The organism is Streptomyces hilarionis (assembly GCF_024539675.1).
Classification (GTDB): domain Bacteria; phylum Actinomycetota; class Actinomycetes; order Streptomycetales; family Streptomycetaceae; genus Streptomyces; species Streptomyces hilarionis.
This window is the reverse complement of sequence record NZ_JAHHIT010000067.1, coordinates 1-55209: the sequence shown is the minus strand read 5'-3', so window position 1 is coordinate 55209 and position 55209 is coordinate 1. Positions and strand designations below refer to the sequence as shown.

Annotated in this window: 47 protein-coding genes and 1 tRNA gene; 41 read left to right on the top strand and 7 right to left on the bottom strand. The window is 71.6% G+C overall.

Features of this window, described 5'->3' with window-relative positions:
• Positions 1-1381 precede the first annotated feature (1381 nt).
• From KMS84_RS17785 to KMS84_RS17765, 5 genes are all read left to right on the top strand, one after another.
• Positions 1382-2671, top strand: coding sequence for an ABC transporter substrate-binding protein (locus KMS84_RS17785; protein ID WP_256917221.1), 1290 nt, complete (start codon positions 1382-1384; stop codon positions 2669-2671).
• Between the two features lie 14 nt (positions 2672-2685).
• Positions 2686-3642, top strand: coding sequence for a carbohydrate ABC transporter permease (locus tag KMS84_RS17780; protein WP_256917220.1), 957 nt, complete (start codon positions 2686-2688; stop codon positions 3640-3642).
• Complete coding sequence (locus tag KMS84_RS17775) at positions 3639-4514, top strand: carbohydrate ABC transporter permease (RefSeq protein ID WP_256917219.1); 876 nt, start codon at positions 3639-3641, stop codon at positions 4512-4514. The genes KMS84_RS17780 and KMS84_RS17775 overlap by 4 nt, the downstream gene beginning before the upstream one ends.
• Before the next feature lie 10 nt (positions 4515-4524).
• Positions 4525-5124, top strand: coding sequence for a hypothetical protein (locus KMS84_RS17770; protein WP_256917218.1), 600 nt, complete (start codon positions 4525-4527; stop codon positions 5122-5124).
• 182 nt (positions 5125-5306) lie between these two features.
• Positions 5307-8042 carry an exo-rhamnogalacturonan lyase family protein gene (locus tag KMS84_RS17765; protein WP_256917217.1) on the top strand — a complete coding sequence of 912 codons (2736 nt, stop codon included), beginning with the start codon at positions 5307-5309 and terminating at the stop codon, positions 8040-8042.
• 7 nt (positions 8043-8049) lie between these two features.
• Here KMS84_RS17765 and KMS84_RS17760 read toward each other — a convergent pair whose 3' ends face one another.
• Positions 8050-10554, bottom strand: a complete 2505-nt coding sequence (locus KMS84_RS17760) for an SCO7613 C-terminal domain-containing membrane protein (RefSeq protein ID WP_438818948.1) — start codon at positions 10552-10554, stop codon at positions 8050-8052.
• Positions 10555-10618: 64 nt separating this feature from the next.
• Here KMS84_RS17760 and KMS84_RS17755 point away from each other — a divergent pair, with 64 nt between their 5' ends.
• Together KMS84_RS17755 and KMS84_RS17750 are read left to right on the top strand one after the other, a co-directional pair.
• Positions 10619-11065, top strand: a complete 447-nt coding sequence (locus tag KMS84_RS17755) for an SRPBCC family protein (protein ID WP_256917215.1) — start codon at positions 10619-10621, stop codon at positions 11063-11065.
• 39 nt (positions 11066-11104) lie between these two features.
• Positions 11105-11176: transfer RNA gene (locus tag KMS84_RS17750), tRNA-Val, on the top strand.
• Between the two features lie 129 nt (positions 11177-11305).
• On the opposite strand, the gene KMS84_RS17745 is transcribed toward KMS84_RS17750, so the two are convergent.
• Entirely contained in the window at positions 11306-12031 is a 726-nt protein-coding gene (locus KMS84_RS17745; RefSeq protein ID WP_256917214.1) for a 3'-5' exonuclease, read from the bottom strand.
• 168 nt (positions 12032-12199) lie between these two features.
• Here KMS84_RS17745 and KMS84_RS17740 point away from each other — a divergent pair, with 168 nt between their 5' ends.
• The 3 genes from KMS84_RS17740 (at position 12200) to thrS (ending at position 16079) form a co-directional block, all read left to right on the top strand.
• Positions 12200-12766: a DUF4365 domain-containing protein gene (locus tag KMS84_RS17740; protein ID WP_256917213.1), complete on the top strand. Its 567-nt coding sequence runs from the start codon at positions 12200-12202 to the stop codon at positions 12764-12766.
• Positions 12763-14013, top strand: coding sequence for a hypothetical protein (locus KMS84_RS17735; RefSeq protein WP_256917212.1), 1251 nt, complete (start codon positions 12763-12765; stop codon positions 14011-14013). The genes KMS84_RS17740 and KMS84_RS17735 overlap by 4 nt, the downstream gene beginning before the upstream one ends.
• 89 nt (positions 14014-14102) lie before the next feature.
• Entirely contained in the window at positions 14103-16079 is a 1977-nt protein-coding gene (thrS, locus tag KMS84_RS17730; RefSeq protein WP_256917211.1) for a threonine--tRNA ligase, read from the top strand.
• Positions 16080-16107: 28 nt separating this feature from the next.
• Here thrS and KMS84_RS17725 read toward each other — a convergent pair whose 3' ends face one another.
• Positions 16108-16791 (bottom strand): potassium channel family protein, encoded by a 684-nt coding sequence (locus KMS84_RS17725; RefSeq protein ID WP_256917210.1) that lies wholly within the window; start codon positions 16789-16791, stop codon positions 16108-16110.
• Positions 16792-16858: 67 nt separating this feature from the next.
• Between KMS84_RS17725 and KMS84_RS17720 the strand changes: the two genes are divergently transcribed.
• The gene (locus tag KMS84_RS17720) at positions 16859-17422 is read left to right on the top strand and encodes an HIT family protein (protein WP_256917209.1); all 564 of its coding nucleotides are present in this window, start codon (positions 16859-16861) and stop codon (positions 17420-17422) included.
• A 66-nt stretch (positions 17423-17488) separates the two neighbouring features.
• Here KMS84_RS17720 and KMS84_RS17715 read toward each other — a convergent pair whose 3' ends face one another.
• Complete coding sequence (locus tag KMS84_RS17715) at positions 17489-19150, bottom strand: AbeC-like domain-containing protein (RefSeq protein WP_256917208.1); 1662 nt, start codon at positions 19148-19150, stop codon at positions 17489-17491.
• A 274-nt stretch (positions 19151-19424) separates the two neighbouring features.
• Positions 19425-21611 carry an elongation factor G-like protein EF-G2 gene (locus tag KMS84_RS17710; RefSeq protein WP_256917207.1) on the bottom strand — a complete coding sequence of 729 codons (2187 nt, stop codon included), beginning with the start codon at positions 21609-21611 and terminating at the stop codon, positions 19425-19427.
• Between the two features lie 279 nt (positions 21612-21890).
• Between KMS84_RS17710 and pgsA the strand changes: the two genes are divergently transcribed.
• The 15 genes from pgsA (at position 21891) to KMS84_RS17635 (ending at position 37218) form a co-directional block, all read left to right on the top strand.
• A complete protein-coding gene (gene pgsA, locus KMS84_RS17705) occupies positions 21891-22622 on the top strand; it encodes a phosphatidylinositol phosphate synthase (protein ID WP_256917206.1) in 732 nt (243 codons plus the stop codon).
• Positions 22619-23536: a phosphatidylinositol mannoside acyltransferase gene (locus KMS84_RS17700; protein ID WP_256917205.1), complete on the top strand. Its 918-nt coding sequence runs from the start codon at positions 22619-22621 to the stop codon at positions 23534-23536. Before pgsA ends, KMS84_RS17700 begins: the two co-directional genes overlap by 4 nt.
• The gene (locus tag KMS84_RS17695) at positions 23533-24702 is read left to right on the top strand and encodes a glycosyltransferase family 4 protein (protein ID WP_256917204.1); all 1170 of its coding nucleotides are present in this window, start codon (positions 23533-23535) and stop codon (positions 24700-24702) included. Before KMS84_RS17700 ends, KMS84_RS17695 begins: the two co-directional genes overlap by 4 nt.
• 85 nt (positions 24703-24787) lie before the next feature.
• The gene (locus KMS84_RS17690; RefSeq protein ID WP_256917203.1) at positions 24788-25330 is read left to right on the top strand and encodes a LemA family protein; all 543 of its coding nucleotides are present in this window, start codon (positions 24788-24790) and stop codon (positions 25328-25330) included.
• Between the two features lie 125 nt (positions 25331-25455).
• The gene (pdxS, locus tag KMS84_RS17685) at positions 25456-26367 is read left to right on the top strand and encodes a pyridoxal 5'-phosphate synthase lyase subunit PdxS (protein WP_256917202.1); all 912 of its coding nucleotides are present in this window, start codon (positions 25456-25458) and stop codon (positions 26365-26367) included.
• Between the two features lie 7 nt (positions 26368-26374).
• Positions 26375-26986, top strand: coding sequence for a pyridoxal 5'-phosphate synthase glutaminase subunit PdxT (gene pdxT / locus KMS84_RS17680; RefSeq protein WP_256917201.1), 612 nt, complete (start codon positions 26375-26377; stop codon positions 26984-26986).
• Positions 26987-27059: 73 nt separating this feature from the next.
• Positions 27060-27812 carry a YebC/PmpR family DNA-binding transcriptional regulator gene (locus KMS84_RS17675; protein ID WP_256917200.1) on the top strand — a complete coding sequence of 251 codons (753 nt, stop codon included), beginning with the start codon at positions 27060-27062 and terminating at the stop codon, positions 27810-27812.
• Positions 27813-27978: 166 nt separating this feature from the next.
• A complete protein-coding gene (gene ruvC, locus KMS84_RS17670; RefSeq protein ID WP_256917199.1) occupies positions 27979-28527 on the top strand; it encodes a crossover junction endodeoxyribonuclease RuvC in 549 nt (182 codons plus the stop codon).
• Positions 28524-29129 (top strand): Holliday junction branch migration protein RuvA, encoded by a 606-nt coding sequence (gene ruvA, locus KMS84_RS17665; protein ID WP_256917198.1) that lies wholly within the window; start codon positions 28524-28526, stop codon positions 29127-29129. Before ruvC ends, ruvA begins: the two co-directional genes overlap by 4 nt.
• A 10-nt stretch (positions 29130-29139) precedes the next feature.
• Positions 29140-30234 (top strand): Holliday junction branch migration DNA helicase RuvB, encoded by a 1095-nt coding sequence (gene ruvB / locus KMS84_RS17660; RefSeq protein ID WP_256917197.1) that lies wholly within the window; start codon positions 29140-29142, stop codon positions 30232-30234.
• 176 nt (positions 30235-30410) lie between these two features.
• Positions 30411-30929, top strand: coding sequence for a preprotein translocase subunit YajC (gene yajC, locus KMS84_RS17655; RefSeq protein WP_256917196.1), 519 nt, complete (start codon positions 30411-30413; stop codon positions 30927-30929).
• A gap of 134 nt (positions 30930-31063) precedes the next feature.
• The gene (secD, locus tag KMS84_RS17650) at positions 31064-32857 is read left to right on the top strand and encodes a protein translocase subunit SecD (protein ID WP_256917195.1); all 1794 of its coding nucleotides are present in this window, start codon (positions 31064-31066) and stop codon (positions 32855-32857) included.
• A 3-nt stretch (positions 32858-32860) separates the two neighbouring features.
• The gene (gene secF, locus KMS84_RS17645) at positions 32861-33973 is read left to right on the top strand and encodes a protein translocase subunit SecF (RefSeq protein WP_256917194.1); all 1113 of its coding nucleotides are present in this window, start codon (positions 32861-32863) and stop codon (positions 33971-33973) included.
• On the top strand, positions 33970-34518 hold the full coding sequence (locus KMS84_RS17640; RefSeq protein WP_256917193.1) for an adenine phosphoribosyltransferase: 549 nt from the start codon (positions 33970-33972) through the stop codon (positions 34516-34518). Before secF ends, KMS84_RS17640 begins: the two co-directional genes overlap by 4 nt.
• A gap of 171 nt (positions 34519-34689) precedes the next feature.
• On the top strand, positions 34690-37218 hold the full coding sequence (locus KMS84_RS17635) for a RelA/SpoT family protein (protein ID WP_256917192.1): 2529 nt from the start codon (positions 34690-34692) through the stop codon (positions 37216-37218).
• 67 nt (positions 37219-37285) lie between these two features.
• On the opposite strand, the gene KMS84_RS17630 is transcribed toward KMS84_RS17635, so the two are convergent.
• Together KMS84_RS17630 and KMS84_RS17625 are read right to left on the bottom strand one after the other, a co-directional pair.
• Positions 37286-38515, bottom strand: coding sequence for a DUF349 domain-containing protein (locus tag KMS84_RS17630; RefSeq protein WP_256917191.1), 1230 nt, complete (start codon positions 38513-38515; stop codon positions 37286-37288).
• 167 nt (positions 38516-38682) lie between these two features.
• Positions 38683-39504: a peptidylprolyl isomerase gene (locus KMS84_RS17625; protein WP_256917190.1), complete on the bottom strand. Its 822-nt coding sequence runs from the start codon at positions 39502-39504 to the stop codon at positions 38683-38685.
• A 179-nt stretch (positions 39505-39683) separates the two neighbouring features.
• Here KMS84_RS17625 and KMS84_RS17620 point away from each other — a divergent pair, with 179 nt between their 5' ends.
• From KMS84_RS17620 to KMS84_RS17550, 15 genes are all read left to right on the top strand, one after another.
• The gene (locus tag KMS84_RS17620) at positions 39684-40400 is read left to right on the top strand and encodes an MBL fold metallo-hydrolase (protein ID WP_256917189.1); all 717 of its coding nucleotides are present in this window, start codon (positions 39684-39686) and stop codon (positions 40398-40400) included.
• A 13-nt stretch (positions 40401-40413) separates the two neighbouring features.
• The gene (gene hisS, locus KMS84_RS17615) at positions 40414-41676 is read left to right on the top strand and encodes a histidine--tRNA ligase (protein ID WP_256917188.1); all 1263 of its coding nucleotides are present in this window, start codon (positions 40414-40416) and stop codon (positions 41674-41676) included.
• A 230-nt stretch (positions 41677-41906) separates the two neighbouring features.
• Complete coding sequence (locus KMS84_RS17610) at positions 41907-42566, top strand: vitamin K epoxide reductase family protein (RefSeq protein WP_256917187.1); 660 nt, start codon at positions 41907-41909, stop codon at positions 42564-42566.
• A gap of 129 nt (positions 42567-42695) precedes the next feature.
• Positions 42696-44051 carry a replication-associated recombination protein A gene (locus KMS84_RS17605; RefSeq protein ID WP_256917186.1) on the top strand — a complete coding sequence of 452 codons (1356 nt, stop codon included), beginning with the start codon at positions 42696-42698 and terminating at the stop codon, positions 44049-44051.
• A gap of 299 nt (positions 44052-44350) precedes the next feature.
• Positions 44351-44965, top strand: coding sequence for a 30S ribosomal protein S4 (gene rpsD / locus KMS84_RS17600; protein WP_069771900.1), 615 nt, complete (start codon positions 44351-44353; stop codon positions 44963-44965).
• A 197-nt stretch (positions 44966-45162) separates the two neighbouring features.
• Positions 45163-45603, top strand: a complete 441-nt coding sequence (locus tag KMS84_RS17595; protein ID WP_256917185.1) for a DUF948 domain-containing protein — start codon at positions 45163-45165, stop codon at positions 45601-45603.
• A gap of 9 nt (positions 45604-45612) precedes the next feature.
• Positions 45613-45984 (top strand): hypothetical protein, encoded by a 372-nt coding sequence (locus KMS84_RS17590; RefSeq protein WP_256917184.1) that lies wholly within the window; start codon positions 45613-45615, stop codon positions 45982-45984.
• Positions 45984-48656, top strand: coding sequence for an alanine--tRNA ligase (gene alaS / locus KMS84_RS17585; protein ID WP_256917183.1), 2673 nt, complete (start codon positions 45984-45986; stop codon positions 48654-48656). Before KMS84_RS17590 ends, alaS begins: the two co-directional genes overlap by 1 nt.
• An 8-nt stretch (positions 48657-48664) precedes the next feature.
• A complete protein-coding gene (ruvX, locus tag KMS84_RS17580; protein WP_256917223.1) occupies positions 48665-49129 on the top strand; it encodes a Holliday junction resolvase RuvX in 465 nt (154 codons plus the stop codon).
• Between the two features lie 123 nt (positions 49130-49252).
• On the top strand, positions 49253-51073 hold the full coding sequence (gene mltG, locus KMS84_RS17575) for an endolytic transglycosylase MltG (RefSeq protein ID WP_256917182.1): 1821 nt from the start codon (positions 49253-49255) through the stop codon (positions 51071-51073).
• A complete protein-coding gene (locus KMS84_RS17570; RefSeq protein WP_256917181.1) occupies positions 51054-51911 on the top strand; it encodes a shikimate dehydrogenase in 858 nt (285 codons plus the stop codon). Before mltG ends, KMS84_RS17570 begins: the two co-directional genes overlap by 20 nt.
• Positions 51912-52083: 172 nt before the next feature.
• A complete protein-coding gene (gene aroC, locus KMS84_RS17565) occupies positions 52084-53268 on the top strand; it encodes a chorismate synthase (protein ID WP_069771906.1) in 1185 nt (394 codons plus the stop codon).
• A complete protein-coding gene (locus KMS84_RS17560) occupies positions 53265-53780 on the top strand; it encodes a shikimate kinase (protein ID WP_256917180.1) in 516 nt (171 codons plus the stop codon). Before aroC ends, KMS84_RS17560 begins: the two co-directional genes overlap by 4 nt.
• The gene (aroB, locus tag KMS84_RS17555; protein WP_256917179.1) at positions 53777-54871 is read left to right on the top strand and encodes a 3-dehydroquinate synthase; all 1095 of its coding nucleotides are present in this window, start codon (positions 53777-53779) and stop codon (positions 54869-54871) included. Before KMS84_RS17560 ends, aroB begins: the two co-directional genes overlap by 4 nt.
• Positions 54872-55112: 241 nt before the next feature.
• The coding region (locus KMS84_RS17550; protein WP_256917222.1) for a Pro-rich N-terminal domain-containing protein at positions 55113-55209 on the top strand (97 nt) is incomplete at its 3' end.

Sequence of the window (55209 nt, the reverse complement as noted above, 5' to 3'; positions counted from 1 at the left end):
AGCCCCTCCCGGCCCCTCCCGGCCCCTCTCGGTCCCATCGAGCTGCGTCGGGCCATCGATGTCTGTGGGACTCGTGGGGCGATCCCGGACTCGGTGGCCACCGCTGCGGCTGCCACCGCGATGACAGCGCCCATCGGGGCGGTCCGAGGGTCCGCGACCGGCAAGCTCGGCCTGCCGCCTGCCGCCTGCCGCCTGCCGCCTGCCGCCTGCCGCCTGCCGCCTGCCGCCGTGCGCCTCCGGCGACGTCAGTGGCCTGCCTGTTCGCGGTGCCAACTGGCCGCCCGTCATCGGGACGCCCTTCCCGGGTGCCGCTCCGGGGCGTCGCCGGAGGCTCTCCCCGTGCCACGGTCGCCGTGCCCTCTGTGGGCGCCGCTGTCCGGTCGCGTCGCCGCCTCCACTCCGGTGCCGCTGTCGCGTCCGCGATCGGTCGCCTGACCTCGGGACGAGGCCCTCGTCGCCCACCCCGCGGACCGCCCCGCTGACCGGTGCGCTGACCGCACTGCTACTTCCACTCCGAGCCGGGAGCCGATCACCGCTCCCCTGGATGCGAGATGTCCCGACCACCCGCCACCGACCACCCGCCACCGGCCACCCGCCGCCCGCTCGAACCGAGGTCCGCGTACTTCTCGGACCCGCCTCGGCCTCTGCTCGTCTCTCCCGTTCTTCAGTCGGCCCGAGCGGCTGGATCTGCTCGATTCTCCCGTCCCTCGATTCTCCCGTCCCTCGGTCCGCCCGTGCGGGTGGTTCCGGCCACGCCCGATGCCGGCGCGGACGATCCGTCAGTCGCGGGGAGGCCCACGCGGACGGTCCGTCAGTCGAGGGGAAGCCCCCGCGGGCGATCCGTCAGTCGAGGGGAAGCCCCCGCGGGCGATCCGTCAAGCCCACCCCGGTGCCCGCACGGACGACCCGTCAAGCCGCGCCCTCCGCACCACCACCGGCAACACCCTCACCAGCTGACCCCTGACCCCTGACCCCCCGTCACCCGTAACTCCCCGTCACCCGCATCCCGCCACGCCCACGCGCCCAGCCCCGCGTGATCCCGCCGCCCCTCTTTTGCACACCGTCCACTTACCTCCCTCGGTGCCGTCCACCCCGCCCGCAGGACGCCCCGTCCGCCCGAGGCGGGTTTCGGCCGTTCGCTCATGGTGCGGGCGACCTGATCCTCGGTTCGGTGCGCCGAACGGAACCCCCTCACCAGGGACTTCGCGGCCGGGCGCGGATCGAGCCGTCCGGGAACGGGCGTCCCGCCGCGCAGCAGCCGCACAAGAAATTCCTGTCCGAATCATTGACGGTCTCTCAACCCCCTCGTACCTTGTGCCAGCAAGCGCTTTCTTGAAACGATTCATGCAAGCGGCAACGACGCTGCGGGGAGGGCCCGACTGTGGGAACCAGCAGGAATGTTGAGAGGCGAACGATCCTCAAGGCCGCGGGGGCGACGGCGGCCACGCTGGGCCTGGCCGCGACCACCGGGTGCGGGGGAGACAGTGGGACCTCCGCCGACGGGACGGTGACGATCCGTTACGCGTGGTGGGGCGGCGAGCCGCGCACCATCGCCATCAAGAAAACGATCGCGCTCTTCGAGAAGAAGTACCCGAAGATCAAGATCAAGCCCGAATTCACCGACTACGAGGCGTTCTGGGAGAAGTTCCAGACCCAGGCCTCCGGCGGGAATCCGCCGGACGTATTCCAGAATGCGGTGGGGTTCCTGCGCAAGTACGACAAGCGCGGTGTTCTGATGGACCTCAAGGCGCAGGCGGACGCGGGGAACCTGAAGCTGGACAGCTTCCGCAACGGTGTTCTGGCGAACGGTCAGGTCGACGGCAAGCAGATCGGCATACCCGTCGGCGCCAACACCATGGCGCTCGTGATCGACCAGAAGGCTTTCAGGAAGGCGGGCGTCGAGGCGAAGTTCGGCTGGACCTGGACCGAGTACTTCGCGGCGCTGCAGACGATCCAGGACAAGCTGAAGATCGCCGGCGACACCGGCTACTTCGCCATCATGTACCTCTACGACCTGTACCTGCGTCAGAACGGCAAGGCCTTCTTCACCGAGACCGGCCTCGGATTCACCGAGGACGACGTGACGCAGTGGTGGGAGGACGGCTACAAGCGCGTGAAGTCCGGGCTCGTCGCCGACCCGAAGAAGATCGAGCAGGTCAAGCCGAAGTCGGGTCTGTCCGCGGGTCTCGCCGCGTCGGAGTTCACCTGGGACAACTTCTCCATCCGCTACCAGGGCGAGGGCGATTCGGACTACGGGCTCGCGCCGATCCCCACCACGAACGGCAAGGACACCGGCCAGTACCTCGGCTCGCTGATGCTGAGCGCCTTCTCCGGGACCAAGCACCCCAAGGAAGCGGCCCAGTTCATCGACTTCATGGTCCACGACCCCGAGGTCGGCAAGATCATGGGCTACGACCGCGGCATCCTCGCCACGAGCGAGCAGTACGACGCCTTCAAGCCGACGGACGCGCAGAACAAGGGCGTCGCAGCCTACGAGGACGAGGTCGCCAAGGCGGGCGTGCTGGGGAAGATCACCCCGCACCCCTCCGGCGCGGACGTCGTCGAGGCGGCCTTCCTGCGCATCGGCGGTGAGGTCGCCCAGGGCAAGACCAAGCCGGCCGACGCCGCGAAGGCGCTGTTCAGCGAGGCCAAGGCCGCGTTCGCGGGCTGAGGGGACGTACCGCCATGACGCTCGTCAAGGAAGCACCCGTCCGCCCGGCGAAGAAGCGGCCCGCCGCTCCGGCCGCCGGACGTCGCGGGCGGCTGCGCGAGAACCTCGCCGGCTACCTCTTCATGTCGCCGTGGATCGCGGGGTTCACGCTGCTCACCGCGGGGCCGATGATCGCGTCGCTCTACTACGCGTTCACGAGCTACAACCTGTTCACGCCGCCGAAGTGGGTGGGGCTGGACAACTTCACGACGATGTTCCAGGACCCGCGCTGGCAGAAGTCGGTCGAGGTCACGCTCAAGTACGTCGTGGTGGCGACGCCGCTGAAGCTGCTCCTCGCGCTCGGCGTGGCGCTGCTCCTCGCGCAGAAGCGGCGCGGGCAGGTGCTGTACCGGGCCGCGTTCTACATGCCGTCGCTCATCGGGGCCAGCGTCTCCGTCGGCTTCGTCTGGCGGGCGCTGTTCTCCGACGACGCCGTGGTCGACCGTACGCAGAAGATCTTCGGAATCGACGTGGGCGGCTGGATCGGCAACCCGGACTACGTCCTGTACGCGCTGGTCGCCCTGAGCATCTGGCAGTTCGGCGCGCCGATGGTCATCTTCCTCGCGGGGCTCAAGCAGGTGCCGAGGGAGCTGTACGAGGCCGCGGAGATGGACGGGGCCGGCCCGCTGCGGCGGTTCTGGAACGTCACGCTGCCGATGATCTCCCCGGTCCTCTTCTTCAACGTGCTGCTGGAGTCGATCCACGCGTTCCAGGTGTTCGGATCGGCGTACGTCGTCTCCGACACCCGGTGCGGACCGGCCGACGCCACCTTGGTCTACACCTGCTACCTGTACCAGAAGGGCTTCAAGGAGGCCCAGATGGGCTTCGCCTCCGCGATGGCCTGGACGCTGGTGGTGGCGGTCGCGCTGGTCACGGCGGTGCTGTTCTGGTCGCAGAAGAAGTGGGTGCACTACGAGGAGGCCGCCAAGTGAGCACTGCCACCACCCCCGTCGCGCGGGCAGCGAAGGAGCGGCGGCGTGTCGGCTCCCTCGCCTGGCACGCGGGCGCGCTGCTCGTGCTCGCGGTCGTCCTCTACCCGGTCGTCTGGGTGCTCGGCGCCTCGTTCAAGCCGAGCAAGGACATCATCGCCAGCCTCGACCTGCTGCCCGCCAAGCCGGTCTGGGCGAACTTCTCGGGGCTCGCCGACGGCATCTCCGGGATCTCCGTCGGCAGCTTCTTCACCAACTCGCTGATGTACGCCCTCCTGGCCGTGGCCGGCGTGGTGCTCTCCAGTTCGCTGACCGCCTACGCCTTCGCCAAGATCCGGTTCGCCGGGCGGAACCTGCTGTTCACGCTGATGATCGGCACCCTGCTGCTGCCGTACCACGTGCTGCTCATCCCGCAGTACGTGCTGTTCCGCAACCTCGGGTACATCGACACGCTCGTCCCCCTCGTGGCGGGGAAGTTCCTGGCGACGGAGGCGTTCTTCGTCTTCCTGATGGTCCAGTTCATGCGCGGGCTGCCGCGCGAGCTGGACGAGGCCGCCAAGCTCGACGGCTGCGGCCACCTGCGGACCTACTGGTCCATCGTGCTGCCGCTGAGCCGTCCCGCGATCATCACCAGCGCCATCTTCGCCTTCATCAACGCGTGGAACGACTTCATGGGCCCGTTGATCTACCTCAACACCCCCTCCAAGTACACGGTCTCGCTGGGGCTGATGATGTTCCGCGACCAGGAGGGCATCTCCAACTACGGCAGCATGATCGCGATGTCACTGGTGGCGCTCGTCCCGGTCGTCGCCTTCTTCATGGCCTTCCAGCGCCATCTCATCGACGGCATGGCCACCTCCGGACTGAAGGGCTGAGGGGGTCGCCATGGCGCAAGCACGGGTGAAGGCCCGCTCCGCACGCGGGGAGTCGGTGTTCGGCGAGCGGTTCGCGGTCTTCGCCGAGTGTCTGCTGACCGGGGTGTGGATCGCGGTCGCCTGCCTCGGCGTCGTCACCTACCCCGCGGCCCTCGCCGCCGGCGCCCGGCACCTGCGGCGTCGCACGAGCCACCAGGACGGCGGTCTGCGGGACTTCCTCGCGGACTTCCGGGCGGCCGCGCGCGGCGGATGGGTCGTGGGACTCGCCGGCTGGGCGGCGGCCGCCGCGGTCCGGGTGGACGTGCTGGCCTCACGGGCCGGGCTGCCCGGCGGGCCGTTCGCCGGGGCGGTGGGCGTCTTCGCGCTGATCGCGCTGGCGGTGGCGCTGCTGCGGGCGGCGGCCGTCTGGACGCCCGGCACCCGCTGGCGGGCGCTGCTCGCGGACGCCGGACGGCGCACCCTGCGCGATCCCGCGGGGTCCTTCCTGATCGTCTGCGGGCCGGTCGTCGTCGCCCTGTCCGCCTGGTTCCTCCCGCCACTGGCGGTCCCCGCCCTCGGGGCCGCCGTCGCGGCGGCCGTCGCCGTCGAGGTGCGCCACCGGCACCGCTGACGGCGGATCCTCGTCCCGGCGGCCGCCCGCGCCCCGGGGAGGCCGCCTTCGACCGAGGGCGACGCCTCGCGCGTCGCACCTACCCCCTGTCATGCCCCTGACCATGTGTCGTGCCCCCGACCAGCCGCCATGCCCCTGACCATCCCTCTGCGCCAGCCGCACGGAAAGGAAGGCTGCATCCCATGTCTCCCCTCCCTCGAAGGTCCCTGCTCAAGGCGGCGGCCGTCGCCGGCGCCGCCGCACAGTTCAGCTGGGCCCTAGGAGCCAAGGACGCCGAGGCCGCGCCGAGAGCCGCGGCGGCGGACACCGATCCCGTCACCCTTCACTGGCTGGAGGACGGCGGCCTCGGCGCCGCACCCGGCTCCACGCTCGGCGTGCCCTGGCCCAGGGGCGCCTTCCGGGAGGACCAGACCTTCGCGCTGACCGACGCCGACGGCAAGGACGTCCCCGTCCAGTCCTGGCCGATCGCCTACTGGCCTGACGGGTCCCTCAAGTGGACCGCCCACGCGGTGAGTTCGGGCACCGGCAAGCTCACCCTGGCCGCCGGCTCCCCGGCCGTCCCCGCCGGAAAGGTCACCGTCGACAAGCGCGGCGGCACCGTCGACGTCTCGACGGGCGTCATCACCGCGAGGATCGGCACCTCGGGCTCCACGATCGTCAAGTCCGTCACGCGAGGGTCCACCGAGATCGCCAGGAACGGCCGGCTGGTGCTGATCCGCCAGCCCGAGATCGAGGACGAGGACCAGGGCGCCGTCAGGACCGAGCGCTTCGACGGGGTCGTGGACGCCGTCGCCGTCGAGCAGTCGGGTCCGGTCCGCGCGGTCGTCCGCATCGACGGCAGGCACCGCAGGGGCAGCCGCAGTTGGCTGCCGTTCTCCGTCCGCCTCTACTTCTACGCCGGCGCCGACTCCTTCCGCATGGTCCACACGATCACGTACGACGGGAAGCAGGAGCCCGGCAGGGCGAGCGGCGACTTCATCCGGGGCCTGGGCGTCCGATTCACCGTCCCGATGCGCGACGAGTCCTACGACCGGCACGTCCGCCTCGGCGGAGAGGGCTCCGGCCTGCTGCGCGAGGCGGTCAAGGGCATCACCGGACTGCGCCGCGACCCGGGCGCGGCGGTCCAGGCGGCGCAGTACGCGGGCCGGAAGCTGCCCGACCCGTCCACCTGGGACCAGCGGGTCACCACCCGCCTCCGATACATCCCCGAGTGGGGCGACTACACCCTCTCCCAGCTCTCCGCCGACGGCTTCACCGTGCGCAAGCGCACCAAGAAGGGCCACGGCTGGATCGGCGCGGGCGGCGGCCGGCGCGCATCCGGCTTCGGCTACGTCGGCGGGGTGAGCGGCGGCCTGTCCTTCGGCCTCAGGGACTTCTGGGAGAAGCACCCCTCGCAGCTCGACGTCCGTGCCGCGCACACCGACGAGGCCGAGGTCACCCTCTGGCTCTGGTCGCCCGAGGCGCAGCCCATGGACCTGCGCTTCTACCACGACGGCATGGGCCAGGACACCTACCCCGAGCAGCTCGAAGGCCTCAACATCACCTACGAGGACTACGAACCCGGCTTCGGCACCCCCTACGGCATCGCCCGTACCTCGGAGCTGCTGTTCTGGGCCAACGAGTCGACGCCGTCGCCGCAGACGCTGGCCGAACAGGTCGCGGCCGTAAGGGTGCTGCCGCAGCTCGCCGCGCCGCCGAAGCAGCTCATCAAGGCCAAGGTCCTCGGTCCCGGCCTCTACTCCGAACCGGACCGCTCCACCCCCGCCAAGGCGAAGATCGAGGACCATCTCGACTTCCTCTTCACCTACTACAAGGACCAGGTGGAGCAGCGCCGCTGGTACGGCTTCTGGGACTACGGCGACATCATGCACACCTACGACGCCGTCCGGCACCAGTGGCGCTACGACATCGGCGGCTACGCCTGGGACAACTCCGAGCTGTCGCCGGACATCTGGCTCTGGATGGCGTACCTGCGCTCCGGCCGCGCGGACATCTTCCGCTTCGCCGAGTCGATGACCCGGCACACCGGGGAGGTCGACGTCTACCACCTCGGCCGGTGGGCGGGGCTGGGCACCCGGCACGGCGTCCAGCACTACGCCGACAGCGCCAAGCAGCAGCGCATCGCCAACACCACCTACCGCCGCTACTACTACTTCCTCACCGCCGACGAACGCGTCGGCGACCTCATGCACGCCAACGTCGACTCCGACGAGACGTTCCTCGCCCTGGACCCGCTGCGCAAGATCCGCACCGAGCCCTACACCCCCGACCGGCACGCCCTGTCCATCGGCTTCGGCACCGACTGGAGCGGCCTGGTGTCGGCCTGGCTCACCGAATGGGAACGCAAGGGCCCCAAGTGGGAGAAGGCCAGGGCGCGCGTGCTGTCCACCATGGAGACCATCGCCGCCCAGCCCAACGGCTTCGTCCAGGGCAGCGGTCTCTACGACCTGGACACCGGCAGGTTCGCCGTCGCCGCCGCCCCCGTGGTCGGCGTCTCCCACCTGTCGGCGGTCTTCGGCCTGAACGAACTGTGCGCCGAACTGATCGACCTGGTCGACATGCCGGAGTTCAACGAGGCCTACTTCGACTACTGCCGCTACTTCAACGCCACCAAGGCGGAACAGGCGGCGCGCTACGGCTCCCACTTCGGCACCCTGCTGCTGTTCCAGGGCCACTCGCGCCTGGACGCCTACGCGGCCGTGCGGACCGGCGACGCGGCGCTCGCCCAGCGGGCGTGGGCGAAGTTCTACGGCTCCGACGGCTACACCGAGTCCTCGCCGTGGAAGACGGAGCCGCTCAGCGGCCCCGCCACCCTGGTCGCGGGCAGCGAGGCCGCCTGGGTCGCGACCAACGACACCGCGCTCTACGGCCTCGCGGCCATCGAGAACCTGGCGCTGCTGGGCGACAGGATGCCGTAGCGTCCGGTCAGTTCATCCTGCCCAGGACATCGCGCACCCGGCGGACGTCCCGCAGCCGCTGCTCGTACGTCGCCCCGAGTGCGAGCAGCAGCAGTCCGGCGAGGGCGGGCGGCGCCCAGCGCGGCAGCACCTCGCTCACCTGGACCAGGTACGGGGCGAGTTCGTGCAGGGCGTCCAGGACGAGGACCGATCCGCCGAGCACGAGCGGGGCCTGTAGACGGTGCCGGGCCCCCAGCAGGGTCAGCAGCAGCGCGGCCGCGCCCAGCAGCAGGGGGCGGGGCCAGCCCTGGTCGCCCCACGCGACGGCGAGGCTCGGCACCAGCGTGGCCGACAGACCCGGACCGTACGCGGTCCAGGAGGAGGCCTCCGGGTCCCGGCGCCGGCGCATGACGCCGACGCACAGCGCCGGGACCGTCACCGCGAGGGTGTACGCCTCGACGTGACCCACCTGCCAGGAGGCCAGCCGCACCCAGGAGGACAGCGCGAACAGGACGACGGCCGCGTAGCCGACGCGACGCCGGTCCGGGCGCACCGCCGTGCCCGCGGCGATCACCGCGCACAGCGCCAGCACCAGGGCCAGCAGCGGCGGGTCGAACACCGCGAGCCCGACGGCCGACAGGCCCGCGCCCGCGCCGACGCTCTCCACCACGACGGTCGTCGCCCGGTCGCGGGTCCGCCAGGCGACCGGCGCCGCGACCGCGGGCACCACCAGCACCAGCAGGGCGATGTGCTCCGGCCGCCAGCCGGCGGCCGCGCCCGCCGCCACGGCCAGACCCGTGGCACAGCTCAGCGCGGCGCCGGCGGCCACGGCCGCCGCACGGCCGCGCCACGCGGCTCCCGCGAACAGCGCGGTCAGCGCCGCGAGCACGGTGAGCGTCGCCGGCTGCGCGGCCAGGGAGAGGAGGGCGAGAGCCAGGGAGACGAGCACGGCGAGCGCGGCGGTCACCCACGGAGTGCGCGCCGCGTCGGCCACGGAGGCCGCGAGGGACGCCGGAGTTGCCGGGGACGCCGAGGCCGCTGAGGGCGGCGGGGTGGCGGGAGCGCTCGAGGCCGTCGTCGCCAGCAGCGCCGCGGCCGTGGCTCCCAGCACGAACAGATCGACCACGTAGGGGAGTTCCAGGGCGGCGGGGGCCGTGATGGCCGCCGCGCAGAGCAGGGCGAGCGCGGCGGTCCGCGCCTGCGCACGCCACTCGCCGTCCGGGACCGCCGTCGCCAGGACCACCGCGACGGCGGCGAGGAGCAGCGGAGCCGTGTCGGCGTACGGCGGCCAGAAGGCGTCGACCGTCACCGCGGCACGGGCGTCGGCCGGGACCCCGGACCAGATGTGCCCCAGCCAGGCCGCGGGGCCCAGCAGGGCGACGCCGACGGCCGGAACCGCCCACAGCACCGCCCCCGCCTGGACCAGCCCCGAGGCCCAGGCGACGCCCCGGCGCACCGCCTCGGGACCCCGGACGGCGGCCAGCAGCGCGATCCCGCAGGCCAGATACCCCGGCACGGCCCAGTCGCCGGGCGTGGAGACCCGCAGAAGACCGCCCACACCGGCGACGGCGCACAGCGCTCCCGCCAGCGCCCCGCCCGCCGCGAAAGCGGGGTGCGGGGCGAACCGGGCCACCCCCACGGCGATCGCCGCCGCGAGGGCGAGGAGCGCCGCCGCGCGGAGCGCCGCACCCGGACCGGCCGCCGTCAGCGACAGCCCGCCGGCCGTCAGAGCGCCCCAGCCGCCGGTGGCGAACGCGCACACCAGCGCGACGGTGCGCACCGGGCCCGGCGCGGCCCGCAGCGCGAGCGCCGCGTCGCACGCGGCCGTCAGCAGCACCGCCGCCGTCAGCGTGTGCGCCCCGGCCCCGGCCGCGGCCGCCCAGAGCGGCAGCACGAGCTGGGCGAGGGTCAGGGCGGCCGGGCGGGGCAGCCGCGGCGCGGCCGTGCCCGGCAGCGCGGCGAGCGCGGTGCCGTACGCCGCCCAGAGCGCCGCCAGCACCGTCGAGGCCAGCGCCGCGTACGTCGTGCCGTCCGCCGCGCCGAACGCGACCTCGTACAGGGCGTACGCGTCCAGCACGGTCAGGGCGAGACCCAGACCCGCGACCGACTCGGCGGTCGCACGCAGCCCCCGCCGCAGCAGTGCCACCGGCGCGCCGAGCACCGCGAGCGTGACCGCGCCGAGCACCGCACTGCGTCCGGTGATGCCGAGGTGGCCCCAGCTGACCAGGGTGAAGACCATCGCCGCGACGGTGAGCAGCACCCCGCCGAGCAGGAGGAGAACGTTCTGCACACCGGGGGCGGTGGCCTCCGGACGACGGGCCGGGACCGCGGGCGCGGACCGGCTCGGCCACCCCGGCGCGACCGGCGCCGCCGCCTGCTGGAGGGCGGCGACCAGCCAGGCGCGGCGGGCCAGCAAATGGGCCCGACGGGAGTCCAGTTGGCGCAGCTCGGTGTCGAGGAGCCGCAGTTCCTCGGCCGGAGGCGGAAAATGCGTCATGGCTCGAAGTGTGGTCGGCGTCACGCCCGCAGGCATGAGCGCGCGTACTCAGAACGTACTCATCCGCACTGGTGGGGCCGTGCGCGGGCACACTCTGCCCATGGACTGGACCCGGTACCGCTTCCACAGCCGATGGGCCCTGCCCGCGTCGCCCGATCGCGTGTACGCGGCGCTCGGCCGGGCGGAGGACTACCCGCGCTGGTGGCCCGAGGTGCGCGAGGTGCACCGGGTCGACGAGAACACCGGCGTCGTCCGCGTCCGCTCCGTCCTCCCGTACGACCTGACCTTCACCGTGCGCGCGGTGCGCGACGATCCGGCCGCCGGGGTCCTGGAGATCGCGCTGTCGGGCGATCTCGAGGGCTGGGCGCGCTGGACGGTCACCGCCGACGGCCGCGGTGCCGTCGCCCGTTACGACCAGGCGGTCCGCGTGGACAAGCCGCTGCTGAGGCGTCTCGCCGTGCCGGGACGGCCGCTGTTCCGCCTCAACCACCGGCTGATGATGCGTGCCGGGCGGCGCGGTCTGGCGGCCCACCTGGAAGCGGTTTGAAGGAAGCGCACGGAGACCTGTATGGTTCAGTGCGTTCCCGGGCGATTAGCTCAGTGGGAGAGCGCTTCGTTCACACCGAAGAGGTCACTGGTTCGAACCCAGTATCGCCCACCGGGAGAGGCCGGTCCGCATACAGCGGACCGGCTTTTTTCACGCCCGTGGTCCCTGACGCCCGTCGTGCCCGTCGTGTGCCGCGTGCGCCGGGCAGGCGTCCTGGGAGCGCCGGGCGCGCCGGGCCTCCTACGCGGCGGCCGGCATCTCGGGCCGCAGGGGCCACGACGTGTCCACCGTCTCCGGGGTGCCGCTGCGGGCGAACCACGCCTGAAGTCCCCGCGCCTGCGCCGCGTGCCAGGTCGTCTGCAAGGTGTGCAGCTCGGCGGGGGACAGGCGCTCCAGCCGCGTCGCGAACCGGCGGCCCAGCGCCCGGACCACCTCCAGCGCGGCCAGCGCGTCCGCCGCCGCGTCGTGCGCCTCCGCCAGCGTCACCTCGTAGTGCGCGCACAGGTCGGTGAGCGTGCGCCGGCCCTTGCGGTAGCGGTCCAGGTGCTTGTCCAGCACCCGGGGGTCCAGCACCCGCAGCGGTGTCGCGTCCAGCCAGTCGCCCAGCGACGAGGCGCGGTGCCTGCGCAGCTCACGGTCGAGCAGCGTCAGGTCGAACGGCGCGTTCATGACCACCAACGGCCGTCCCGCCGCCGCCTGTTCGGCGAGCAGCTCGGCTATCTCGAACATCACCGGCGACGGCCAGCGGCCGTTGCGCTGAAGATGGTCGTCGGTCAGCCCGTGCACCTCCGTCGCCCCGGCGGGCACCGGGACGCCCGGGTTCACCAGCCACCGGCTCACCCGTGGCCGCGCACCCGGCGCGTCCTGGACGACGAGGGCGGCCGACACGATCCGGTCGGTCTCCACGTCGACGCCCGTCGTCTCCGTGTCAAATGCGGCCAATGGGCCCTCGTACCAGTACGCCATACCTACTCAACCCCTCGTTCACCCACGGCAGCTGACGCACCGTCTTCTGCCGCTTTGGTGATACCCGGGCTGTTTGCGCCGTACGCCGGACGGAGACAACACGAGTACGGGTCTTTGCAGTTCAGCGGCCCGTCACGGGGACGGGTCCTGAGGGGAAGGCTGTTGGCCATGGCGATTGCGCAGCCCGAGCGGGGCGGGCTGCTGCCTGAACGCGCGGACGTTCACCGCGGCACGCTCGCCACGACCGCCTGCATGGAGACGCTCCAGGTGGGCTATCTGCACGCCGTCGCGGCGGCCGCCGGCTGCTCGCTGTCCCAGCCGTTCCCCGACAACGGGATCGACTGGCACGTCAGCCACAGCGCACCCGGGCACACCGTCGACGACGAGGTGACCATCAAGGTGCAGCTCAAGGCGACCTACCAGGTGCGCCCGGACCCGCCGGGCCGCTTCTTCTCCTTCACCCTGGACAACGACCACCTGCGCAAGCTCGCCCGCACCCCCGTCTCGGTGCACAAGATCCTCGTCGTGATGATCGTCCCCCGGTCGCGGGAGCAGTGGCTGCGGGCCGGCCACGACCGCCTCGACCTGCGGCACTGTTGCTACTGGGTCAATCTCGCCGGCCACCCGATCACCGGCCGGACCCGGACCACCGTGCGGATACCGACCACACGCATCTTCGACGACCGGGCGCTGTGCGAGATCATGACGCGGGTCGGGACGGGAGGCAGACCGTGACCCACCGCCCCCTCGACGAACGGCTCCGGCCGGTGCGGCCGCACCCCGAGACCCTCTGGAACCAGCCGCCGGAGCCCTCCGCGGTCGACCCCGCGGTCCTGGGCGCGCTGCTGCGCCGGCACGGCTGGCAGCGCCGGGGCGGCGCGGCGGGACGCTACGGCCGCTGGACCCCGCCGGGGCCCGGCGGCGCCGGGACGAGCCTCCTCGTGCCGGAGAGCCGCGCCTTTCCCGACAGCGACGACCTGCTCGGCGAGGCGCTGGCGGCGCTCACGCGCAGCGGCACGCCCGCCGCGCGCGAGGTGCTCGTCGCCCTGGCCGTGCCCAGCGACGAGATCCGCTGGTGGCGGGACGCGCCGACCGGGCCCGCGGGGGCCGCCTCCTGGGCCGTGGAGGAGCAGCTGCGCGCCGCCGCCCGCCAGGTGCTGCTGGCCGGCGCGCTCGCCACCCGGGCGCGGGCGGGCTACTACGGCGCACGGCACCGACGCGCCGCCCTCGCGACCCTGGACGACGTCCTGGTCGGATCCGCGACCGGGGGACGCAGACTGACCGCCTTCGTGCCGGTCGCCGGCGCGCGCGCCCTCGCGGTCCGTCTCCACCAGGCTCTCTACGCGGTCCGCGAGGCCGTCGACTACCAGCGGGCCACCGGCCGCATGGACGCCTTCGACGGTGCGGTGGAGGCCGGCGCGAGCCGCGAGCTCACCGAGGCGCTGATCGCCCTGGTGCGCGGCGCCGAGGGCGCCCGGATCGCCGTCGAGTGGTCGCCGGCGGCCGGCGTGCCCGCGGACTGCGCCGCGGGCGGGGAGCCGGTGGAGTTCTCTCCCGGCGACCTGTCCGTGCTGCGCGAGGCGGGCGCCCGCTATCTGCGCGAGGAGCCCTCCGTGGGCGTGCGGATCACCGGCACCGTCGTCCGTCTGCGCAGGCCGGGACCGCGTGGCGACGGAAGCGTGCGCCTGCGGGTGCTGGCCGGCGCCGACATCCCGTATCTGCGGCTCACCCTCGGCGAGGAGGACTACAAGACCGCCGGGCAGGCCCATCTCGTCGGACTGCCGGTGCGGGTGCAGGGCCGGCTGGAGAGCCGGGGCGGGTTCCGCCGGCTCACGGGCGCCTGCGGCGTGGCCCCCGTGCAGGTGGACGAGGCCGAGCGGGACCGGCTGATGAAATCGGCACAGGGGAACGCGGCGGTCGCGGACGTCTTCGAGGAGGCCTGCGCGCAGGACGCCCGCGAAGGGGAGGGGCCGCAAGGCTGATTTCGCGGTCGGCGGGTGCGGGTCGGTACGATCGCCTCTTGCGCGCGCTCACGGTATGGCGCCGCACCCCCTTCAGTCAGGAGAGACCGGTGTCAGACGTCCGTGTGATCATCCAACGCGATTCCGAGCGGGAAGAGCGCACGGTGACGACGGGCACCACGGCCGCCGAGCTCTTCGCCGGCCTGCGCTCGATCGTCGCCGCCCGGGTGGCCGGCGAACTCAAGGACCTGTCGTACGAGGTCCGCGACGGCGACGAGGTCGAGGGCGTCGAGATCTCCTCCGAGGACGGCCTGAACATCCTGCGCCACTCCACCGCGCACGTGATGGCCCAGGCCGTGCAGGAGCTCTTCCCCGAGGCCAAGCTGGGCATCGGCCCGCCGGTCAAGGACGGCTTCTACTACGACTTCGACGTCGAGAAGCCCTTCACGCCGGAGGACCTCAAGGCCGTCGAGAAGAAGATGCAGGAGATCCAGAAGCGGGGGCAGCGGTTCGCCCGTCGCGTCGTCACCGACGAGGCCGCCCGCGAGGAGCTCGCCGACGAGCCCTACAAGCTGGAGCTGATCGGCCTCAAGGGCTCGGCCTCCGCCGACGACGGCGCGGACGTGGAGGTCGGCGCCGGCGAGCTGACGATCTACGACAACCTGGACGCCAAGACCGGCGAGCTGTGCTGGAAGGACCTCTGCCGCGGTCCCCACCTGCCCACCACCCGCACCATCCCGGCCTTCAAGCTGATGCGCAACGCGGCCGCCTACTGGCGCGGCAGCGAGAAGAACCCGATGCTCCAGCGCATCTACGGCACCGCCTGGCCCTCCAAGGAGGAGCTGAAGGCCCACCTCGACTTCCTCGCCGAGGCCGAGAAGCGCGACCACCGCAAGCTGGGCAGCGAGCTCGACCTGTTCTCCATCCCGGAGCAGATCGGCTCCGGCCTCGCCGTCTTCCACCCCAAGGGCGGCATCATCCGCCGGGTCATGGAGGACTACTCGCGCCGCCGGCACGAGGAGGAGGGCTACGAGTTCGTCTACACCCCGCACGCGACCAAGGGGAAGCTCTTCGAGACGTCGGGCCACCTGGACTGGTACGCCGACGGCATGTACCCGCCCATGCAGCTCGACGAGGGCGTGGACTACTACCTCAAGCCCATGAACTGCCCGATGCACAACCTGATCTTCGACGCGCGCGGCCGCTCCTACCGCGAACTGCCGCTGCGCCTCTTCGAGTTCGGGACCGTGTACCGGTACGAGAAGTCGGGCGTCGTGCACGGCCTCACCCGCGCCCGCGGCTTCACGCAGGACGACGCGCACATCTACTGCACCCGTGAGCAGATGTCGGAGGAGCTCGACAAGACGCTCACGTTCGTCCTCGGCCTGCTGCGCGACTACGGCCTGACCGACTTCTACCTGGAGCTGTCCACCAAGGACCCGGAGAAGTTCGTCGGCTCCGACGAGGCCTGGGACGAGGCGACCGAGACGCTGCGCCAGGTCGCCGAGAAGCAGGGCCTGCCCCTCGTGCCCGACCCGGGCGGCGCCGCCTTCTACGGGCCGAAGATCTCCGTCCAGACCAAGGACGCCATCGGCCGCACCTGGCAGATGTCGACCATCCAGCTCGACTTCAACCTGCCCGAGCGCTTCGACCTGGAGTACACCGGCCCGGATGGCTCCAAGCAGCGCCCGGTCATGATCCACCGCGCGCTGTTCGGCTCCATCGAGCGGTTCTTCGCGGTGCTCCTGGAGCACTACGCGGGCGCGTTCCCGGCGTGGCTGGCCCCGGTCCAGGCGCTCGGCATCCCGATCGGCGACGCGCACGTGGAGTACCTGGAGACGTTCGCCGCGGCCGCGAAGAAGAAGGGGCTGCGGGTCGAGGTGGACTCCTCCTCCGACCGCATGCAGAAGAAGATCCGCAACGCCCAGAAGCAGAAGGTACCCTTCATGGTCATCGCGGGCGACGAGGACATGGCGGCCGGCTCGGTGTCCTTCCGCTACCGCGACGGCTCCCAGGAGAACGGCATCCCGTTCGACGAGGCCCTCGCGAAGATCGCGAAGGTCGTCGAGGAGCGGACGCAGGTCTGACGACGTGCGGCGCGGGCCCCGGGGGGAGTCACTTCCCCCGGGGCCCGTCGTCCTTCCCCGGGACGACGGCCCCGGTCTCGCCCTCCCGCGAGAACACCTGGATCAGCCACGACGAGAACGAGCCGGTGACCGCCCCCAGCAGCGCCAGCCCGCAGGCCATCAGCCCGACCGCGATCACCCGGCCTCCGGTCGTCACCGGCACGACGTCGCCGTACCCCACCGTGGTGAGCGTCGCCGCAGCCCACCACAGCGCGTCCCCGAACGTGTGCATGGTGGTGCCCGGGGCGTCGCGTTCCCGGTCGTAGACGGCGAGCGCGCTCGCGAAGCCGAGGAGCAGCGTCGTCAGCCCCGAGTACGTGATCACGCGCGCGTACAGCGCCAGCCGGGGCTCCCCGCGCCGGTGCTGCACGGCCTCGTACAGCCGGACCACGCGCAGCGGGCGCAGCAGGGGCAGCAGCACGACCACGGTGTCGAGCTTGTGCCTGCTGACGAAGCCCAGGCGCCGTCCGCTGAGCCGCCAGCGCACGACGTAGTCGAGGCCGAACAGGAACCACGCTGCGGCCAGCACCCCGGTGCAGACGTCCCGCCACCCGGTCGCCAGACCCTGGGCCAGGACCAGCACGGCGTACATGGCGAGGAACACCAGCGAGGCGACCGCCAGGGGGATCTCGGCGCGCTGCTCCCAGCGGATCTGAGGGCTGACTTCGTCCATCGGGCCAGCTTCGCCCGGCCGCCGTTCGTCCGAACCCCGGCGACACGCCGCGAACGGGCGACGCCATATGCTGACAGGCATGACGAGTGAGCCGGAGCAGCAGATCGGAGTGGGGACGCAGGACTCGTTCCAGCGCCTGTGGACCCCCCACCGGATGGCCTACATCCAGGGTGAGAACAAGCCGACCGGCCCGGGTGCCGGCGACGGTTGCCCGTTCTGCTCGATCCCGGCCAAGTCGGACGAGGACGGTCTGGTCGTCCGGCGCGGCGAGCACGTGTACGCGGTGCTGAACCTGTACCCGTACAACGGCGGCCACCTGATGACCGTGCCCTACCGGCACGTGGCCGACTACACCGATCTGACCGTCCCGGAGACCGCCGAGCTCGCGGAGCTGACCAAGCAGGCGATGACGGCCCTGCGCACCGCGTCCGGCGCGCACGGATTCAACATCGGCATGAACCAGGGCGGCGTGGCGGGGGCGGGCATCGCCGCCCACCTGCACCAGCACATCGTGCCCCGCTGGGGTGGCGACACCAACTTCATGCCGGTCGTGGGACACACGCGCGTGCTGCCCCAACTCCTCGCGGACACCAGGAAGATGCTGGCCGACGCCTGGCCGGTCACGCGCTGACCCCGCCGCCCGTCCAGAGGGCGGGGGCCGGCTCCACCGGCCCCCGCGGACGGCACGGCAGCCGGCTCACGCGTCGTAGGTGTCCGCCTTGCGCGGCGACACGTCCTGGACCGCGCCGCTCAGGACCGACGAGCGCGAGCTGAACTTGTCGATGTCCACGTCGTGCTCCCGGAGCACCTTGAGCGCCGCCGCGTGCACCACGCGCAGCACCGGGGTGGCCGCGCGCAGCGCGTCGTCGGCCATGAAGCGGTGACGCCAGGGCTGGTCGGCCCAGGCGTGCCGCAGGCCGAACGGCTCGGGCAGGCCGATGCCGCCGCCGAGCCACTTCAGCAGCGGCGGATACCAGCTGATCGTGGCGCGCGCGGCCAGCCGGACCACCTCGTCGGCGGTGACCAGCGGAAGCTTCACCGTGCGCGTCTCCCAGAAGCGGACGCTCTTGGCGACCTCCTTGACGGGGGCCTCGGGCTTGGTGGTGAACAGACCGTTGACCGGCCCCAGCGCGTGCCCGGTCACCTCGATGCGCAGCGTCTCGTGCAGCACCGTCACCGTGATCAGCATGGTGAGGATCAACTGGCCGTCCCACAGCGGCCACTGGACGCCCAGGTAGTGCCGGTCGCCGCCGCCGAACTGCTGGTTGTTGCAGATGTCCTCTATGGCCCTCGGCTTGACCTGGTAGGCCTCGACGTCGGTCCCCTCCGGCCGGGCGACCGCCTTGGCGTTCTCGCCGACCGGGGTCACGATCCAGTGCCGGACCGAGGGCGGCGGGAAGCCGCCGGTCTTCAGGCTCTGCCGGTTGAGCACACTGAGCTGGTCGTGGATGGCCCGTACGACCGTCCAGCTGCGGAACTCGTGCACGCCCTTGTTCGGGTCGGTCGGCACCAGTTCCTCGGCGAGGTGCCACGCGCCCCAGCGGGTGCCCATGCCGAGTATCCCCTTGGGACCGGCGTAGAAGACCGAGTTGGACTGCTGCTCGGCGCTGAGCCGGGCCAGCGACTGGCGCAGCTGCTCGGCCGCCGTCTGGTTCGGGCTGGTCGGCACCGCCTCGGGGACCTTCGCGCCGACGCTGCCGCCCGACAGCAGGCTGTCCCAGCGCTCGCGCAGGTCCACCGCGGTCTTCTCGCAGATCCGCTTGGCCAGGAACCAGCCGGCCACCGGCGCCACGACGCAACCGCGCGCGTACCAGCCGACGACACCGCCGAACGGCATCTTGACCAGGAAGAGGACCGCGAGCGCGCCCACGGCCACGAGCAGTCCCGTGCCCACGCCGGAGATCCGCTTGTCGTCCAGCCTGCCCATGGTCGCCCGGAGCTGGAAGACCAGCAGCCACACCAGCAGCCCGGGCAGGAACAGCACACCGCACAGCAGCATGACGGCGGTGAGCTTCTTGTCGCGTTCCCGGCGGATGCGGGTGGCCGCCAGACAGTGCTCGACGACCGCCTGCGGCTCGCTGCCGAAGGACTGGATGAGCGGTTTGCGGCCGACGCCGAGCATGCGGTCGATCACCGCCTGCGAGAACGCCTCGCCGAGGTTGGGCCGGAAGATCTTGGCCCACTTGCGGCCCGGGGCGACCGCCGTCTGGTGCCACTCGTTGTCGGCCTTCTTGATGTCCTCGACCGGGCTGTCCCGGTAGGCGGCCGAGGCCAGACCGAGCGTCGGCGTCTGCCCGCCGTCGCCCATCTGCGGCACCTGTGGTCCGAAGATGTCCGCGTAACCGCTGCCAACGGTCATTCCCGCCCCCGATCGCCGCTGCTCTCGCCCCAGGAGGTGTCCGGCACGCACCGGACGCCGCTCCTTCTCCCGCGCTCATGTGTCGGACATCCCCCACTGCGGCCTTCCCGACTTCCGTGCTCCGCACACCTGTTGATCAGGTCATCAGCGTATCCGCAGGCGCCGACATCCGTCGGCGGACGGCCGAAGCCGCCCGCCGCATCGGAGGCAACCGTTCCCTCGCGGCGCCGCACCGGCCACTCGCGGGCGGCTCCGCCTCGAACGCCGGTCCGGTCTAGGCCTGTTGACGCACCCTCTCGGCGACCTGCTGGGGCATCGGCTCGTGCCGGGCGTACGCGCGGTGGAAGCGCGCCGTGCCGTGCGAGAGCGACCGCAGGTCGACCGCGTACCGGCCGATCTCGATCTCGGGCACCTCGGCCCGCACCACGGTGCGGCTGCCGCTGGTCTGCTCGGTGCCCAGCACACGGCCGCGCCGCCCCGACAGATCGCTCATCACGGCGCCCACGTAGTCGTCGCCGACCAGCACGGACACCTCGGCCACCGGCTCCAGCAGATGGATCCTCGCGTCCGCCGCGGCCTCCCGCAGCGCCAGCGCGCCCGCCGTCTGGAACGCGGCGTCGGAGGAGTCCACCGAGTGCGCCTTGCCGTCCAGCAGCGTGATCCGGACGTCGACCAGGGGGTGGCCGGCCACCACGCCCTTGGCCGCCTGCGCCCGGACGCCCTTCTCGACGGAGGGGATGAACTGGCGCGGCACCGCGCCGCCCACCACCTTGTCCACGAACTCGATGCCCGAGCCGCCCGGCAGCGGCTCCACCTCGATCTCGCAGACGGCGTACTGCCCGTGCCCGCCGGACTGCTTGACGTGCCGCCCGCGCCCCGCGGACCGCGCCGCGAACGTCTCCCGCAGGGAGACCTTGTGCGGGACGACGTCGACCTGGACGCCGTACCGGGAGCGCAGCCGCTCCAGGGCGACGTCGGCGTGGGCCTCGCCCAGGCACCACAGGACCACCTGGCGGGTGTGCTGGTTGTGTTCCAGGCGCATCGTCGGATCCTCGGCGACCAGCCGGGCGAGGCCCTGCGAGAGCTTGTCCTCGTCGGCCTTGCTGTGCGCCTCGATGGCCAGCGGGAGCAACGGGTCCGGCATCTGCCAGGGCTCCATGAGCAGCGGGTCGTCCTTGGCGGAGAGGGTGTCGCCCGTCTCGGCGCGGCCGAGTTTCGCCACGCACGCGAGATCGCCCGCGATGCAGTGCGTCAGGGTCCGCTGCTGCTTGCCGAACGGCGCGGACAGGGCGCCCACGCGTTCGTCGACGTCATGGTCCTCGTGGCCGCGGTCGGCGAGGCCGTGCCCCGAGACGTGGACGGTCGCGTCGGGATGCAGCGTGCCGGAGAAGACGCGCACCAGCGACACCCGGCCGACGTAGGGGTCGGAGGAGGTCTTCACGACCTCCGCCACCAGCGGCCCGCCCGGATCGCAGGGCTTCAGCTCGCGCGGCTCGCCGGCCACGGTCGTCACGCGGGGCGCCTCGCGCTCCAGGGGCGTCGGGAAGCCCCTGGTCACCAGTTCCAGCAGCTCGACCGTGCCGAGGCCCTGCCGGGCGCCCTCGCCGGCGGGGGCGGCGGCCAGGACGGGGAAGAACGTGCCGCGCGCGACGGCCCGCTCCAGGTCGTCGACGAGCGTGCCGACGTCGATCTGCTCGCCGCCGAGATAGCGGTCCATGAGGGTCTCGTCCTCGCTCTCGGCGATGATCCCCTCGATCAGCCGGTTGCGGGCCTGCTCGATGTCCGGCAGCTGGTCCTCGCCGGGTTCCGACTCCTTGCGCTCGCCGGTGGAGTAGTCGAAGAGCTTGCGCGACAGCAGCCCGGTCAGCCCCGTCACGGGCGCGTGCCCGTCGGGTCCTGCGGGGCCGCGCAGCGGCAGGTACAGCGGCAGCACGGCATCCGGGTCGTCGCCGCCGAAGGCCTGCGCGCAGATCCGGGTCATCTCCTCGAAGTCCGCGCGCGCGGCCTCCAGATGTGTGACGACGATCGCGCGGGGCAAGCCGACGGCCGCGCACTCGTCCCAGACCATGCGGGTCGAGCCGTCCACGCCGTCCGCCGCCGAGACGACGAACAGGGCCGCGTCCGCGGCGCGCAGACCGGCCCTGAGCTCGCCGACGAAGTCGGCGTATCCGGGGGTGTCGAGAAGGTTGATCTTGATGCCGTCCCATTCGACCGGCACCAGGGAGAGCTGCACCGAGCGCTGCTGACGGTGCTCGATCTCGTCGTAGTCGGAGACGGTGCCGCCGTCCTCCACGCGGCCCGCCCGGTTCACCGCTCCCGTGGTGAGCGCGAGAGCCTCCACCAAGGTCGTCTTGCCCGATCCGCAGTGGCCGACCAGCACCACATTCCGTACGGACGCGGGGTGGTCGGCCGCTGTAGCCCTGCCGGCGGCTCCGGGGTGTGCGTTCGCCTTGTCGCCCATTTCCTTGCCTCCCGTGCACGGTGAGGTCACTGGGGGCGCGGGCACGACGGCCCCGCGTGCGATGGCGGCTCCGGCGACGCCCGCGGTCCTTCGAGCTTTCCACTCCCGTCACCGCGCGTCCATACGACGGACGCGACCCGCCGGTGACCGGGGCGGGGCCGACACGACGGGACACGGGGGGCCGGGTGCCCGACCGTCGCACACACGCGCGCGTGGCTACGATGGGCCAGCCGGTGGCCATCAAGGGCCGCGCGGCCACACCGAACCCTCGGGAAGGCCATGCTGAACAAGTACGCGCGTGCATTCTTCACGCGTGTCCTCACACCGTTCGCCGCGTTTCTCATCCGCAGGGGCGTGAGCCCCGACACGGTCACGCTCCTCGGCACCGCCGGCGTGATCGCGGGCGCGCTGGTCTTCTACCCCAGGGGAGAGTTCTTCTGGGGCACGATCGTGATCACGCTCTTCGTGTTCTCCGACCTCGTCGACGGCAACATGGCCCGCCAGCTGGGCCGCAGCAGCCGCTGGGGCGCCTTCCTGGACTCCACTCTCGACCGGGTCGCCGACGGCGCGATCTTCGGCGGCTTCGCCCTCTGGTACGCGGGCAACGGCGACGACAACGTCCTGTGCGCCGTCTCGATCTTCTGCCTGGCCAGCGGACAGGTGGTGTCGTACACCAAGGCGCGCGGCGAGTCCATCGGCCTGCCGGTCGCCGTGAACGGCCTCGTGGAGCGTGCCGAGCGCCTGGTCATCTCCCTGGTCGCCGCCGGCCTGGCCGGCCTGCACGGCTTCGGTGTGCCGGGCATCCAGGTGCTGCTGCCGATCGCCCTGTGGATCGTCGCCGTCGGCAGCATGGTCACCCTCATCCAGCGCGTCGTCACGGTCCGCCGGGAGTCCGCAGAGGCCGAGGCGGCCGCGCAGGCCGAGGCGGAGGCGGAGGCGGCCGCGGTCGGCGAGCGCGGGGCCCGGGAGACCGGGGGCCACGGGGCCCGGGGGAGCGAGGCCGCGAAGTGAGCGCCCAGGAGCGCCTGGCCGACGCGCTGTACGGCCTCGGCTGGAGCACCGTCAAGAAGCTTCCCGAGCCGGTCGCCGTACGGCTCGGCCGCACTGTCGCCGACCTCGCGTGGAAGCGGCGCGGCAAGGGCGTGCGGCGGCTGGAGGCCAACTACGCGCGCGTGGTGCCGGACGCGAGCCCCGAGCGCCTGGCCGAGCTCTCGCGCGCCGGGATGCGCTCCTACCTGCGGTACTGGATGGAGTCCTTCCGGCTGCCGGCCTGGAGCGCCGCGCGCGTGCGCGCCGGCTTCGCCCCCAAGGGCCTGCACCATCTGACGGACGGCATCGCCTCCGGCCGCGGCGTCGTCCTCGCCCTGCCGCACATGGCGAACTGGGACCTGGCCGGGGCCTGGGTCACCACCGAGCTGAAGACGCCGTTCACCACGGTCGCCGAGCGCCTGAAGCCGGAGACCCTGTACGACCGGTTCGTGGCCTACCGGGAGGGCCTCGGCATGGAGGTGCTGCCGCACACCGGCGGCTCCGCGTTCGGCACCCTGGCCCGGCGGCTGCGGGAAGGCGGCCTGGTCTGCCTCGTCGCCGAACGGGACCTGTCGGCCTCCGGCGTCGAGGTCGACTTCTTCGGGGACCGGACGCGGATGCCCGCAGGCCCGGCCCTGCTCGCCCAGCAGACCGGCGCGCTCCTGCTCCCCGTCACCCTCTGGTACGACGACTCGCCCGTGATGCAGGGTCGCGTGCACCCCCCGATCGAGACGCCCGGGTCGGGCACCCGGGCCGAGAAGACGTCCGTGATGACACAGGCGCTGGCGGACGCCTTCGCCACCGGAATCGCCGACCATCCGGAGGACTGGCACATGCTCCAGCGCTTGTGGCTGGCGGACCTGGAACCCCGCCCGTCGGACGGGGACCCGGCGTGAGAATCGGCATCGTCTGCCCCTACTCGTGGGACGTGCCCGGCGGCGTCCAGTTCCACATCCGCGACCTCGCCGAGTACTTCATCCGGCTCGGCCACGAGGTGTCCGTCCTGGCCCCCGCCGACGACGACACCCCGCTGCCCCCGTACGTCGTCTCGGCCGGCCGCGCCGTGCCGGTGCCCTACAACGGCTCGGTCGCGCGCCTCAACTTCGGCTTCCTGTCCGCCGCGCGCGTGCGGCGCTGGCTGCACGACGGCGCGTTCGACGTCGTCCACATCCACGAGCCGACCTCGCCGTCCCTGGGTCTGCTCACCTGCTGGGCGGCGTCCGGGCCGATAGTGGCCACCTTCCACACGTCCAACCCGCGCTCGCGCGCCATGATCGCCGCCTACTCGATCCTCCAGGCCGCCCTGGAGAAGATCAGCGCGCGGATCGCCGTCAGCGAGTACGCCCGGCGCACGCTGGTGGAGCACCTCGGCGGGGACGCCGTCGTCATCCCCAACGGCGTCGACGTCGACTTCTTCGCCAGGGCCGAACCCAACCCCGCCTGGCAGGGGGAGACCCTCGGCTTCGTCGGCCGCATCGACGAGCCCCGCAAGGGCCTGCCGGTGCTGATGAAGGCGCTGCCGCGGATCTTCGCCGAGCGGCCGCACGCCCGGCTGCTGGTCGCCGGCCGGGGCGACGAGAAGGAGGCGGTGGAGAACCTGCCGAAGGAGCTGCACGCGCGCGTGGAGTTCCTCGGCATGGTCAGCGACGAGGACAAGGCGCGCTTCCTGCGCAGCGTCGACCTCTACGTCGCCCCCAACACCGGCGGCGAGAGCTTCGGCATCATCCTCGTCGAGGCCATGTCGGCCGGCGCCCCGGTGCTCGCCTCCGACCTCGACGCCTTCGCCCAGGTGCTCGACCAGGGCGCGGCGGGCGAGCTGTTCGCCAACGAGGACGCCGACGCGCTGGCCGAGGCGGCGGTGCGCCTCCTGGGCGACCCCGCGCGCAGGGCCGAACTGCGCGAGCGCGGCAGCGCCCACGTACGGCGCTTCGACTGGTCGACCGTCGGCGCCGACATCCTCTCGGTGTACGAGACGGTCACGGGCGGCGCGGCGGCGGTCGCCGCGGAGGACGACCGCGGGCCGACGGGCCTGCGCTCCCGCCTCGGCCTGGCCCGGGACTGACGGACCGGCGTCCCGCGGCTCACGCGCGTGCGGCCCTCGCCCGGAGGGCTCACGCGCGTGAGGCGCACGGGTAGCCTTGCCGCCCGTGAGCGCAACCCTGATCTGGATCCTGGCCGTCCTCCTCGCGATCGGCCTCTATCTGAGCTGGACCGCGGGACGCCTGGACCGCCTGCACACCCGCATCGACGCCGCCCGCGCGGCGCTGGACGCGCAACTGCTGCGCCGCGCCTCGGTGGCCCAGGAGCTGGCCACGTCCAAGGTCCTCGACCCCGCGGCCTCGATCGTCCTGTACGAGGCCGCGCACGCCGCCCGGCAGGCCGAGGAGGAGCAGCGGGAGGTCGCCGAGAGCGAGCTCAGCCAGGCCCTGCGCGCCGTCTTCGCGGACGCCCAGCAGCTGGAGGGCGTCCGCGTGGCGCCCGGCGGAGAGGCGGCGGCCCGCGAGCTGACGGAGGCCGTCCGCAGGGTCCCCATGGCCCGCCGCTTCCACAACGACGCCGTGGGCGCGGCCCGCAGACTGCGCGAGCACCGCAAGGTCCGCTGGTTCCGGCTCGCCGGCCACGCCCCCTTCCCGCTCGCCTTCGAGATGGACGACGAAGCGCCGGCCGCCCTGCTGGACCGGGCGACCTGAGCGACCGGACCGGGCGACCTGGCGAAAAGGATCCACCGGCTGTTCATTGGCCCTTGCTGTGGCCTGGTCCGTTCGCGTTTCCTCGGTGCTGCACAAATCCTCTTTTAAACGAGCGAGGTCCCCCCGTGTCCAGCACGATCTCCGAAAACCAGACCCCCGAGACCGGCACCGCGCGCGTGAAGCGCGGCATGGCCGAGCAGCTCAAGGGCGGCGTGATCATGGACGTCGTCACGCCGGAGCAGGCGAAGATCGCCGAGGACGCGGGCGCCGTGGCCGTCATGGCCCTCGAGCGGGTCCCGGCCGACATCCGCAAGGACGGCGGCGTGGCCCGGATGTCCGACCCGGACATGATCGAGGGCATCATCGAGGCCGTCTCCATCCCGGTCATGGCGAAGTCCCGCATCGGCCACTTCGTCGAGGCCCAGGTCCTCCAGTCGCTCGGCGTGGACTACATCGACGAGTCCGAGGTCCTCACCCCGGCCGACGAGGTCAACCACAGCGACAAGTTCGCCTTCACGACCCCGTTCGTCTGCGGCGCCACCAACCTGGGCGAGGCCCTGCGCCGCATCGCCGAGGGCGCCGCGATGATCCGCTCCAAGGGCGAGGCCGGCACCGGCAACGTCGTCGAGGCCGTCCGCCACCTGCGTCAGATCAAGAACGAGATCGCCCGGCTGCGGGGCTTCGACAACAACGAGCTGTACGCCGCCGCCAAGGACCTGCGCGCCCCCTACGAGCTCGTCAAGGAGGTCGCCGCGCTCGGCAAGCTCCCCGTCGTGCTGTTCTCGGCCGGCGGCGTGGCCACCCCGGCCGACGCCGCGCTGATGCGCCAGCTCGGCGCCGAGGGCGTGTTCGTCGGCTCCGGCATCTTCAAGTCGGGCGACCCGGCCAAGCGCGCCGCCGCCATCGTGAAGGCCACCACCTTCTACGACGACCCGAAGATCATCGCGGACGCGTCCCGCAACCTCGGCGAGGCCATGGTCGGCATCAACTGCGACACCCTCCCCGAGGCCGAGCGCTACGCCAACCGCGGCTGGTAACGAGCCCATGAGCAACGAAGCCCCCGTCGTGGGCGTCCTGGCCCTCCAGGGCGACGTCAGGGAGCACCTCGTCGCCCTGGCCGCGGCCGACGCCGTGGCCAGGCCGGTGCGGCGCCCCGAGGAACTGGCCGAGGTCGACGGCCTCGTCCTGCCCGGCGGCGAGTCCACGACCATCTCCAAACTGGCCGTCCTCTTCGAGGTGATGGAGCCCCTGCGCGCGCGCGTGCGCGACGGGATGCCCGTCTACGGCACCTGCGCGGGCCTGATCCTGCTCGCCGACAAGATCCTCGACCCGCGCTCGGGCCAGGAGACCGTCGGCGGCATCGACATGATCGTGCGGCGCAACGCCTTCGGACGGCAGAACGAGTCCTTCGAGGCGGCCGTGGACGTCAAGGGCGTCGACGGGGCGCCCGTCGAGGGCGTGTTCATCCGCGCCCCCTGGGTGGAATCCGTCGGCGCGGCCGCCGAGGTGCTCGCCGAGCACGACGGTCACATCGTCGCGGTCCGTCAGGGCAACGCGCTCGCCACGTCGTTCCACCCGGAGCTGACCGGCGACCACCGCGTGCACTCCCTGTTCGTCGACATGGTGCGCGCGAACCGGGCGGCCGAGTCCTTGTAGGATTCGGGGGTCCCTCAGGCTCTCGACGCCAGGGGGGTTCGGACGAGACGGGTTACGCGAAGGAGACAGGCAGATGTCCGGCCACTCTAAATGGGCTACGACGAAGCACAAGAAGGCCGTGATCGACGCCAAGCGCGGCAAGCTCTTCGCGAAGCTGATCAAGAACATCGAGGTCGCGGCGCGCATGGGCGGCGTGGACCTGGACGGCAACCCCACGCTGTACGACGCCGTGCAGAAGGCCAAGAAGTCGTCGGTTCCGAACAAGAACATCGACTCGGCGATCAAGCGCGGCGGCGGTCTCGAAGCCGGTGGCGCCGACTACGAGACGATCATGTACGAGGGTTACGGCCCGAACGGCGTGGCCGTGCTCATCGAGTGCCTCACGGACAACCGCAACCGCGCCGCCTCCGACGTGCGCGTCGCCATGACCCGCAACGGCGGCTCCATGGCCGACCCGGGCTCCGTGTCGTACCTCTTCAACCGCAAGGGCGTCGTGATCGTCCCCAAGGGCGAGCTGGGCGAGGACGACGTCCTGGGCGCGGTGCTCGACGCGGGCGCCGAGGAGGTCAACGACCTCGGCGAGTCCTTCGAGGTGCTCAGCGAGGCCACCGACCTGGTCGCGGTCCGCACCGCCCTCCAGGAGGCCGGCATCGACTACGACTCCGCCGACGCCAACTTCGTCCCGACCATGCAGGTCGAGCTGGACGAGGACGGCGCGCGGAAGATCTTCAAGCTGATCGACGCGCTGGAGGACAGCGACGACGTGCAGAACGTCTTCGCCAACTTCGACGTCAGCGACGAGGTCATGGAGAAGGTCGACGCCTGAGGTCCGCCGACCGAGCGGATCCGTCGGGCCGGTGGGACACGTCCCACCGGCCCGACGGCGTTGTCGGTGCCGGCGGATAGCCTGACGACGTCAGAGACCGGCCGGACGATCCCGGAGCCCGACGTCCGTCGGGCGACGGCCGGTCGGCGGTGAAGGGGAGGGGTGCGTGCGGGTACTGGGTGTGGACCCCGGACTGACCCGGTGCGGTGTCGGGGTCGTCGAGGGCGTCGCGGGCCGGCCGCTCACCATGATCGGCGTGGGCGTCGTCCGCACGCCCGCGGACGCCGAGTTGGGGCAGCGGCTGGTCGCCGTGGAGCAGGGCATCGAGCGCTGGCTCGACGAGCACCGCCCCGAATACGTCGCCGTGGAGCGGGTGTTCAGCCAGCACAACGTGCGCACCGTCATGGGCACCGCCCAGGCCAGCGCCGTCGCGATGCTGTGCGCCGCCCGCCGCGGCATCCCCGTAGCCCTGCACACCCCCAGCGAGGTCAAGGCCGCCGTCACCGGCAGCGGCCGCGCCGACAAGGCCCAGGTCGGCGCGATGGTCACGCGCCTGCTCCGGCTGGACGCGCCCCCCAAGCCGGCCGACGCCGCCGACGCCCTCGCGCTCGCCATCTGCCACATCTGGCGCGCCCCCGCGCAGAACCGGCTCCAGCAGGCAGTCGCCCTGCACGCGGCCCGGTCCCCGATCACCTCGAAAGGCCGTACGGCATGATCGCCTTCGTCAGCGGCACGGTCGCCGCGCTCGCCCCCGACTCCGCGGTCGTCGAGGTGGGCGGAGTGGGCATGGCCGTGCAGTGCACCCCGAACACGCTGTCCACGCTGCGGCTCGGCCGGCCGGCCAAGCTCGCCACCTCCCTCGTCGTGCGGGAGGACTCGCTGACCCTGTACGGCTTCGTGGACGACGACGAGCGCCAGGTCTTCGAGCTGTTGCAGACCGCGAGCGGCGTCGGCCCCCGGCTGGCGCAGGCCATGCTGGCCGTGCACGCCCCCGACGCGCTGCGCCGGGCCGTGGCCACGGGCGACGAGAAGGCGCTGATCGCGGTCCCGGGCATCGGCAAGAAGGGCGCCCAGAAACTGCTGCTCGAACTCAAGGACAGGCTCGGCGAGCCGGTCGGCGCGCCCGTGGTCGGCGCCCCGGTCACCAGCGGCTGGCGCGACCAGCTGCACGCCGCCCTGATCGGCCTCGGCTACGCGACCCGCGAGGCCGACGAGGCGGTCGTCGCCGTGACCCCGCAGGCCGAGGCCGCCGACGGCGCGCCCCAGGTGGGCCGGCTGCTGAAGGCCGCCCTGCAAACCCTGAACCGCGCCCGCTAGGAGAACGTCAGTGAACTGGGACGACACGAGCGACGAGACCGCCCCTGAGCGGCTCGCCGGCCCCGCCGCGGACCGACTGGTGGGCTCTGTCGCCGACGGGGAGGACCAGGCGGTCGAGGCCGCCCTGCGCCCCAAGGACCTGGGCGAGTTCATCGGTCAGGAGAAGGTCCGCGAACAGCTCGACCTCGTCCTGCGGGCCGCACGCGCGCGCGGCGCGACCGCCGACCACGTGCTGCTCTCGGGCGCGCCCGGCCTGGGCAAGACCACCCTTTCGATGATCATCGCCGCCGAGATGGGCGCCCCGATCCGCATCACCAGCGGCCCCGCCATCCAGCACGCGGGCGACCTCGCGGCGATCCTGTCCTCCTTGCAGGAGGGCGAGGTCCTCTTCCTCGACGAGATCCACCGCATGTCCCGGCCGGCCGAGGAGATGCTGTACATGGCGATGGAGGACTTCCGCGTCGACGTCATCGTCGGCAAGGGCCCCGGCGCCACCGCGATCCCTCTCGAACTGCCCCCCTTCACGCTGGTCGGCGCCACCACGCGCGCGGGCCTGCTGCCGCCCCCGCTGCGCGACCGCTTCGGCTTCACCGCCCACATGGAGTTCTACGAGCCCGGCGAACTGCAACGCGTGATCCACCGCTCGGCCGACCTGCTCGCCGTGGAGATCGACCCGGCCGGCGCCGCCGAGATCGCCGGCCGCTCCCGCGGCACCCCGCGGATCGCCAACCGGCTGCTGCGCCGGGTGCGCGACTACGCGCAGGTCAAGGCCGACGGCAACGTCACCCGCGAGATCGCGGCGGCGGCCCTGAAGGTCTACGAGGTGGACGAGCGCGGCCTCGACCGCCTGGACCGCGCGGTCCTGGAGGCCCTGCTGAAGCTGTTCGCCGGCGGTCCGGTGGGCCTGTCCACCCTCGCCGTCGCGGTGGGGGAGGAGCGCGAGACCGTCGAGGAGGTCGCCGAACCGTTCCTGGTCAGGGAGGGGCTGCTCGCCCGCACCCCCAGGGGCAGGGTCGCCACCCCGGCCGCGTGGACGCATCTCGGCCTCACGCCGTCGCGCCCCCAGGCCCTGGGCGGCGGACAACCCGACCTGTTCGGGGCCTGACGGCAGGGGGCGCGGCCGGGGCGTTCGCCGGGCGAGGAACCCAGGTGCCATGCTGAGCGTTGTTCCCTGCGCGCGGACTCGCTTAGACTCCGCCGATGCTGCCGTTGTCGACAGCACACAACCCCCATCCATCAGGCCGCTCAAGCGTCGCGGTCGTTTGAAGGAAGTTCCGACCCGTGAGTCCTGTGACCCTCCTCCCGTTCATCGTGCTCATCGGGGCCATGTTCCTGATGACCCGGTCGGCCAAGAAGAAGCAGCAGCAAGCGGCCGCCATGCGCAACGACCTGCAGCCCGGCAGTGGTGTCCGCACCATCGGGGGCATGTACGCGACGGTCAAGGAGGTCAATGACGACACCATCCTCCTCGATGCGGGGCCGGGCGTGGAGCTGCTCTTCGCGAAGAACGCGATCGGCGCCGTCCTGACCGACGACGAGTACAACCGCATCGTCCACGGCGTCGAGCACGACCTGAAGTCCGACACCGACATCGTCCCCGACGACGCCTCCTCCCTCACCGAGTCCGCCGACACCGACGACTCCGCCGACGAAGCTGCCGCCGCCTCCGACGAGAAGGTTGTCGACCTCGGCAAGAAGGACGGACCCGACGAGGTCCGGGAGAAGGCCGCCGAAGCCGACCAGGCCGATGCGGGCGAACAGCCGAAGAAGACCGACGGCGACTCCGACGCGCAGAAGTAGCCACGTCCCCGGCGCACACGGGTCACTCCCGTTCGCGCCGGGGCGCGCGCATCTCGCCAGGGGATCCCGACACCATGTCATGGCCGCCGCCGCGCTGACCCGGCGCCAGGCGGCCCGAGAGGGAGTACGAGAAGGTGGCAGCACCTAAGAAGGGCCGGAGCGCGAGTGCCCAGAGCAAACCATGGCGCTCGCTGGCCCTGATCCTGATCGCCATCGTGGGGCTCACCGGAGGCATGTTCGCCTCCGGTCACACCACTCCGCGTCTCGGCATCGACCTTGCCGGCGGTACCAGCATCACGCTGGAGGCGAAGGCCGACCAGGGATCCGCGATCAACAAGGCCAACATGGACACCGCGGTCGACATCATGAACCGCCGTGTCAACGGGCTGGGCGTCTCCGAGGCGGAGGTGCAGACCCAGGGCGAACGCAACATCATCGTCAACATCCCCAAGGGCACCAACTCCGAGGAAGCGCAACAGCAGGTGGGCACCACCGCCAAGCTGTACTTCCGTCCGGTCCTGGCCCAGGAGGCCACGGGTCCCGCCGCCGCCACCCCCTCGCCGAGCGCGTCCGCGAGCGGCGGTTCGAGCGCCTCTCCGAGCTCGTCCGCGAGCCCCTCGGCGAGCGCCTCCGGCACCGGTGAGAAGGCGACCTCCTCGACGTCCCCGTCGGCCTCGGCCACCTCTCAGGGCCGTGCCGTCACCGACGGCCTGAAGGCCGACGGCACCCCCTCGGCCTCCGCGAGCGCCAAGGCCGGCTCCTCCCCGAGCCCGTCCGCCAAGCCGTCCGGCGGCGCCTCCACCGGCGCCGACGCCGCGCTCCAGGCCAAGTTCGCGGCCCTGGACTGCACCGACAAGGCCGCGCGCACCAAGGCCGGCGAGGGCGTCAAGCCCGGCGTGCCGACCGTGGCCTGCGGCGAGGTCGACAAGGTCTGGTACAAGTACCTCCTCGGCCCGGCGGCCGTCGACGGCACCGACGTCAAGAAGGCCCAGGCCGTCTTCGACACCCAGGGTGCGGCCGGCTGGCAGGTCAACATGAACTTCACCGGCAACGGCTCCAAGAAGTTCGCCGCCGTCACGGGTCAGCTCGCGCAGAACCAGCAGCCGCAGAACGAGTTCGCCATCGTGCTCGACGGCGACGTCGTCTCCAGCCCCTACGTGCGCAGCGCGATCACCGGCGGCCAGGCCCAGATCTCCGGCAGCTTCCAGCAGGATGAGGCCCAGAGCCTCGCCAACATGCTGTCGTACGGCGCGCTCCCGCTGTCCTTCAAGACGCAGAGCGTCACCACCGTGACCGCGGCCCTCGGCGGGGACCAGCTGCACGCCGGTCTGCTCGCGGGCGCCATCGGCCTCGCCCTGGTCGTCCTGTACCTGGTGGCCTACTACCGCGGTCTGTCGCTCATCGCGATGGCCTCGCTGCTCGTCTCCGCCGCCCTCACCTACGTGCTCATGGCGCTGCTCGGCCCGGCCATCGGCTTCGCGCTGAACCTGCCGGCGGTCTGCGGCGCCATCGTCGCCATCGGCATCACGGCGGACTCCTTCATCGTGTACTTCGAACGGGTCCGGGACGAGATCCGCGAGGGCCGCACCCTGCGCCCGGCCGTCGAGCGCGCCTGGCCGCGCGCCCGGCGCACCATCCTGGTCTCCGACTTCGTGTCGTTCCTCGCCGCCGCCGTGCTGTTCGTCGTCACCGTCGGCAAGGTCCAGGGCTTCGCGTTCACCCTGGGCCTGACCACCGTCCTCGACGTGGTCGTGGTCTTCTTCTTCACCAAGCCGCTGATGACGCTCATCGCCCGGCGGAAGTTCTTCGCCAGCGGCCACAAGTGGTCCGGCCTCGACCCGAAGGGGCTGGGCGCCAAACCGCCGATCCGCCGCACCCGCCGTCCCTCCGGTCCCGGCGCCGGCCCCGTCGAGACGAAGGAGGCCTGAGCGATGTCGAAACTCGGCAATCTCGGCGCCCGACTGCACCGTGGCGAGGTCAGCTATGACTTCATCGGCCACCGCAAGCTCTGGTACGGCATCTCCATCCTGATCACCATCACGGCCATCCTCGGCCTGGCGGTGCGCGGCCTGAACATGGGCATCGACTTCCAGGGCGGCGCCGTCTTCACCACGGAGAAGACCAGCGTCTCCGTCTCCCAGGCCGAGGAGTACGCCAAGGACGCCTCCGGCCACGACGCGGTCGTGCAGAAGCTGGGCAACGGCACGCTGCGCATCCAGATCGCCGGCATGGACATCCAGGAGTCCAACAAGATCAAGAACGACCTGGCCCAGGACCTCAAGACCGACCCGGAGACGATCACCGCCGAACTGGTCGGTCCGAGCTGGGGCGACCAGATCGCCAACAAGGCCTGGCAGGGCCTGGCGATCTTCATGGTCCTGGTCGTGATCTACCTGGCGATCGCCTTCGAGTGGCGGATGGCCATCGCGGCCCTCGTCGCCCTGATCCACGACATCACCATCACCGTCGGCATCTACGCCCTCGTCGGCTTCGAGGTCACGCCCGGCACGGTGATCGGTCTGCTGACGATCCTCGGTTACTCGCTGTACGACACGGTGGTCGTCTTCGACTCCCTCAAGGAGCAGACGAAGGACCTCACCAAGCAGACCCGCTTCACCTACAGCGAGATCGCCAACCGGTCGATCAACGGCACCCTGGTCCGTTCGATCAACACCACGGTCGTCGCGCTGCTGCCGGTGGCGGGCCTGCTGTTCATCGGCGGCGGCTTCCTCGGCGCGGGCACGCTCAACGACATCTCGCTGTCGCTGTTCGTCGGCCTCGCCGCCGGCGCCTACTCCTCGATCTTCATCGCCACGCCGCTCGTCGCCGACCTCAAGGAGCGCGAGCCGCAGATCAAGGCGCTGAGGAAGCGGGTGCTGGCCAAGCGCGCCCAGGCCGGCAACGAGCCGCAGCCGGCCGGTGCGCCCGACGCCGACGCCTACGACGACGATCCGGACGACGCCGCCCCGGCGGTCGTCGGACCGCGCAACCAGACCTCCTCCCGTGGCCGCGGCCGCGGCCGTCCGTCGGGGAAGCGCCGGTGACCGAGACCACCGACCTCCAGACGCTGCTGCTCAGCCGCATCCGCGACGTGGCCGACTACCCGGAGCCGGGCGTGATGTTCAAGGACATCACCCCGCTCCTGGCGGACCCGGCGGCGTTCACCGTGCTCACCGACGCCTTCGCGGCGACGGCCGTCCGCACCGGCGCGACCAAGGTCGTCGGCCTGGAGGCCAGGGGCTTCATCCTGGGCGCCCCGGTCGCCGTCCGCGCCGGCCTCGGCTTCATCCCCGTGCGCAAGGCGGGCAAGCTCCCCGGAGCGACCCTCGCCCAGGCCTACGACCTGGAGTACGGCTCGGCCGAGATCGAGGTGCACGCGGAGGACCTGAGCGCGGGCGACCGGGTCCTCATCGTCGACGACGTCCTGGCGACCGGCGGCACCGCCGAGGCGGCGATCCAGCTCATCCACCGGGCGGGCGCCGAGGTCGCGGGCGTCGCCGTCCTCATGGAGCTGGGCTTCCTGCCGGGCCGGCCCCGGCTGGAGGCAGCCCTCGGCGGAGCTCCCCTGGAGTCACTGCTGACCATCTGACCACGGCCGTACGCGAGCGGGCGGGCGCCGGAGGAATTCCGGCGCCCGCCTCGTGCGTTCCTCCCGTGAACGGGCCTCTCATCGGCCTGAAGGCGATCCCCCGGCCCGGGATCGCTACGATGGGTGCTCCGGAGCCTGACCGGGGACCCGGATCGCGCACGAGGAGTCCTCTTGCCAGACGAGGCCCAGCACCTGACCGCCGCCAAGCCCGAGTCCGCCTCGGGCCCCGCGGCCGCGCCCGCGTCGCACCCGCACGACGACAGCAGCGGGCCGGTCGAGCACGACCGTTCCGCGCCCGTCGACAAGCCGGACGAGCAGCCGCGCCCCAAGCCCGCCCCGCCCGAGGCCTCCTCGGCCGCGCCGGCTCCCCGTCCGGCCGCCGCCGCGCAGCCGCCCGCCCGCTCCGGCTCCTCCAACCGCGTCCGCGCCCGTCTGGCCCGGCTCGGCGTCCAGCGCCAGAACCCCTACAACCCGGTCCTGGAGCCCCTGCTGCGGATAGTGCGCAGCAACGACCCCAAGATCGAGACGGCGACGCTGCGCCAGATCGAGAAGTCCTACCAGGTCGCCGAGCGCTGGCACCGCGGCCAGAAGCGCAAGAGCGGCGACCCCTACATCACGCACCCGCTCGCGGTGACGACGATCCTCGCCGAGCTGGGCATGGACCCGGCGACGCTCATGGCCGGCCTGCTGCACGACACCGTCGAGGACACCGAGTACGGCCTGGAGGACCTGCGCCGCGACTTCGGCGACCAGGTGGCCCTGCTGGTCGACGGCGTCACCAAGCTCGACAAGGTCAAGTTCGGCGAGGCCGCGCAGGCCGAGACCGTGCGCAAGATGGTCGTCGCCATGGCCAAGGACCCGCGCGTCCTGGTCATCAAGCTCGCCGACCGGCTGCACAACATGCGCACCATGCGCTACCTCAAGCGCGAGAAGCAGGAGAAGAAGGCGCGCGAGACGCTGGAGATCTACGCGCCGCTCGCCCACCGCCTCGGCATGAACACCATCAAGTGGGAGCTGGAGGACCTCGCCTTCGCGATCCTCTACCCCAAGATGTACGACGAGATCGTACGGCTGGTGGCCGAGAGGGCGCCGAAGCGTGACGAGTACCTGGCCATAGTGACCGACGAGGTCCAGGCCGACCTGCGCGCCGCCCGCATCAAGGCGACCGTCACCGGCCGCCCGAAGCACTACTACAGCGTCTACCAGAAGATGATCGTCCGCGGCCGTGACTTCGCGGAGATCTACGACCTGGTGGGCATCCGCGTCCTGGTGGACACCGTCCGCGACTGCTACGCGGCCCTCGGCACGGTGCACGCGCGATGGAACCCGGTCCCCGGCCGGTTCAAGGACTACATCGCGATGCCCAAGTTCAACATGTACCAGTCGCTGCACACGACGGTCATCGGCCCCAACGGAAAGCCCGTCGAACTCCAGATCCGCACGTTCGACATGCACCGCCGCGCCGAGTACGGCATCGCCGCCCACTGGAAGTACAAGCAGGAGGCCGTGGCCGGTGCCTCCAAGGTGCGCTCCGACCAGCCGAGGACCACCGGCAAGGACGACCACCTCAACGACATGGCGTGGCTGCGCCAGCTCCTCGACTGGCAGAAGGAGACCGAGGACCCCGGCGAGTTCCTGGAGTCCCTGCGCTTCGACCTGTCGCGCAACGAGGTCTTCGTCTTCACCCCCAAGGGTGACGTCATCGCGCTGCCGGCCGGCGCCACACCGGTGGACTTCTCCTACGCGGTCCACACCGAGGTCGGCCACCGCACGATAGGAGCCCGGGTCAACGGGCGTCTGGTGCCGCTGGAGTCGACCCTCGACAACGGCGACCTGGTGGAGGTCTTCACCTCCAAGGCGGCCGGGGCCGGGCCCTCACGGGACTGGCTGAACTTCGTCAAGTCGCCGCGGGCCCGCAACAAGATCCGGGCGTGGTTCTCCAAGGAGCGCCGCGACGAGGCGATCGAGCAGGGCAAGGACGCCATCGCGCGCGCCATGCGCAAGCAGAACCTGCCCATCCAGCGCATCCTCACCGGCGACTCCCTGGTCACCCTCGCCCACGAGATGCGCTACCCGGACATCTCCTCGCTGTACGCGGCGATCGGCGAGGGCCATGTGGCCGCGCAGAACGTCGTGCAGAAGCTGGTGCAGGCGCTCGGCGGCGAGGAGGCGGCCTCCGAGGAGATGGACGACGCGGTCCCGCCGTCCCGCGCCCGTAGCCGCAAGCGGCGCAGCAACCAGGACCCGGGCGTGGTCGTCAAGGGCGTCGACGACGTCTGGGTCAAGCTGGCCCGCTGCTGCACCCCCGTCCCTGGCGACCCGATCATCGGCTTCGTCACCCGCGGCAGCGGTGTGTCGGTCCACCGCAGCGACTGCGTCAACGTGGAGTCACTGTCCCGCGAGCCGGAGCGGATCCTCGACGTCGAGTGGGCGCCGACGCAGTCCTCGGTCTTCCTGGTCGCCATCCAGGTCGAGGCGCTGGACCGGTCCCGTCTCCTCTCGGACGTCACCCGGGTGCTCTCCGACCAGCACGTCAACATCCTCTCCGCGGCCGTCCAGACCTCCCGGGACCGGGTGGCCACCTCCCGCTTCACCTTCGAGATGGGCGACCCCAAGCACCTGGGACACGTCCTGAAGGCCGTACGCGGCGTCGAGGGCGTCTACGACGTGTACCGGGTGACATCGGCCCGCCGCCCGTAGCGCGGCACGCGAGAGGCCCCCGTACACGAGGTACGGGGGCCTCTTCGTCATACGGCCGGCCGGGAGGTCAGCCGCCGAACTCCTGCAGACCCTTCAACGCCTGGTCCAGCAGCGCCTGACGGCCTTCGAGCTCGCGCTCCAGCTTGTCGGCCCGCGCGGAGTTGCCCTGCGCGCGCGCCTGCTCGATCTGGCCCTTCAGCTTGTCCACGGCGCCCTGGAGCTGACCGGTCAGACCCGCGGCACGCGCGCGTGCCTCCGGGTTCGTCCGGCGCCACTCGGTCTCCTCGGACTCCTGGATCGCCCGCTCCACGGCGTGCATCCGGCCCTCGACCTTCGGCCGGGCGTCCCGCGGGACGTGGCCGATGGCCTCCCAGCGCTCGTTGATCGAGCGGAACGCGGCCCGCGCCGCCTTCAGGTCGCCGATCGGGAGCAGCTTCTCGGCCTCCTCGGCCAGCTCCTCCTTGAGCTTCAGGTTCTCCGTCTGCTCCGCGTCGCGCTCGGCGAACACCGAGCTGCGCGCGGCGAAGAAGACGTCCTGGGCGCCGCGGAAGCGGTTCCACAGGTCGTCCTCGTGCTCGCGCTGGGCACGGCCCGCCGCCTTCCACTCCGCCATCAGCTCGCGGTAGCGCGCCGCCGTCGGACCCCAGTCCGTCGAACCCGACAGCGCCTCGGCCTCGGAGACCAGCCGCTCCTTGATGCGCCTGGCCTCCTCGCGCTGCGCGTCCAGCTGCGCGAAGTGCGCCTTGCGGCGCTTGGAGAACGCCGAGCGCGCGTGCGAGAACCGGTGCCACAGCTCGTCGTCCGACTTGCGGTCCAGCCGGGGCAGACCCTTCCAGGTGTCCACCAGCGCCCGCAGCCGTTCACCGGCGGCCCGCCACTGGTCGGACTGCGCCAGCTGCTCCGCCTCGGCGACCAGGTCCTCCTTGGCCTTGCGGGCCTCGTCGGACTGCTTGGCCCGCTGCTGCTTGCGCTCCTCGCGTCGCGACTCGACGGTCGCCACCAGCTTGTCCAGCCGCTCCCGCAACGCCTGGAGATCGCCGACCGCGTGATGCGCGTCGACCTGCTCGCGGATGTGGTCGATCGCGACCTGGGCGTCCTTGGCCGACAGGTCGGTGGTCTGCACTCGCTTCTCGAGGAGGCCGATCTCGACAACCAGGCCCTCGTACTTGCGCTCGAAATAGGCCAGGGCTTCCTCGGGGGAGCCCGCCTGCCAGGAACCGACCACCTGCTCGCCGTCGGCCGTACGCACGTACACGGTGCCCGTCTCGTCGACGCGGCCCCACGGGTCGCTGCTCACAGCGCCTCCTCCACATGATGCCTCCGAGGGGCTTCGGCGCCCCTGGGCATCGTCCACAGTTTCGTCACGGCCAACATAGGCGACCGGCGGGCCGCCTGTCCGCATCCAGCGCGACCGAAATTGCGCAGTTGACCGCCCCTTGTCGTCGCCCCGTCGTCAGGTCGTCGTCAGGACTTCGCGACCGTCGCCTTGTTGATCACGACCGTCGCGTTCGGGGCGCCGTCGCCCGCTCCGGTGTTCTCGCCCGCGGCGGCGATCTTCTTCAGGACCTTCATGCCGTCGGCCGTCAGCGTCCCGAACGGCGTGTAGCTGGGCGGCAGCTGGCTGTCCTGGTAGACGAGGAAGAACTGGCTGCCACCGGTGTGCGCCTGGCCGGTGTTGGCCATCGCGACCGTGCCCGCCGGATAGACGTTCGACTTGAGACTGGCGTCCTTCAGGTTCTCGTCCGGAATGGTGTAACCGGGCCCGCCGCTGCCGCTGCCCGTCGGGTCGCCGCACTGCAACACGTAGATCCCGTTGGTGGTCAGCCGGTGGCACTTGGTGTGGTCGAAGAAGCCCTTGCCGGCGAGGAAGTCGAACGAGTTCACCGTGTGCGGCGCGGCCTTCGCCTTGAGCGCTATGCCGATGTCGCCGCAGGTCGTCGCGAGCGTCATCGTGTACTTCGCCGACGCGTCGATCGTGACGGCCGGCTCCTTCTTCCAGGTCAGCTTCTTGACCGCGCCGGCGGCCGGCTTCTCGCACGGGTCCTTCGCGGCGCTGGGCGCGGCCGACGGCGACGTCTGCGCACTGGCGTCCGACTTCTTGTCGTCGTCGTTCTTGAGGACACCCGTCGTGTACAGCGCCACGCTGCCGATGACGACGACGCCGAGCACCGACGCGATCACCGAGTTGCGCATACGCGCCTTGCGTCGGGCGTTCGTGCGCCGCTGCTGCTGCCGCAAGAACTTCTCCCGGGCGAGCTGACGCTTCCGCTGTTCCTGGGTGACCACCGGGTTCTCTCCTCGTGCGTCTCGTACGTCGACTGGGACGCGTGCGTCTTGTGAGCCGACCGCCTGCGTGTGCCCCGTACCGTATATGGGTTCGCTGAGGAATCGGCAGCGCCGGTAGGCTCTGACCACTGGCGCAGCCGCCAGAAGCCCACGCGTATCGACACAAACGAAGGACGATCGTGCTCATTGCCGGGTTCCCCGCCGGGGCCTGGGGGACGAACTGTTATCTCGTCGCCCCCGCCGCCGGTGAGGAGTGCGTGATCATCGACCCGGGCCACCAGGCTGCCCAGGGAGTCGAGGAAGCGGTGCGCAAGCACCGGCTCAAGCCCGTCGCCGTCGTCCTCACCCACGGCCACATCGACCATGTGGCCTCGGTCGTCCCGGTCTGCGGCGCACACGACGTGCCGGCCTGGATCCACCCCGAGGACCGGTACATGATGAGCGACCCGGAGAAGGCGCTGGGCCGGTCCATCGGGATGCCGCTCATGGGCGAGCTGACGGTGGGGGAGCCGGGCGACGTCCGCGAGCTGACCGACGGCACGAGCCTGGACCTGGCCGGTCTGGAGTTCTCCGTCGCGCACGCGCCGGGCCATACCAAGGGGTCGGTGACCTTCCGGATGCCGGAGACGGCCGACATCCCGTCGGTCTTCTTCTCCGGCGACCTGCTGTTCGCCGGCTCCATCGGACGCACCGACCTGCCCGGCGGCGACATGGCCGAGATGCTCGACTCGCTGGCCCGCGTGTGCCTGCCGCTCGAGGACTCGACCGTGGTGCTGTCCGGCCACGGCCCCCAGACGACCATCGGCCAGGAGCGCGCCGCCAACCCGTATCTGCGGCAGGTGGCGGCCGACGGCCAGGGAGCGGGTGCGCGCACCCCTCCCCGACGAGGAATGTGACGAGAGACCTTCCGTGAGCACCTTCCAGGCCCCCAAGGGCACGTACGACCTCATCCCGCCGGACAGCGCCACGTACCTCGCCGTCCGCGAGGCCATCGCCGCGCCGCTGCGCAATTCCGGCTACGGCTACATCGAGACGCCCGGCTTCGAGAACGTGGAGCTCTTCGCGCGCGGCGTCGGCGAGTCGACCGACATCGTGACGAAGGAGATGTACGCCTTCGAGACCAAGGGCGGCGACCGCCTCGCGCTGCGCCCCGAGGGCACGGCGTCCGTGCTGCGCGCCGCGCTCGAGGCCAACCTGCACAAGGCGGGCAACCTCCCGGTCAAACTCTGGTACTCCGGCTCGTACTACCGCTACGAGCGCCCCCAGAAGGGCCGCTACAGGCACTTCTCGCAGGTCGGCGCGGAGGCGATCGGCGCCGAGGACCCGGCGCTCGACGCCGAGCTGATCATCCTCGCCGACCAGGCGTACCGCTCGCTCGGGCTGCGGAACTTCCGCATCCTGCTCAACAGCCTGGGCGACAAGGAGTGCCGCCCGGTGTACCGGGAGGCGCTCCAGACCTTCCTGCGCGGCCTCGACCTCGACGAGGACACGCTGCGCCGCGCGGAGATCAACCCGCTGCGGGTCCTGGACGACAAGCGCGAGTCCGTGCAGAAGCAGCTCGGTGACGCGCCGCTGCTGCGCGACTACCTCTGCGACGCCTGCAAGGCGTACCACGAGGAGGTCCGCGAGCTGATCACGGCGGCCGGCGTCGCGTTCGAGGACGACCCGAAGCTGGTCCGCGGCCTCGACTACTACACCCGGACGACCTTCGAGTTCGTCCACGACGGCCTGGGCTCGCAGTCCGCGGTGGGCGGCGGCGGCCGCTACGACGGGCTCTCCGAGATGATCGGCGGCCCCGCGCTGCCGTCGGTGGGCTGGGCGCTGGGCGTCGACCGCACGGTGCTGGCGCTGGAGGCGGAGGGCGTGCGGCTGGAACTGCCCGCCACCACCTCCGTCTTCGCCGTGCCGCTCGGCGAGGAGGCCCGCCGGGTGCTCTTCGCCAAGGTCACCGAGCTGCGCAGGCTCGGTGTCGCGGCCGACTTCTCCTACGGCGCCAAGGGGCTCAAGGGCGCCATGAAGAACGCCAACCGCAGCGGCGCCCGCTACACGGTCGTCGCCGGCGAACGCGACCTCGCCGAGGGCGTCGTCCAGCTCAAGGACATGGAGTCCGGCGAGCAGCGGGCGATCGGCGTGAACGAGATCGTGGCCGAGCTGGAGTCGAGGCTGGGCTAGGGCCTGTCCGGGCCGGGCGGGCCGGGGCGGGGTGTGCGGGGTGCCGGGTCGTGCGATCCGGCACCCTTCGTTCGCGTGTGCTGCCCGGCCTCGTCCATCGGCCGAAACCGAACGCTGCGGACCTGCCGCGCGTACTTCCTTATGTCCGCCGAACGGTGGAGACGCACTCCGGTGCGGCACAATGTCCCGTGTCCGAAGATGGTCCAACTCTCAAGTGACGGATCGGCGTGATGAGCAAGACGACAGTCAAAGACGTCTCCACGGAATCCGAGCCCGGACGCGTCGCCGCGACGGGGCCGCGGACCGTGGGCGGCAGCCGTGCGTTCGCGATCCTGCTGCTGATCACCGGTGCGGCCGGCCTGCTCGCCGCCTGGGTCATCACGATCGACAAGATGAAGATCCTCGAGGCCAAGGCCGAGGGCAAGACCTTCACGCCCAGTTGCAGCATCAGCCCGATCATCAGCTGCGGCAGCGTCATGGAGAGCAAGCAGGCCTCCGTCTTCGGCTTCCCGAACCCGATGCTCGGCCTGGTCGCCTACGGCATCGTCATCTGCGTCGGCATGAGCCTGCTGGCCGGCGCCCGCTTCCCCCGCTGGTACTGGCTGACGTTCAACTTCGGCACGCTGTTCGGCGTGGGTTTCGTCACCTGGCTCCAGTACCAGTCGCTGTACAACATCAACGCCCTGTGCCTGTGGTGCTCGCTGGCCTGGGTCGCGACGATCACCATGTTCTGGTACGTCACCTCGTTCAACCTGCGCAACGACTTCCTGCCGGCGCCGGACGGGCTCAAGCGGTTCTTCGGCGAGTTCACCTGGGTCCTGCCCGCCACCCACGTCGGCATCATCGCCATGCTGGTGTTCACCCGCTGGGGCGCCGACCTCTGGGCGTGAGGCGCCGGGCCGCGGGCGCGTGCCCGCGGCCGGACCGGCTCGGCCCCCGCGCAGGGCGGCCGAGCCCCCGGCGGCAGCCGGACCCGACTCCGGACAGGAGTGTCGTACCCCTGACGTAGGCTCCGACGTGTGGAGCCCGACCTGTTCACCGCCGCAGCCGAAGACCGCCAGGAGAAGGACCCCGCCGGGAGCCCCCTGGCGGTCCGCATGCGCCCGCGCACCCTCGACGAGGTGGTGGGCCAGCAGCACCTGCTGAAACCGGGCTCGCCCCTGCGCCGCCTGGTCGGCGACGGCGCCAAGGGGCCGGCCGGCCCCTCCTCGGTCATCCTGTGGGGACCGCCCGGCACCGGCAAGACCACCCTGGCGTACGTCGTCTCCAAGGCCACCGACAAGCGGTTCGTGGAGCTGTCCGCCATCACCGCCGGCGTCAAGGAGGTCCGCGCGGTCATCGACGGCGCCCGCCGCGCCATCGGAGGCTTCGGCAAGGAGACCGTCCTCTTCCTCGACGAGATCCACCGCTTCAGCAAGGCCCAGCAGGACTCCCTCCTCCCGGCCGTCGAGAACCGCTGGGTGACGCTGATCGCGGCGACCACCGAGAACCCCTACTTCTCGGTCATCTCCCCGCTGCTGTCCCGCTCGCTGCTGCTGACCCTCGAACCCCTCACCGACGACGACCTGCGCGGCCTCGTGCGGCGCGCCCTGGCCGACGAACGCGGCCTCAAGGGCGCCGTCACCCTCCCCGAGGAGACCGAGGCCCACCTCCTGCGCATCGCCGGCGGCGACGCCCGCCGCGCCCTGACCGCCCTGGAGGCCGCCGCCGGCGCCGCCCTCGACCAGGACGAGACCCGGATCAGCCTTGAGACGCTGGAACAGACCGTCGACCGGGCGGCCGTGAAGTACGACCGCGACGGCGACCAGCACTACGACGTCGCCAGCGCCCTGATCAAGTCCATCAGGGGGTCGGACGTCGACGCCGCCCTGCACTATCTGGCCCGCATGATCGAGGCCGGCGAGGACCCGCGCTTCATCGCCCGCCGGCTGATGATCTCCGCCAGCGAGGACATCGGCCTCGCCGACCCGAACGCCCTGCCCCTCGCGGTCGCCGCCGCCCAGGCCGTCGCGATGATCGGTTTCCCGGAGGCCGCCCTCACGCTCAGCCACGCCACCATCGCCCTCGCCCTGGCCCCCAAGTCGAACGCCGCGACGACGGCGATCGGCGCCGCCCTGGAGGACGTCCGCAAGGGCCTGGCCGGTCCGGTCCCGCCGCACCTGAGGGACGGGCACTACAAGGGCGCCGCCAAACTGGGCCACGCCCAGGGGTACGTGTACCCGCACGACCTGCCGGAGGGCATCGCCGCCCAGCAGTACGCGCCGGACGCGGTCCACGACCGGGAGTACTACACCCCCACCCGGCACGGAGCCGAGGCCCGCTACGCGGACGCCGTCGAATGGACCCGGCAGCGCCTCGGTCGCAAGGGGTCCTGAGCACCCTGTAGACTCGCCCGAAGCGCTGCGTCCCGTGCAGTCAGAACGGGACAGTCAGCCGGAGCACGGTTCTTCGGACCGGCTCCAAGGAGCGTCGCGCACCGTCGAAGGTGTCGCGGGCAGCCCACCACCGCCCGGTTACCCGGGGACGGCCGGTGGGCCACTCGCGTGCTGCACGTATGTGCCCAGACCAGGGGAGCGGCTGCCCGACAGGTCCCGTGCGGACCCGACGGGTTTCCCCGGCTGCGGATTGCGACCTCCCTCCACCCTGACAAGCCGAAACCAGGAAATGAGAGACAGTGGCGAACCAGTCCCGCCCCAAGGTCAAGAAGTCGCGTGCCCTCGGCATCGCGCTCACCCCGAAGGCCGTCAAGTACTTCGAGGCCCGTCCCTACCCGCCGGGCGAGCACGGCCGTGGCCGCAAGCAGAACTCGGACTACAAGGTCCGTCTGCTCGAGAAGCAGCGTCTGCGCGCGCAGTACGACGTGTCCGAGCGTCAGCTCGTCCGCGCCTACGAGCGTGCCTCCAAGGTCCAGGGCAAGACCGGTGAGGCCCTGATCATCGAGCTCGAGCGCCGCCTCGACGCGCTGGTCCTGCGTTCGGGCATCGCCCGCACGATCTACCAGGCCCGCCAGATGGTCGTCCACGGCCACATCGAGGTCAACGGCCAGAAGGTCGACAAGCCCTCCTTCCGCGTCCGTCCCGACGACGTCGTGATGGTCCGCGAGCGCAGCCGCGGCAAGACGCTGTTCGAGGTCGCCCGCGCCGGTGGCTTCGCCCCCGACGGCGAGACCCCGCGCTACCTCCAGGTGAACCTCGGCGCCCTGGCCTTCCGCCTGGACCGCGAGCCGAACCGCAAGGAGATCCCCGTGATCTGCGACGAGCAGCTCGTCGTCGAGTACTACGCCCGCTGATCCCCTCCCGGATCGGCCCGCGGCCGTCGTAGGACTTCCGCGCCCCGGCCCGTCGTCCCCCCGCCCTTCCCGGCGGGCGGGGCGGCGGGCCTTCGCGCACCCCTAATGCGGTACGGACCGGCCGCGTCGGCGCGATAGGCTCGCCTCCAGAGGAGCTGTAGAGACAGCTGTCCGTCAGCACAGGGAGCGGGTGCGCAGTGTCCGGTGGAGAGGTGGCCGGCATCCTGGTGGCCGTGTTCTGGGCGATCCTGGTCTCCTTCCTCGCCGTCGCGCTGGCGAGGCTGGCCCAGACGCTCAGCGCGACGACCAGACTCGTCGCGGACGTGACCGAACAGGCCGTCCCGCTGCTCGCCGACGCCTCCGCGGCGGTGCGCTCCGCGCAGACCCAGATCGACCGGGTCGACGCGATCGCCACCGACGTCCAGGAAGTCACGTCGAACGCCTCGGCGCTGTCCACCACGGTCGCCTCCACGTTCGGCGGCCCCCTGGTGAAGGTCGCCGCCTTCGGCTACGGCGTCCGGCGCGCCCTCGGCGGCCGCAAGGACGGCATGCCCGCCGGGGACCCCCGGCGTACCGTGATCGTGGGCCGCACGGTCTCCCGGCGGGAGAAGCGCAAGCCCCGTGGAAAGAGGGACTGAGAGCCAGCGATGTTCCGCCGCACCTTCTGGTTCAGCACGGGCGTCGCCGCCGGTGTCTGGGCCACCACCAAGGTCAACCGCAAGCTGAGGCAGCTGACCCCCGAGAGCCTGGCCGCCGCCGCGGCCAACAAGGCGCTCGAGACGGGAGCCCGCCTCAAGGACCGGGCGGTCGGCTTCGCGCTCGACGTCCGCGACAACATGGCCCAGCGCGAGGCCGAACTGGGGGAGGCGCTCGGGATCCACGAGGACCCCGCGCTCCCCGCACCCCGGCGGTACCCCGCCATCGAGGGCGACCGCAGCCCGTCCAGGCGCTCCGTGCGCCACGACGACACGACGTACCCGCAGCAGAAGAACCCGTACAACCGGAATGAGGACCACTGATGGAGTCGGCCGAGATTCGCCGCCGCTGGCTGAGCTTCTACGAGGAGCGCGGGCACACCGTCGTCCCTTCGGCGTCGCTCATCGCGGACGACCCGACTCTGCTCCTCGTCCCCGCCGGCATGGTCCCCTTCAAGCCGTACTTCCTCGGTGAGGTCAAGCCGCCGTGGGCGCGCGCCACCAGCGTGCAGAAGTGCGTGCGCACGCCCGACATCGAAGAGGTCGGCAAGACCACCCGCCACGGCACGTTCTTCCAGATGTGCGGCAACTTCTCCTTCGGCGACTACTTCAAGGAAGGCGCGATCCAGTACGCCTGGGAGCTGCTCACCAGCCCCCAGGACAAGGGCGGTTACGGCCTGGAGCCGGAGAAGCTCTGGATCACCGTCTACCAGGACGACGACGAGGCCGAGCGCATCTGGCACGAGGTCGTCGGCGTGCCCAAGGAGCGCATCCAGCGCCTCGGCATGAAGGACAACTACTGGTCCATGGGCGTCCCCGGCCCCTGCGGACCGTGTTCCGAGATCAACTACGACCGCGGCCCCGAGTTCGGCGTCGAGGGCGGCCCCGCCGTCAACGACGAGCGGTACGTGGAGATCTGGAACCTCGTCTTCATGCAGTACGAGCGCGGCGAGGGCATCGGCAAGGACAACTTCGAGATCCTCGGCGAACTGCCGAGCAAGAACATCGACACGGGCCTCGGCCTGGAGCGCCTCGCCATGATTCTGCAGGGCGTGCAGAACATGTACGAGATCGACACCTCCATGGCCGTCATCAAGAAGGCCACCGAGCTGACCGGCGTCGAGTACGGCCGGGCCCACGACTCGGACGTCTCCCTGCGCGTGGTCACCGACCACATGCGCACGTCCGTGATGCTCATCGGCGACGGCGTCACCCCCGGCAACGAGGGCCGCGGCTACGTCCTGCGCCGCATCATGCGCCGAGCCATCCGCAACATGCGCCTCCTCGGCGCCACCGGTCCGGTCGTCAAGGACCTGATCGACACGGTCATCGGGATGATGGGCCAGCAGTACCCGGAGCTCGTCACCGACCGGCAGCGCATCGAGACGGTGGCGCTGGCCGAGGAGGCCGCCTTCCTCAAGACGCTGAAGGCCGGCACGAACATCCTCGACACGGCCATCACCGAGACGAAGCAGACCGGCGGCGCCGTCCTCGCCGGCGACAAGGCCTTCCTGCTGCACGACACCTGGGGCTTCCCGATCGACCTCACCCTGGAGATGGCCGCCGAACAGGGCCTCTCCGTGGACGAGGACGGCTTCCGCCGCCTGATGAAGGAGCAGCGGGACAAGGCCAAGGCCGACGCCCGGGCCAAGAAGACCGGCCACGCCGGGGCGGGCGCCTACCGCGAGATCGCCGACCAGGCCGGGGCGACCGAGTTCATCGGCTACTCCGACACCGAGGGCGAGTCGACGATCGTCGGCATCCTCGTCGACGGCGCCTCCTCGCCCGCCGCCTCCGAGGGCGACGAGGTCGAGATCGTCCTGGACCGCACCCCGTTCTACGCCGAGGGCGGCGGCCAGATCGGCGACACCGGCCGCATCCGGGTGGACACCGGCGCGATCGTCGAGATCCGCGACACCCAGAAGCCGGTCCCCGGCGTGTACGTGCACAAGGGCGTCGTCCAGGTCGGCGAGGTCACGGTCGGAGCCAAGGCCCACGCCTCGATCGACCGGCGCCGCCGTACGGCCATCGCCCGCGCCCACTCCGCCACCCACCTCACCCACCAGGCGCTGCGCGACGCCCTCGGTCCGTCGGCCGCCCAGGCCGGTTCCGAGAACCAGCCCGGCCGCTTCCGCTTCGACTTCGGCTCCCCGGCCGCCGTTCCCACGGCCGTGATGACCGACGTCGAGCAGAAGATCAACGAGGTGCTCGCCCGCGAACTCGACGTCCAGGCCGAGGTCATGGGCATCGACGAGGCCAAGAAGCAGGGTGCCATCGCCGAGTTCGGCGAGAAGTACGGCGAACGCGTGCGCGTCGTCACCATCGGCGACTTCTCCAAGGAGCTGTGCGGCGGCACGCATGTGCACAACACCGCCCAGCTGGGCCTGGTGAAGCTGCTCGGCGAGTCCTCCATCGGCTCGGGCGTCCGCCGCATCGAGGCCCTCGTCGGCGTCGACGCCTACAACTTCCTGGCCCGTGAGCACACGGTCGTCGCCCAGCTCCAGGAGCTGATCAAGGGGCGTCCGGAGGAGCTCCCGGAGAAGGTCTCCGCCATGCTCGGCAAGCTGAAGGACGCCGAGAAGGAGATCGAGAAGTTCCGCGCGGAGAAGGTCCTCCAGGCCGCCGCCGGTCTGGTGGAGTCCGCCAAGGACGTCCGCGGCGTCGCCGTCGTCACCGGCCAGGTCCCGGACGGCACCACGCCGGACGACCTGCGCCGACTGGTGCTCGACGTGCGCGGTCGCATCCAGGGCGGACGGGCCGCTGTCGTCGCCCTGTTCACGGTGAACAACGGCAAGCCGCTGACGGTCATCGCCACCAACGAGGCCGCCCGCGAGCGCGGCCTCAAGGCGGGCGACCTGGTCCGCACGGCCGCCAAGACGCTCGGCGGCGGCGGTGGCGGCAAGCCGGACGTCGCCCAGGGCGGCGGCCAGAACGCGGCCGCCGTCGGCGACGCCGTCGACGCCGTCGAGCGGCTCGTGGCGGAAACGGCCAAGTGAGCGAGCCGATGCGCAGGGGCCGTCGACTCGCGATCGACGTCGGGGACGCCCGGATCGGGGTCGCCTCGTGCGACCCCGACGGGATCCTCGCCACTCCGGTGGAGACGGTCCCCGGACGGGACCTCCCGGCGGCCCACCGCCGGCTGAAGCAGCTGGTCGAGGAGTACGAGCCGATCGAGGTCGTCGTCGGCCTCCCTCGCTCCCTCAAGGGGGGCGAGGGGCCCGCCGCGGTGAAGGTGCGCGGATTCGCCCAGGAGCTGGCGAACGGAATCGCTCCCGTATCCGTACGTCTGGTGGACGAGAGGATGACGACCGTGACGGCTGCTCAGGGACTGCGCGCCTCGGGCGTGAAGGCGAAGAAGGGCCGCTCGGTGATCGACCAGGCAGCGGCTGTGATCATCCTTCAGCAGGCGCTGGAATCCGAACGAGTGTCAGGTGAAGCACCGGGCGAGGGCGTCGAAGTGGTCATCTGATCGCGATACGGTAACGTTCCGCGCGATGTGGTGGTGTTCGAACAGCCACCGCACAGAGAGAGGCGGCACGGTGACGGGCCCGCGACAGCCGAGTGATCGCCGCCTCGCGGCTCTAGGGGATCGATGACTGAGTATGGCCGGGGCCCAGGCTCCGAACCGTGGCATCCGGAGGACCCGTTGTACGGGGACGGCGGATGGGAAGGGCAGCAGGCACCCACGGGTCAGCAGCCTGCCTACGGCGGCCACCAGCAACACCACTACCCGCAGCAGCAGCACCCCCAGCAGCAGCACCCCCAGCAGCAGCACCCCCAGGAGCAGCACCCGCAGCAGCAGGAGTACGGAGACTGGAGTCAGGGGCAGGGGCAGCACTACGACGGGCAACAGGCTCCCTACGACCCCCAGTACCAGGGCTACGGGCAGCAGCAGTACCCCGACCAGGGCCAGCAGCAGTACGCCCACCAGAACCAGACGCAGGGTTACCACGAGGGATACCAGGAGGGCGGCTGGGACGGGACGGGCACGCACGCCCACGTCCCCTACGCGGCCGACCCCGGCGACCCCTACGGCCAGCAGGCCGCCGCCTACGGCGCACAGCAGCCGGACTTCTACGGCACCCAGGACGCGTATCCGCCGCCCGAGCCGCCCGCCCGGCGGCGTCCCGAGCCCGCGGCCGAACCGGAGCCCGAGGCGGCGCCGGAGTCCGGGGCCGAGCAGCACACCGACTGGGATCCGGGACCCGACCAGGGTGAGCACGCGTTCTTCGCGGGCGGCGACGCCGACGCCGACGACCCCGACGAGGAGCCGGACGGCGGGAAGCGCCGAAGCCGCGGCGGCAAGGGCGCGAAGGGCGTCAAGAACAAGAAGAAGAGCCGCAACGGCTGTGCCTGTCTCGTCGTCGTCCTGGTGTTCGCCGGCGGCCTCGGCGGCGTCGGTTACGTCGGGTACCACTACTACAAGAATCGTTACAGCGCGGCTCCGGACTTCGCGGGCGCGGGCACCGCCCAGACCGTGAGCGTGGAGGTTCCCAAGGGATCGGGCGGCGCGGACATCGGCCGTCTCCTGAAGGAGGCCGGCGTCGTCAAGAGCGTCGACGCCTTCGTGTCCGCGTGCACGAGCAACCCGGACGGCGGCAAGATCCAGGCGGGCGCGTACATCCTCAAGAAGCAGATGTCCGCGAAGAACGCCGTCGCGATGATGCTCGACCCCAAGAGCCAGGCCAACGTGCTGGTGACGCCGGGGCAGCGGAACGTGGCGGTCTACCGGAGCATCGACGCCAAACTCGGCCTCACCCCGGGCGCCACCAGGAAGGTCGCCGAGAGCAAGTACACGACGCTCGGACTGCCCAAGTGGGCCGACGACAACGAGGACATCAAGGACCCGCTGGAGGGCTTCCTCTTCCCGGGCACCTACGGCGCCGCCAAGGGCATGAAGCCGGAGACGGTCCTCAAGGCGATGGTCGACCACGCCAACGACGTGTACGGCACCTTCGACTTCGCGGCCAAGGCCAAGGCGCTCAAGCTGGAGAGCCCGTTGCAGGTCATCACGGTCGCCAGCCTGGTCCAGGCCGAGGGCAAGACGCACGACGACTACCGCAAGATGGCGGAAGTCGTCTACAACCGGCTCAAGCCCACCAACGACCAGACCAACCAGTTGCTCCAGTTCGACTCGACCTTCAACTACCTGAAGGGCGAGAGCAAGATCCACATCAGCGAGTCCGAGATCAACAAGAACAAGGACCCGTACAACACGTACACCAACAAGGGCCTGCCGCCCGGTCCCATCGGCAATCCCGGCGAGGACGCGCTGAGGGCCACGCTCAACCCGACCTCCGCCGGCTGGATCTACTTCGTGGCGACCGACGGCAAGAGCAACACCGAATTCGCCAAGACCTACGCCGAGTTCCAGCGACTCAAGGACAAGTTCGATGCCAGCTCGGGCAACTGACGCCCGCCGGGCCGCCGTGCTCGGCAGCCCCATCGCCCACTCCCTCTCCCCGGCGCTGCACCGCGCCGCGTACGAGGCGCTGGAACTCACCGGCTGGACCTACGACCGCTTCGACGTCGACGAGAAGGCCCTGCCCGCCTTCCTCGACGGGCTGGGCGCCGAGTGGACCGGGCTGTCGCTGACCATGCCGCTGAAGCGCGCGGTCATCCCGCTGCTCGACGAGATCAGCGAGACCGCGGCCTCCGTCGAGGCCGTCAACACCCTCGTGTTCGCCGAGGACGGCCGCCGGCTCGGCGACAACAGCGACATCCCCGGCATGGTCGCCGCCCTGCGCGAGCGCGGAATCGAACAGGTCGAGTCGGCCGCGATCCTCGGCGCCGGCGCCACCGCGTCCTCCGCGCTCGCCGCGCTCGCCCGGGTCTGCGCCGGCCGGATCGTCGTCTACGTCCGCAGCCAGGCCCGCGCCGCCGAGATGCGGCAGTGGGGCGAGCGCCTCGACGTCGACGTCCTGATCGCCGACTGGGCGGACGCCGCCGACGCGCTGCGCTTCCCGCTGGTCGTCGCGACCACCCCGGCCGGCGCCACCGACGCCCTGGCCGCCTCGGTGCCGGAGCGTCCCGCCACCCTCTTCGACGTGCTCTACGACCCCTGGCCGACCGAGCTGGCCGCACGCTGGTCCATGTACGGCGGCGCCGTGGTCAGCGGCCTCGACCTCCTGGTGCACCAGGCCGTGCTCCAGGTGGAGCAGATGACCGGCCGCGCCCCGGCTCCGGTGGAGGCCATGCGCCGGGCGGGCGAGCGGGCCCTCGCCTCCCGCCGGGCGCCGCACCGCTCGTGACCGCCCCGGGCGTCCCGCCGTCCGCTTGCTGGACCGGCGACCGGCGTCGGGGCCGGGACGTGGGAGGATCGGGGGTGGCGGGCCAGGGCCGCGCACCCGGTCACGCCGACGACGTACGCGAAGGACGCGCGTACGCAGAGCAGTACCAGGGCGCGAGCACTGAGGAGCATCGTTGAGCAGGCTGCGTTGGCTGACCGCGGGGGAATCCCACGGTCCCGCACTTGTCGCGACGCTGGAGGGCCTTCCCGCCGGCGTGCCGATCACCACCGAGATGGTCGCCGACCACCTCGCGCGGCGACGGCTCGGCTATGGGCGCGGTGCGCGGATGAAGTTCGAGCGCGACGAGATCACCTTCCTCGGCGGCGTCCGGCACGGTCTGACCATGGGTTCCCCGGTCGCCGTCATGGTGGGCAACACGGAGTGGCCCAAGTGGGAACAGGTCATGGCGGCCGACCCGGTCGACCCGGAGATCCTCGCGGGCCTCGCCCGCAACGCCCCGCTCACCCGGCCGCGCCCCGGCCACGCCGACCTCGCCGGCATGCAGAAGTACGGCTTCGACGAGGCCCGCCCGATCCTGGAGCGCGCCTCCGCGCGGGAGACCGCCGCCCGGGTCGCCCTCGGCGCGGTCGCCCGGTCGTACCTCAAGGAGACGGCCGGCATCGAGATCGTCTCCCATGTCGTGGAGCTGGCCGCCGCCAAGGCGCCGTACGGCGTCCTGCCGACCCCGGCCGACGTCGAGAAGCTGGACGCCGACCCGGTCCGCTGCCTGGACGCGGACGCGTCGAAGGCGATGGTCGCGGAGATCGACCAGGCCCACAAGGACGGCGACACCCTCGGCGGCGTCGTCGAGGTGCTGGCCTACGGCGTCCCGGTCGGACTCGGCTCGCACGTGCACTGGGACCGCCGGCTGGACGCCCGGCTGGCCGCCGCGCTGATGGGCATCCAGGCGATCAAGGGCGTGGAGGTCGGCGACGGCTTCGACCTCGCGCGCGTGCCGGGCTCGAAGGCGCACGACGAGATCCTCGCCACCGGCGACGGCATCAAGCGCGCCTCCGGCCGCTCCGGCGGCACCGAGGGCGGACTGACCACCGGCGAGCTGCTGCGCGTGCGCGCGGCGATGAAGCCGATCGCGACCGTGCCGCGGGCCCTGCAGACGGTCGACGTCGCCACGGGCGAGGCGACCCAGGCGCATCACCAGCGTTCCGACGTGTGCGCGGTCCCGGCCGCCGGCATCGTCGCCGAGGCGATGGTCGCGCTGGTGCTGGCGGACGCGGTGGCGGAGAAGTTCGGCGGCGACAGCGTCGTCGAGACCCGTCGCAACGTGCGCTCGTACCTCGACAACCTGCACATCCGATGAGCGGGCCACGCGTCGTCCTGGTGGGCCCCATGGGCGTCGGCAAGTCCACCGTCGGGCAGCTGCTCGCCGAGCGGCTCGGCGTCGCCTACCGCGACACCGACGACGACATCGTCGCCGAGGCGGGGCGCAGCATCGCGGAGGTCTTCGTCGACGAGGGCGAGGACGCCTTCCGTGCGATGGAGAAGCAGGCCGTGCGGCGCGCCCTCGCCGAGCACGACGGCGTCCTGGCGCTCGGCGGCGGCTCGATCCTGGACCCGGACACGCGCGACCTGCTGGCCGGTCAGCGCGTGCTCTACCTGGCGATGGACGTCGAGGAGGCGGTCAAGCGCACCGGCCTGAACGCGGCCCGCCCGTTGCTCGCCGTCAACCCGCGCAAGCAGTGGCGCGAGTTGATGGAGGCCCGGCGCCCTCTGTACGAGGGCGTCGCCACCGCGGTCGTGACCACGGACGGCCGTACGCCCGAAGAGGTCAGCCAAGCAGCCCTGGACGCACTGGAGTTGAAGGAAGCATGAGCAGCGAGTCCGTGACGCGGATCCGGATCGGCGGCAGCGCGGGGACGGACCCCTACGAGGTGCTGGTCGGCCGTCAGCTGCTGGGTGAGCTCGGCGGGCTGATCGGCGACCGCGTCAAGCGGGTCGCCGTGATCCACCCCGAGGCGCTCGCCGAGACCGGGGACGCGCTCCGCGCCGACCTGGCCGGGCAGGGCTTCGAGGCCGTCGCCATCCAGGTGCCCAACGCGGAGGAGGCCAAGACCGCCGAGGTCGCCGCGTACTGCTGGAAGGCGCTCGGGCAGTCCGGCTTCACCCGCACGGACGTCGTCGTGGGCGTCGGCGGCGGCGCGACCACGGACCTGGCCGGTTTCGTCGCCGCGACCTGGCTGCGCGGGGTGCGCTGGATCGCCGTCCCGACGACCGTGCTCGCCATGGTCGACGCGGCCGTCGGCGGCAAGACCGGCATCAACACCGCCGAGGGCAAGAACCTCGTCGGCTCCTTCCACCCGCCGGCCGGGGTGCTCTGCGACCTCGCCGCGCTGGACTCGCTGCCGGTCAACGACTACGTCTCGGGGCTCGCCGAGATCATCAAGGCCGGCTTCATCGCCGACCCGGTGATCCTGGACCTCATCGAGTCCGACCCGCAGGCCGCCCGCACCCCGCAGGGCCCGCACACCGCCGAGCTCATCGAGCGTTCCATCAGGGTCAAGGCCGACGTCGTGTCGTCCGACCTCAAGGAGTCCGGGCTGCGGGAGATCCTCAACTACGGCCACACCCTGGCGCACGCCATCGAGAAGAACGAGCGCTACAAGTGGCGGCACGGCGCGGCCGTCTCCGTCGGCATGCACTTCGCCGCCGAGCTGGGACGCCTCGCGGGCCGGCTGGACGACGCGACGGCCGACCGGCACCGCACGGTCCTGGAATCGGTGGGCCTCCCGCTGCACTACCGCTACGACCAGTGGCCCAAGCTGCTGGAGAACATGAAGGTCGACAAGAAGTCCCGCGGCGACCTGCTGCGCTTCATCGTCCTGGACGGCCTGGCCAAGCCGACCGTCCTCGAAGGGCCCGACCCGGCCGTTCTGCTCGCCGCGTACGGCGAGGTGGGCGAGTAGGACCGCCGCGGGGCGCACAGGGACCGCCGAAGCCGGGCGGACGCGTCCGCCCGGACCGCTTCCGCCCGATTCGCCGTCCGCACCGGGCACTTCGGACCGCCCCCGGCCGTTCACCGAACGACAGCCGGGGGCGATACCGTTCGCACGGGGGCACCTCCCACGCCCTTTAGGCTGTCCGGGAACGGGGGGCCGCGCCCCCACAACCAGCGCCCATCGCCTGTACGAGACGGAGTGGCACCGGATGCAGCACGCAGTGGGTTCTCCGCTGCCGCCGCCCCACCAGCCGGGGCACGGTCCGGCCGCCGGCTGGTCGCCGGCCGCACAACACCCGGGCCCGC

Coding starts and splice junctions, on each gene's coding strand:
- KMS84_RS17725 (WP_256917210.1), bottom strand. CDS start 16,791: ATGGACGAAGTCAGCCCTCAGATCCGCTGGGAGCAGCGCGCCGAGATC.
- KMS84_RS17715 (WP_256917208.1), bottom strand. CDS start 19,150: ATGACCGTTGGCAGCGGTTACGCGGACATCTTCGGACCACAGGTGCCG.
- alaS (WP_256917183.1), top strand. CDS start 45,984: ATGGAGTCGGCCGAGATTCGCCGCCGCTGGCTGAGCTTCTACGAGGAG.
- KMS84_RS17745 (WP_256917214.1), bottom strand. CDS start 12,031: ATGGCGTACTGGTACGAGGGCCCATTGGCCGCATTTGACACGGAGACG.
- KMS84_RS17760 (WP_438818948.1), bottom strand. CDS start 10,554: ATGCCTGCGGGCGTGACGCCGACCACACTTCGAGCCATGACGCATTTT.
- KMS84_RS17610 (WP_256917187.1), top strand. CDS start 41,907: ATGAGCAAGACGACAGTCAAAGACGTCTCCACGGAATCCGAGCCCGGA.
- KMS84_RS17765 (WP_256917217.1), top strand. CDS start 5,307: ATGTCTCCCCTCCCTCGAAGGTCCCTGCTCAAGGCGGCGGCCGTCGCC.
- pdxT (WP_256917201.1), top strand. CDS start 26,375: ATGAGCAACGAAGCCCCCGTCGTGGGCGTCCTGGCCCTCCAGGGCGAC.
- pgsA (WP_256917206.1), top strand. CDS start 21,891: ATGCTGAACAAGTACGCGCGTGCATTCTTCACGCGTGTCCTCACACCG.
- ruvX (WP_256917223.1), top strand. CDS start 48,665: ATGCGCAGGGGCCGTCGACTCGCGATCGACGTCGGGGACGCCCGGATC.
- KMS84_RS17590 (WP_256917184.1), top strand. CDS start 45,613: ATGTTCCGCCGCACCTTCTGGTTCAGCACGGGCGTCGCCGCCGGTGTC.
- KMS84_RS17740 (WP_256917213.1), top strand. CDS start 12,200: ATGGCGATTGCGCAGCCCGAGCGGGGCGGGCTGCTGCCTGAACGCGCG.
- KMS84_RS17560 (WP_256917180.1), top strand. CDS start 53,265: ATGAGCGGGCCACGCGTCGTCCTGGTGGGCCCCATGGGCGTCGGCAAG.
- KMS84_RS17710 (WP_256917207.1), bottom strand. CDS start 21,611: ATGGGCGACAAGGCGAACGCACACCCCGGAGCCGCCGGCAGGGCTACA.
- KMS84_RS17780 (WP_256917220.1), top strand. CDS start 2,686: ATGACGCTCGTCAAGGAAGCACCCGTCCGCCCGGCGAAGAAGCGGCCC.
- aroB (WP_256917179.1), top strand. CDS start 53,777: ATGAGCAGCGAGTCCGTGACGCGGATCCGGATCGGCGGCAGCGCGGGG.
- mltG (WP_256917182.1), top strand. CDS start 49,253: ATGACTGAGTATGGCCGGGGCCCAGGCTCCGAACCGTGGCATCCGGAG.
- KMS84_RS17570 (WP_256917181.1), top strand. CDS start 51,054: ATGCCAGCTCGGGCAACTGACGCCCGCCGGGCCGCCGTGCTCGGCAGC.
- KMS84_RS17675 (WP_256917200.1), top strand. CDS start 27,060: ATGTCCGGCCACTCTAAATGGGCTACGACGAAGCACAAGAAGGCCGTG.
- KMS84_RS17770 (WP_256917218.1), top strand. CDS start 4,525: ATGGCGCAAGCACGGGTGAAGGCCCGCTCCGCACGCGGGGAGTCGGTG.
- secF (WP_256917194.1), top strand. CDS start 32,861: ATGTCGAAACTCGGCAATCTCGGCGCCCGACTGCACCGTGGCGAGGTC.
- KMS84_RS17755 (WP_256917215.1), top strand. CDS start 10,619: ATGGACTGGACCCGGTACCGCTTCCACAGCCGATGGGCCCTGCCCGCG.
- KMS84_RS17720 (WP_256917209.1), top strand. CDS start 16,859: ATGCTGACAGGCATGACGAGTGAGCCGGAGCAGCAGATCGGAGTGGGG.
- ruvA (WP_256917198.1), top strand. CDS start 28,524: ATGATCGCCTTCGTCAGCGGCACGGTCGCCGCGCTCGCCCCCGACTCC.